Source organism: Pseudomonas sp. 18058, from assembly GCF_902706155.1.
In the GTDB taxonomy this organism is placed as follows: Bacteria; Pseudomonadota; Gammaproteobacteria; order Pseudomonadales; family Pseudomonadaceae; genus Aquipseudomonas; species Aquipseudomonas rustica.
On sequence record NZ_CACSJY010000052.1, the window covers coordinates 1 to 41,274 of the forward strand.

A 41,274-nucleotide genomic window follows, 5' to 3' on the forward strand; every position below is an offset into this window, starting at 1 on the left:
AATTCTTCAACAACTTCAACCACTTGCGCTTCAGATCTCTCGTCAGCGGGAGGCGAATTCTACAGCGTTACACGCTGCTGTCAACACCTCTTTTTCAACTTCCTTTTGGCTTCGATGAACTGAAGCACTTGCTGCCGAAACCTGCATAACTCATTGAATCTCAAGGAGTTTTCCGTTTCGACTGCGCCGGAAGTGGGGCGAATTATAGACGCCTGGGATTTGCAGTCAACCGTTAATTTCGCTTTTCTTGCAAAACTGGCTTTTTGGCCAGCAAACGTGGGATACGCCGCGTCACGGGCGGAATACGCAGTATCAGAAGCACTGCACCTATAAAGGCATAGATCGCCCATTCCTCAAGATCAGCGCGCACGATCCACAGCATATGCAGTAAACCCAAACCCAGAATCACGTACGCCAGGCGATGCAGCTTCTTCCAGCGCGAGCCCAAACGACGCTGACTGTAGCGATTGGACGTCACCGCCAACGCCAACAATCCTAGAAAACCCAACGCCCCTACTATTATGTAAGGCCGCTTGCGCAACTCGACCGCCAGCTGCGACCAATCAAACCCCAGGATAAACGCCATATAACTGCACAGGTGCAACACCACATAGGCGAAACACCAAAGCCCCAACTGCCGGCGAACCGCAATCCACCCCGCCCAACCGGTGAGTTTCTGCATCGGCGTCATGCTCAGGGTGATCAGCAACAACACCAAGGTTCCCAACCCCAACCGATCAACCAACACTTTGCCGGGATCAGGGCCGAGCAAATCCTCAAGCGCTTGATACAACCAGAGCATCGGCCAGATCGCTGCCGCAATGAAAACGCCTATACGCCAGAACGGAAAGCGCATCAGTAGTTCTTCCGCAGATCGAGCCCTGTATATAAAGAAGCGACTTCATCCGAGTAGCCGTTGAACATCTGCGTATCGCGCACGTTCGGTTTGAACAGGCTGTTCGGCAACCGTCGCTCCCGTGCCTGCGTCCAGCGTGGGTGATCAACCGTTGGATTCACGTTCGCGTAGAACCCATACTCATCCGCCGCAATGCTTTGCCAAGTGGTTTTCGGCTGCTCGCTGACCAGACTGATACGCACGATGGATTTGACGCTCTTGAAGCCATACTTCCACGGCACCACCAAACGCAGGGGCGCGCCGTTCTGATTTGGTAACTCGCGGCCATACATGCCCACCGCCAGAATCGCCAACGGATTCATCGCCTCATCCAGACGCAAGCCTTCTACATACGGCCAGTCGATCAAGGCAAAACCGGAGCGCTGCCCCGGCATGGTTTTGGGATCCTGCAGAGTTTCAAAGCGGATGTACTTGGCATTAGCGTTTGGCTCAACTTGCTTGAGCAACGCCGAGATTGGAAAACCGATCCACGGAATCACCATCGACCACGCCTCTACACAGCGTAGGCGATAGATTCGTTCTTCCAGTTGATACGGTTTCATGAAGTCTTCCAGCGCATACCGACCCGGCTTACCCACCTCCCCGTCTATCACCACACTCCACGGTTCGGTTTTCAGCGAGCCGGCATTTGCCGCCGGATCCCCCTTGTCGGTGCCGAACTCGTAGAAGTTGTTGTAGTGAGTGGCGTCTTTAAAAGGCGTGATCGCCTCATCCTTAACGTTGACTGCTCCCCATTTAGTAGAGGACAGTTTCTCGTTAAACCAGGCAGGCGCTTTACCGGGTTCGACATCGGCGTACCGAGCGGCATCCTCGGCATTGGCCCAACGCGGCAGGCTACTGACGGCGATACCGGCAGCAGTGGCACCGAGCAATTGGCGGCGCGAGAGATAAATGGATTCAGGCGTGACATCCGACTCGTTGCAGTCAGACGCTTTGGGGATTTTGATCAGCATGACAACTCCGCAGCTTTGGAGGACAGATGCACCCATAGACTGCGGAGTATGCGTGAAATTACATCACTCGGCTTTTTTGTGCCGACGAAGGTGCAACAAGTATTGCACCGGGCCGGATGCTGCATAGGCGAGGAACACCAACAGCAGAATGCGCGGCGGATCGCTGAACACAACGGCAAACACCAGCACCACGGCAAGGATCGCCACGAATGGCACGCGCCCTTTCAAGTCCAGCTCTTTAAAGCTGTTGTACTTGATGTTGCTGACCATCAGCATGCCGGCCGCCGCAACCATCAGCGCAACGAGGAACGACATCTTCGACCCCTGAATGCCGTAATCGCTGAACGCCCAGACGATACCCGCCACCACACCCGCCGCTGCCGGGCTGGCCAGACCGATGAAATAGCGTTTGTCTGCCGTGCCGACCTGGGTGTTGAAGCGCGCCAGACGCAATGCCGCGCCCGCGACATAGATGAAGGCGACCATCCAGCCGACCTTGCCCATATCACCCAACGCCCAACCGAAGGCCAGCAGCGCCGGTGCGACACCGAACGCGACCATGTCCGACAGCGAGTCGTACTCGGCGCCGAAGGCACTTTGCGTATTGGTCATGCGCGCCACACGACCGTCGAGGCCGTCGAGCACCATGGCGACGAAAATCGCGATTGCGGCAAAGGCGAAATACTTGCTCGCGTTGACGGAATCCCCGGCACTCAATGCCGCCTGTGCGCTCATCGAGTTGATGATGGAGTAAAACCCTGCGAACAGGTTCGCAGTGGTGAATAGATTCGGCAGCAGATAGATACCACGATGCCGGACTTTACGACCTTCTGCGTCGTGCCCTTCTTCGATGTGTTCATCGATGGGCAGCAGGCTTTCGGCGTCAGAAGCCTTGTTCGGCTCTTCGGGACGTTCGCTCATGGACATTACCTTGCAACGGTTTGGAGAAATTTCGACAGGTGCTTGAGGACGACAGTTCGGCCACAAACGCTGCAGCTTTATACCAGAACCACCGGCTCAAACGAAAAAACGCGGCCGAGGCCGCGTTTTCCGTACAAGAAGGACGACTTAGTTTTTGGCTTTGTCGACGATCTTGTTGGCACCGATCCACGGCATCATGGAGCGCAGTTGCTCGCCGATGATTTCGATACCGTGAGCGGCGTTGTTACGACGCTTGGCGGTCATCGAAGGGTAGCCGGTTGCGCCTTCGCTGATGAACATTTTGGCGTATTCGCCGTCCTGAATACGTTTCAGGGCGTTGCGCATGGCCTGACGGGACTCGGCGTTGATCACTTCCGGGCCAGTCACGTACTCGCCGTATTCGGCGTTGTTGGAGATCGAGTAGTTCATGTTGGCGATGCCGCCTTCGTACATGAGGTCAACGATCAGCTTCAGTTCGTGCAGGCATTCGAAGTAGGCCATTTCCGGCGCGTAGCCAGCTTCAACCAGGGTTTCGAAACCGGCTTTAACCAGCTCAACGGTACCGCCGCACAGAACGGCTTGTTCGCCGAACAGGTCGGTTTCAGTCTCGTCCTTGAAGGTGGTTTCGATGATGCCGGTACGACCGCCACCAACGCCAGCAGCGTAGGACAGTGCAACGTTTTTGGCGTTGCCCGAGGCGTCCTGGTAGATCGCGATCAGGTCAGGGATACCGCCGCCTTTCACGAACTCGGAACGTACGGTGTGGCCTGGTGCTTTCGGCGCGATCATGATCACGTCGAGGTCGGCACGCGGAACAACCTGGTTGTAGTGAATCGCGAAGCCGTGGGAGAAGGCCAGGGTGGCGCCTTTCTTGATGTTCGGCTCGATTTCATTCTTGTACAGCGACGACTGGAACTCGTCCGGGGTCAGGATCATGACCAGGTCGGCAGCCGCAACAGCGGAAGCAACGTCGGTCACTTTCAGGCCGTGAGCTTCAGCTTTGGCAACGGTGGCCGAACCTTTACGCAGACCAACAGTAACGTCAACGCCGGAGTCTTTCAGGTTGCACGCTTGGGCGTGGCCCTGGGAACCGTAACCGATGATGGCAACTTTCTTGCCCTGGATGATCGACAGGTCGCAGTCTTTTTCGTAATAAACTTTCATGAAATTCCCCTATATATCCAGGCCGTTCAGGCCATTCGCTAATTTGGTTTAGATGCTGAGTACTTTGTCGCCGCGGGCAATGCCGGTCACGCCGCTACGGACGGTTTCCAGAATCGATGCGGTGCCGATGGACTGAATGAAGCTGTCGAGCTTGTCGCTGGTACCGGTCAGTTGAACGGTATACACGCTGGCGCTGACGTCGACGATCTGTCCACGGTAAATATCGGTGGTGCGTTTGATCTCGGCGCGCTGGGCGCCAGTGGCCTTGACCTTGACCAGCATCAGTTCGCGCTCGATGTGAGCACTTTCCGACAGGTCCACCAGCTTGACCACTTCGATCAGCTTGTTCAGGTTTTTGGTGATCTGCTCGATGACTTCATCGTGGCCAACGGTGGTCAGCGTCAGACGCGACAGGGTCGGGTCTTCGGTCGGGGCCACGGTCAGGCTTTCGATGTTGTAGTTGCGCTGCGAGAACAGGCCGACTACGCGAGACAAAGCGCCGGGTTCGTTTTCCAGAAGCAAGGAAATAATGTGCCGCATGATTAAGTACGCTCCGTCTTGCTCAGCCACATATCGCGCATGGAGCCGTCTTTGATCTGCATCGGATAGACGTGCTCGCTGGTGTCGACCGAAACATCGATGATCACCAGGCGATCCTTCATGGCGAACGCTTCTGCCATCTTCGACTTCAAATCTTTCGATTCGGTGATGCGTACGCCGACGTGGCCGTAGGCTTCAGCCAGCTTGACGAAGTCAGGCAGCGATTCCATGTAGGAGTGCGAGTGACGGCTGCCGTAGCTCATGTCCTGCCACTGACGAACCATCCCCAGAACACCGTTGTTCAGGATGACGATTTTCACTGGCAAGCCGTATTGCAGGCAGGTCGACAGTTCCTGGATGTTCATCTGGATGCTGCCTTCGCCGGTGACGCAGGCAACGTCGTCATCCGGGAAGCTCAACTTGATGCCCATGGCCGCCGGGAAACCGAAGCCCATGGTGCCCAGACCACCGGAGTTGATCCAGCGATTCGGCTTGTTGAACGTGTAGTACTGCGCAGCGAACATCTGGTGCTGGCCCACGTCGGAAGTGATAAAGGCATCGCCCTTGGTCACTTCGCAGAGGGTTTCGATCACGGTTTGTGGCTTGATCAGGCTGCCGTCGCCCTTTTCATAAGGGAACAGGCCGCGATCACCGCGCCATTCATCAACCTGCTTCCACCAACTGGCCACGGACTCCTTGTTCGGGGTCTCGCCGATTTCCTTGAGGATCGCGACCATTTCGGTCAGGACGCTCTCAACCGGACCAACGATAGGCACGTCGGCCTTGATGGTCTTGGAAATCGAAGCCGGGTCGATGTCGATATGGATGATCTTGGCGTTCGGGCAGAACTTCGCCGGGCCGTTGATCACGCGATCGTCGAAACGCGCGCCGACCGCGAGGATCACGTCAGCATGGTGCATCGCCAGGTTGGCGGTGTAGCTGCCGTGCATGCCGAGCATGCCGATGAACTGACGATCAGTCCCCGGGAAACCACCCAGGCCCATCAGTGTGTTGGTCACTGGCAGGTTGAGCATTTTCGCCAGTTCGGTCAGCGGTGCGGAACCGTTGCCGAGGATCACGCCGCCACCGGAATAAAGCACTGGGCGCTTGGCCGCGAGGAGCATTTCGGCTGCCTTGCGGATTTGTCCGGAGTGACCGCGAACGGCCGGGCTGTAGGAACGCAGCTTGGCTTTCTTCGGGAAGATGTATTCGAATTTCTCGGCCGGGTTGGTCATGTCTTTCGGGATATCGACCACGACCGGGCCCGGACGACCGGATTGCGCCAGGTAAAAGGCCTTCTTCATGACTTCCGGGATTTCCGAAGCGTGCTTGATCATGAAGCTGTGCTTCACGATCGGCCGGGAGATACCGATCATGTCGGTTTCCTGGAACGCGTCGGTGCCGACCATGGTGCTTGGCACCTGACCGGAAATGATCACCATTGGAATCGAGTCCATATAGGCCGTGGCGATACCGGTGATGGCGTTTGTGGCGCCTGGACCGGAAGTCACCAATACCACGCCGGCTTTACCGGTGGCACGGGCGTAGCCGTCAGCCATATGGGTTGCCGCTTGTTCGTGACGAACCAGGATGTGATTCACTTCCGGTTCTTTGAACAGGGCATCGTAAACATGCAGGAGAGCACCACCCGGGTACCCGTAGATATATTTGACGCCTTCGTCACGCAAAAAGCGGACGAGCATCTCACCGCCAGATAAAAGCTCCACGTTGTTCACCTCTAAAACGCCAGAATACCGTCCACAAAAAAGGGGCGGGTCTTAATAGGTTTACTTCTCGGCAGAGCATGAGCGACGGTGGTCGCCGACTACGTCAGCACTGACTGAGCAAGTATTGGGATCGTCCCAGTGTTGCGGGCCTTTCCCACCCAGCGCGAGGTAACGCGTTGCGGGTGTAACAGGTCGGCGCGGATGTGCGCCTCATGATCTACCGAGTGGGTCTGCTTCTGGCAGTCCCTCTACAGCGGACTTTGGATTCTTCTGTTTCGCCCTCTCCAAGTCAAGCTGTCTATGTCACTAATTGTGGGTAAGCACATGAGAACGCAAGAAAAAACCTGAAAACCGCTACTCTGTTAGCGTCAATTGCGCAATTTTGCCAAGGAATCAGCATGCGAACGCTCCTCCTCACCCTGCTGATCGGCCTCAGCCCCTGGTGCATGGCCGCTCAGATCTACAAATGGGTCGACGCCCAAGGTGTCACGCATTTCGATGCGCAGCCGCCAGCGGGCCAGCCGTCGACGACGTTACAGACGCCCTCCTCGCCCCCGCCCAAACCGGCGCCAATGCCGGGCAGCGGCGTGCTGGGCAATCAGAAGGCGATTGATGACAAGGTGAAGAAACAGGTCGCGGATCAACAGGCGCAGCTCAAGCAGTTTTGTCAGCAGGCACGGACGAACCTTGCGCAGTTGCAGAACAATCCGCGTTTGAGGGAGGAAGTGGAGGGACAGATGCGACGGCTGGATGATGCGCAGCGTCAGGAGCGGATTGTTGAGGCGCAGAAGCAGATTGCCGAGAACTGCCAGTAACACCACGCCCTCGTAAGAGCTGAGCTTGCTCGCGAAAGCGGTGTATCAGTCGACTTATTCGTTGAATGACAGACCGCATTCGCGAGCAAGCTCGGCTCCCACAAGGATCGGGGTTAACGTGAGGCCGTGATCAGCAGGTCGAACTCTTTGAGCAGCACCTGCAGTTGACGATCCTTGCCACCCAGGTTGCGCTGGGCGAAGACCATCTCGGCCATTTCCTGAATGCCCGAGGCATTCGGCAGTGGCAGATCCTGCTCAAGGATCATTTTCATCCGCGGCAGGAAGATCCATTGCAGCCATTGTTCGAAGTCCAGCGTATCGACCGAAAACGGTTCGACACTGCTCAAGGCTTCTGCCGACGGCTGCACCTCATCCCACCAGCCCTGTGTGCGCAGTTCGCGCTCGATCAGCAGTAACTGATCGGCGATTTTCGGGAACCGTGCATCCATCACAGCGAAACCTTGGCCTTCTGACGGGCCTGAGCGGCGCCGGCGGAATCGCCTTGTTTCTCACGGGACTGCGCGATCAGCTCCCACAGGCTGGCCTGCAGATCCGGACGACCGTTGGCCATGGTCAACGCGCGACGGGCGAACTGCTCGGCTTGCGGTGCATCGCCTTGAGCCATGCGTACCTGCGCGAGGCGATAAAGCACTTGCGGCTCACGCGGCGCGACACGTTGCGCACGCTCGAGGCTGGAGGACGCACCGTTGAGGTCGCCACCGGCCTGTTGCTGTTGCGCAGTGGTCAGCAAGGCGAGCACCGGACCGTCCAGTTGCTCGTCAGCCGACAAACCGCCGCCGCTGCTGGCCGAAGGAATCCCGCTCGGCGTCGACGGCATGTTGTAGGTGCCGGTATTGACCGGCGCCGACTCGACTGGCGCAGGGTTGTAAGGCCCCGCCGTGATACCGCCGGACGCCGGGCCCGGCACGATAGGCGAAGAGCTGATCGGCGTCGACACGGCAGCGCCGCCACCCGGCACCATCACCACCACGCCGGTATCACCCTGCGGAATGGCCTGAGTCTGGCCCTGCGCAGGACGCTTCACCGTGGTTTGACGGAAACCGCCATTGGCCGAAATACGTTCGCTGTTGGACACCGCAGTCCCGGAATCAACCACCGGAATCGAACCACGCTGTACGGTAGAGCAGCCGCTGAGCAAAGCCACGGCGGTCACCGCTGGAATCAACCACTTGTTCACTTGAAACCCTCTTTGCTTAATTCATCCAGCCCTTGACCCAATCCATCACCGACTCGCCGGAAGCAGGCGTTTCGCTTGCGCACGCGGCGCCGGGTGGTGGTTCGCTGCCGCGAATATACGGCATCTGCACCGCGCCCGGGCAGTTGGCATCGGAGCCTTGTCCGGTGCGCGAATCCACCCACGCCTGAACGATGTTGTCCGGTTGCGGCATGTCCAGCGGCAGCGGGTCGGCCTTGCGCATGAAACTGGTCCAGACCTGCAACGCACCGGTGGCACCAGTGAATGGCGTTTTACCGTTATCGTCGCGACCCAACCAGACCACAGCCAGCAGATCCTGACTGAAACCGGCGAACCAGCTGTCCCGCGAATCGTTACTGGTACCGGTCTTGCCGGCCAGCGTCAGGGTTTTCGGCAAGACGTTGTAAACCGAGCTACCGGTACCTTCACGCATCACGCGCTGCATGGCGTTCTGGATCAGGTAAATCGACGCCGGATCGAAACGCTGCTCGATCTGGAACGGATAACGCTTGAGCGGTTCGCCCTCGGCGGTCAATACGCTACGAATCCCGCGCATCGGCGTGTTGAAACCGCCGTTGGCGAGGGTCTGGTACATGGTTGCCACTTCGATCGGGGTCATGCCGCCGGCACCCAGCAACATCGACGGGAACGCCGGGAACTCACGGGTTACGCCAAGGCGCCCGAGGGTTTTCAGCACGTTCGGCACACCGACTTCCAGACCCAGACGCGAGGTCGACAGGTTGTAGGAATGCGCCAGACCTTGATAGAGGAACACCGTGCCGTGGGAGCGACGATCGTAGTTCTGCGGTTTCCACACCTGACCGTCCGCGCCTTTGACCGACAACGGGTCATCCGACAGCCAACTGGTCAGCGTGTACTTGCTCGGTTTTTCCAGCGCGGTCAGGTACACCGCCGGTTTGATCAACGAACCCACCGGCCGCACAGCATCGAGCGCGCGGTTGAAGCCTGCGTAACTGGCCTGACGGCTGCCGATCATCGCCTGCACTTCGCCGGTTTCCGGGTTGGTCACGACCATTGCCGCTTCAACATCGTCGGAGCCTTTGCGCCCGGACAGACGTTTGAAAGTGTCGTTGACCGAGGCTTCCGCCTTCATCTGCAGAATCGGGTCGAAACTGGTGAAAATGCGCAGGCCTTCTTCGGTCAAGTCTTCGTCGCGATAGTCTTCACGCAACTGACGTTTGACCAGATCGATAAAGCCCGGGAAGGAACTGTCGGCCAGTTTGCCGCGGGTGGTCACACCCAGTGGCATTTTCTTCGCCGCTGCGACTTGCTCGGCGGTCGCCACACCTTGTTGCTCAAGCACGTCGAGCACCAGGTTACGACGCTCAAGTGCGCGTTCCGGGTTGCGACGCGGGTTGTAGTAGGACGGGCCTTTGACCATGCCGACCAGCAGCGCAACCTGATGCAGCTTCAGCTCGGACAATGGCTGGCCGAAGAAGAACTGGCTGGCCAGACCGAAACCGTGCACCGCACGCTGACCGTCCTGACCGACGAAGACTTCGTTGAGGTAGGCCTCAAGAATTTCTTTCTTGTCGTAATGCAGCTCCAGCAGCATCGCCATCATCGCTTCGGTGAGCTTGCGGGTCAGGCTGCGTTCGCTGGTCAGGTAGAAGTTTTTCACCAACTGCTGGGTCAGCGTACTGCCGCCCTGAGTCATTTTGCCGCCCGAGGTGTTGACCCAGACAGCGCGGGCAATCGACTTCGGCGACACGCCCCAGTGGCTGTAGAAATCGCGGTCTTCGACAGCCACCAGGGTTTCGAGCAGGTACGGCGGCACTTGATCAAGTTTGATCAGAATGCGGTCTTCGAGATTTTTCGGATAAATGCCGCCGATCATCAGCGGTTCAAGACGCACCACGGACAACTTGGAACCGTTGGTCGCCGACAACTCGGCGACGTAATCGCCGGAGAAGCGCACCCGCACCGGTTGCGGTTTTTCCAGGCCTTCATAGAACTGGAAGCCACGGGTGTTCAGATCAACCGTGTTGCCGTTGACCGCAGCAGCACCGGGGCCGTTGCTCACGGCTTCGCGGCGATAGCCGAGGGCATCGAGTTCGGTGAGGAAATCGTCCTTGCTGAGCTTCTGTCCGACGAACAGCTCAAGCGGGCGCGCGTAAACCTTGGCCGGGATGGTCCAGCGCTTGCCGGAGAACTTCTCCTGCACCACGGCATCGAGGTAAACGGCGAAGCCGGCCAGCACGACAAGGCCGACCAGACTGAGTTTAATGGCCCAGCTCAACCACGGGCCAAGGCCCTTGGAAGGTGGTTTTTTCTTGGTACGGGGAGATCGAGTTCGAGTCATGGCGGCGGATTATACGCACTTTATTCATCCTCAACAGGAGCGCTCCGAGGTTTGCGTCAGGCTGGCGAGCGGCCATAATAGCCGCCTCGAATTTCCCCCCTCTCTGAAGGATCGCCCGTGAGCCAGTCACTGATCGCTGCCCTGCAAAACCCGGCCCTCTACCCGCACCCTGTCGAAGGGTTTCAGGTCATCGAAACGCACATCTCGTGGGTAATCCTCACCGGCCCGTATGCTTATAAAGTGAAGAAGCCCGTGAATTTCGGCTTCCTCGACTTCACCGGCCTCGAATCGCGCGCGCACTTTTGCGCCGAAGAACTGCGCCTGAACCAGCGCCTGACCGATGATTTGTATCTGGAAGTGTTGCCAGTCACCGGCAGCGTCGAAGCACCGCAACTGGGCGGTGACGGCCCGGCCATCGAATACCTGCTGAAAATGCGCCAGTTCCCGCAGACCGGTATGCTCAGCACCCTGCAAGCGAATGGCGAGCTGACCACCCAGCACATTGATGAGATGGCGCAGCAGATCGCGCACTTCCACCTCACCGCGCCAAAAGTCCCGGCCGAACACGATGCTGGCACCCCGGAAAGCGTGATGGCGCCGGTGTCGCAAAACTTCGAACAAATCCTGCCGTTCCTCAGCGACAAAAATGACCTGCTGCAACTCGACGCACTGAAAGCCTGGGCCGAAAGCAGCTTCGAGCGTCTCAAACCGCTGTTCACCCAGCGCAAGGCCGACGGTTTCACCCGTGAATGTCACGGTGACATCCACCTCGGCAACGCTACCGTCATCGACGGCAAAGTGGTGATCTTCGACTGCATCGAATTCAACGAGCCTTTCCGTTTCACTGACGTCTGGGCCGACACCGGTTTCCTCGCGATGGACCTGGAAGACCGTGGCCTGAAATCGCTGGCGCGTCGCTTCATCAGCCAGTACCTGGAGCTGACCGGCGATTACCAGGGTCTGGAAGTGCTGAACTTCTATAAAGCCTACCGTGCAATGGTTCGCGCAAAAGTGGCGCTGTTCAGCATGCCGGCCGACGCGACTCCGGTGCAGCGCGCGACCACCCTGCGTCAGTACCGCAACTACGCCAACCTGGCGGAAAGTTACAGCACCATTCCTTCGCGTTTCATGGCCATCACCCACGGCGTTTCCGCTGTCGGCAAGAGTCACGTGGCCATGCGTCTGGTTGAAGCACTGGGCGCCATTCGCCTGCGCTCCGACGTTGAGCGCAAGCGTCTGTTCGGCGAGCAAACCGTTGCCAATGATGTACAGGCCGGCATTTATAGCGCCGACGCCAGCACCGCGACTTACGCGCGTCTGCATGAAATCGCTGAAGTGATCCTGCACGCCGGTTTCCCGGTGGTCATCGACGCGACTTACCTCAAGCGCGAACAACGCGACAACGCGGCGAAAATTGCTGAAGCCACTGGCACGCCGTTCCTGATCCTCGACTGCAACGCGCCGCAAGCGGTGATCGAGAGCTGGCTGGCGATTCGTCAGGCCGACAAACAGGATCCGTCCGACGCCACGCTGGCCGTGATTGAAGCGCAACAAGCCAATCGTGAAGCGCTGACGCCGGAAGAAATTCTGCGCAGCAAACGCGTGCAAACCAACGAATCCGGCACCCTCGACACCGTGGTCGCACAGATCCGTCAACGCCTGCCAGGTCTGTAAGAAACTATTTCGGCCGTGAAGCCCTCGCTTGCTTCACGGCCGTCTAATAGTGGCACTATACTGGCGCCATAAAACCAACAGGTGATGTGACATGAGCCAGCCGAAACTTCTCGACACCCCGCTGTATGCCTTGCTGCATAAAGACGACATCACTGGTTTCAACAAGGAACGCCCGCAGGACGGCCCGATCGACATGGTCGGCGGCGATTTTCGTGGTCTCGATCTGCGCGAGCTGAATGCCGATGGCGTGGACTTCCGTGACGCGTATTTCCGTTCTGCTGATTTGCGCGGGATTGATTTCCGTAATGCATCGCTTGAAGGGGCGAGCCTCGCTCACGCGCAAATCTCCGGGGCGTATTTCCCGGCAGAGTTGAGTGCGGACGAGATTTTGATGTCGATGAATTTTGGTACGCGCCTGCGTTATCGCACTCGCTGATATTCTTGATCGGCCCTTGTGGGAGCGGGCTTGCTCGCGAAGGCGTAGTGTCAGTCGATACATCCGGTGACTGATACGACGCCTTCGCGAGCAAGCCCGCTCCCACATTTGTTTCCGCGTTTCTTCCCGCCTTTCTGCGTTTGCAGGCCCTTTCTTAGAAGCTTTTGCGTCGAATCCGACCAAACAACCACGCTTTTCCTACTGATGGCTACACTCCTGAGAAGCTCGCCCACGCACCGTTCGGCCGTCGCAAGGAGGCTTGATGAATGATGAACTGCAACACCTGAAGAATCTTGGCAAGACGTCGGCGCAATGGCTGCATGCTGTGGGCATCCACAGCGCCTCGGACTTGCGTCGCCTGGGCGCGGTGGACGCCTACCGGGCCGTGCGTACCCGCGGGTTTCGCGCATCGAAGGTGTTGTTGTATGCGATCGAAGGCGCGCTGATGGACGTGCACTGGAACGACATTCCCGCCGAGCGCAAAGACGCGTTGAACAAACAGCTCGACGCCATCTCCGCGCGTCACAAGAACTGACCGTTATGTATTTGCTGGGGGAACAATCGGCGCCAGTGGATGCGCTGATCAATCGGCTGCAGAGTCTGCCCGCGCAATGGCTGCAAGGCCTTGAGCCGTGCAGTTTGGAGATTGAAGTCGAGGCCACTGAGGATTTGCTGGAGCGACTGCCGAATGATCAGCTGTTTCTGCTCAACGATGGCGTGATCAGCGGAAGCATCGCTGGTCGAGCCCTGTTCTATTGGCAGGAGGGCGACTTGGTCGGTCTGCAACGTGGCGAAGCCTGGATGGATTGCCGCTTGAGCAGTGACGGCGCCCTGCGTCTTCTGCCTTATCGGCGCCGTGATCTGTTTCAGCATTTGTATGCAGAGCCCGCTCGGGCTGAGCAATTTCTCGAATACCTGCTGGGGCACACCGCGATACTGGCCCACGCCGTAGCAGAACTGAAGCCGCGCGAGTTTCGTAGCACCAATGGTTTCAAACGGGTCGAGGCCGGCGAAATCCTGATTCAACAAGGTGACGCCGCTGATCATGTCTTCGTGATCATCGACGGGCACGCCGAAGCGTTTGTTGATGGGCAGAAAGTCGGCGAAGTGCCCAAGGATGAAATTTTCGGCGCGATGGCGGTGTTCACCCGCGAGCCGCGCAACGCCACGGTGATCGCCCGCGAACCGAGTACCATCATGCTGATCCCCGGTGATCAATTTTTGAGCATGACCCGCAGCAATCCAAAGATCGCCCACAGCCTGATTGAGAGCATGGCGCGGCGCATCGGTCAGCTCAACCGGCAGATCACCCAGTTGACGTCGACTAACGGTTAACGCTCAAGTCCCTTGTTTACGGGGCGTTCTGGCCATTTCTCAGACTAAATCAAATAAATCCAGAATCAGGTGTTGACTCGGTAATGAGAATCGCTATGATTATCACAACTGGTCGCGAGATCAGTCGATATTCTGAAAAGCCCTTGGTTCGGACTCTCAGATTATCTCCTCATCAGGCTAATCACGGTTATTTGACCCGGTTTTTACCGGGTCTTTTTTTGCCTGTGGAAAAGTCATTTACCGAACTGTTTGCGCATTTGCTCGCAGTAATCCTGCTTCGGCGTGACAGGAGTGAACCAGACGTAATCGGCCATTGCCGTAGTCATCTCACTGCCCTGCTCTGCCAACATCAAAACCGTCGGTGCTTCAGTGGCACCCAAATCCTCGACATGCACCGGCACACCGACATCCTTGCGCGCATGCCAGGCACCGGCCAGCAACAACGAAGGCGTCGGTGCCGCGAACAAACGCTCAGCCATACGCCGATCACGCTGTTGCTGCACCGCCAGCATCGCCGGCATTTGAGATTCCGGAAGCAGGCCACAGTGCGAATCACTGATCTGCTCAAGCAATGTGCTTTTTACCGAGGCGGCATTACTACGCTCACCCTTCAAAACCGGCGGGTCGCGGTAGAAGGTGCGGATTTCGGTGGTATCCAGATTCGCCGCCAGCAGCGGATACGGTTGCGTGAGCGCGAAACGAACGATCGGCCCGTAGAGATTCCAGTCCCAGCCATCCTGCCAAGCCAATGCGGCAGGCAGATCTGCGGGCGGCGCTGCGGCACGGCGCACTTGATCAACTTTCGATTGCTGCTCCGGCGTGAGCATTTCCAGCAGCAGACTGCCTTGCGGCCGCTGCTCGCCGAGTGCCTGCAATAACCACAACTGCACCGAGTGATGATCGGCATTGTCATGTTGCTCGCCGACGATCACACGCTCAGGCTCGGCCAGTCGCATCAGCAATTGCTGCGCCGTCAGCACCTGACCGTTGCGCAGATCAAGAATTTCGCCAGCGGGCGGCGGCGCCACAGCCACATGCTGACACCCCGCCAACCACAACACCGCCAACAACCAGATTGCGCGCATGCACTCACCTCGATGAAAAACTCAGCGGGCGATGATCAGCGGATGCCCACGCTCCGGGTGCGGTTGCACCAATACTTCGAGACCGAACACCGCTTTGAGTGCGTCCGGGCGCAGCACTTGCTCCGGCGTATCCAGCGCGACCGGGCGCCCACCTTCAAGCAGTAACACCCGATCACAATAGCGCGCCGCCAGATTCAGATCATGCAGGATGACCAACACCGCAGCGCCGCGATCAGCGAACTCGCGCACAGCCTGCAACGTGGTGTGTTGATGCAGCGGATCGAGCATCGACGTCGGCTCATCCAGTAACAACGTTTGCCCGGCTTGCCCCGGCCACAGTTGCGCCAACACCCGCGCCAGATGCACGCGCTGACGTTCGCCGCCGGACAACGCCAGATAACTGCGACCGCTCAAATGCCCGGCATCGGCGGCTGCCAGTGCGGCAGCAATAATCTCGTCATCGCGCACTCGACCGCTTTGATAAGGCAAGCGTCCCATGCCGACCACTTCTTCAACGCGAAACGCAAAATCCAGCGTCGACACTTGCGGCAGTACCGCCAGACGTTGCGCCCGTTGCGTGCCCGTCCAGTGCGTCAGCGCCTGGCCGTCGAGCGACACTTCGCCCTCGCTCGGTTTCAATTCACCGCACAAGGCGCCGAGCAACGTACTTTTGCCGGCACCATTGGGCCCGAGCACGCCAAGCACTTCACCCGGTTCGAGTTGCAGCGAAACTTCGCTGAGCACCGTTTTGCGGCCGCGATGGATGTGCAGATTGTGCGCTCGCAGCATCAGGCACGTCCTCGCAGCAGCAGGTAAAGAAAGAACGGCGCACCGATAAACGCGGTGACGATACCGATCGGCAATTCCGCCGGCGCCAGCGCCAACCGTGCCACCAGATCGGCGAGCAACAACAGGCTCGCCCCCGCCAGCACCGACGCCGGCAACAACACCCGATGATCCGGCCCCGCCAGCAAGCGCACCAGATGCGGCACTACCAGGCCAACAAAACCGATCATCCCGGCCGCCGCCACCGCCGCGCCGACACCTAGCGCCGTGCAGAACACCAACTCACGCTTGAGCTTCTCGACATCGATACCCAAATGCCCGGCTTCCGACTCGCCGAGCAATAACGCGTTCAACGCCCTCGCCCGACGCGGCAGCCACACGGCGACACCGGCACTGATGATCAGCAACGGCCACAACCGCGCGTAACTCGCACCATTGAGGCTGCCCAGATTCCAGAACGTCAGCGTGCGCAGAGTCGCGTCGTCCGCCAGATAAGTGAACAGTCCCACCGCCGAACTGGCCAATGCGGTCAGGGCAATACCCGCCAGCAGCATGGTGGCGACATTGGTCTGGCCATTACGGCGACCGAGTCGGTACACCAGCGCCGTCACACCGAGGCCGCCGAGAAACGCGCACACCGACAAAAGGTAAGGCCCGAACCACTCCGGCATGCCGCCAAAAAACGAACCACCGACAATCGCGATCGCCGCGCCCAACGCCGCGCCACTGGAAACACCGACCAGGCCCGGATCCGCCAGCGGATTGCGAAACAGCCCCTGCATCGCCACGCCGGACAACGCCAAAACGCCACCGACTGCCAGGCCGAGCAAGGTTCGCGGCAGACGAATCTGCCCGAGAATCAGCTCAGCCTGTTCCAGCCCGTCCGGCGCCAGCGGCACACCGATCAGGCGCAACGCCGCCCGCAGCGTGTCGAACAGCGGCAGGCTGACCGGCCCCAATGCCAACGATAGCCAGATCGCCAGCAAACACAGGAGGGTCAGGCCGATGAACAAGCCGCGGGGTTTGACCAGTGTGGTCATTGGCCGCTCTTGGCCGGGTAGAAACCGTCAGACAGGGTTTTCAACGCCGCCGGCAAGCGCGGGCCGAGGCCGCCGACCAACAGCGTCGGATCCAGCTCCAGCACCCGCCCGGTTTTCGCCGCGCGGCTTGAATTGAGAATCGGGTTTTCCTTGAACAACGCCGCTTTCGCCGCGTCACCGGTCAAGGCACGGTCGGCGAATACCAGGACTTCCGGATCAAGACTGGCAAGGGATTCCACCGAGAACGGTTTGTAACCGGTGTGCGTCGCGAGGTTATGCCCGCCCGCCTGTTGCAGCAGCCAGTCGGCGGCGGTGTCCTTGCCGGCGATCAACGGTTTGCCACCGGCATGGCCGAGCAACAGCAGCACACCCGGGGCTTTCTGTTTCGACTGTGCGTCGGCAACCCGCACTTTTTGTGCGTCGAGTTGCTGTTGATAACTTGCCAGCAGTTGTTTGGCCTGAGCTTCAGCGCCGAGTAATTGACCGAGACGGGTCACGTTTTTCTCAACCGTCGGCAGATCCGGCTGCGCCGAGAACAATTCCACCTGCACCTTGGCCGCTTTGACTTGCGACAGTACCGGCGGCGGGCCCATTTCTTCGGTGCCGATCAGAATGTCCGGGCGCAAACTGAGAATGCCTTCAGCGGAAAGGCTGCGCTGATAGCCGATGCTCGGCAGCGCTTTCAAAGATTCCGGATGCTGACTGGTGGTGTCGACGCCGACCAGTTTCGACTCGCCGCCCAAGGCCGAAACCCACTCCGACAGCGCGCCGCCAGCACTCACCCAACGTTGCGGCAACTCAGCCGCTGCAGCCTGGTGGCTGACGAAAAGTCCGACACACAGCACAGCAACGCGGGTACTCAGGCGCATACACAGCTTCCTTGAACGTGGTTTTCCCGGGCATCGGGACGACAGGCCAAGTATCCTCGGCATCTGCCAGCCGCCCTGCGGACGAAGGCCGTCATTTGATAATTGTTTGCATTTAAACGTCAAGCTCGGACATATCCGGACACGAGCGGACACTAGAGGATAGTCATGAAGTTTCTCTGCGCAGGCGCCGAGCTGGCCGAAGCGAAAAGCCGTGGTTTCGAGATCGACGGCAACAAGCTGTTCGCCGTGCGCCGCAGCGGCCAGGCCTACGTCTACCTTAATCGCTGCCCGCACCGGGGCGTGGGGCTGGAATGGCAACCCGACCAGTTTCTCGACCCGAGCAACAGCCTGATTCAGTGCGCCACCCACGGTGCACTGTTTCTGATCGAGGACGGTGAATGCGTGGCCGGGCCTTGCGCCGGGCAATCACTCACCGTCATCCCTTGCCGCGAAGACGCACAAGGCCTGTGGATCGATGTTTAACCGTTGAGCAACACGTCGAGGCGCCGGTCGATAACCATCTCTTCATGGCTCAAGCGCACGCCGTACGCCAGCACCTCGACGCCACACGCGACTGCTTCATGCAGCGCTTCGGCATACGCTGAATCAATTTCCCTGGCCGGGCGCACCGCCTCGATCCCGCTGAGATTGACGCAATACAACTGCACCGCGCGAATTCCGTCCCGCGCCAGATGCGCCAACTCACGCAGATGCTTGGCGCCGCGCTGGGTCACCGCATCCGGAAACGCTGCCACCGGCGTACCGTCGAAACCCAGCGTGACACTTTTCACTTCCACGTAAGCCGGGCCGCTCGGGTATTCGAGGCGAAAATCGATGCGACTTTTTTCCTGACCATAAGCGACTTCACGCTTCAACGCGGTAAAGCCGTTTAGCTCGGTGATGACGCCAGCTTGCAAGGCTTCCTCGACCAGGCCGTTGGCCCGCGCAGTATTCACGCAAAACAGGCGGCCTTGCGGGGTTTCGCCGATTTCCCAAGTACCGGGCAACTTGCGTTTGGGGTCATTGGAGCGGCTGAACCAGACCTGCCCGCCCTCGACCTGACAATTGAGCATCGAACCGGTGTTCGGGCAGTGAATAGTCAGCAACTCGCCGTTAACCGTTTCGATATCGGCGAGGAAACGTTTGTAACGACGGATCAGTCGCGCTTCTTCAAGCTCTGGATAAAAGCGCATCAGCCTTGCCAACTCTTCAAGCCACGCGCGATGCGTTCCACCGCTTCTTGTAGGCGAGGGAGGTTTTGCGTGTAGGCAAAACGCACATGATGACTGGCCTGATAGCGACCGAAATCCAGCCCTGGCGTAAAAGCGACGTGCTCGGTTTCGAGGAAATGTCGACAGAACGCGAAGGCATCACCGCCGAACTGGCTGATATCGGCATACAAGTAGAACGCGCCTTCAGGCTCCACGGCGATGTTGAAACCCAACTCGCGCAAGGCCGGCAACAGGAAGTCGCGACGACGGCCAAACTCGGCGCGACGTTCTTCGAGAATGGCGATGGTGTCCGGTTCGAAACAGGCCAGCGCGGCGTACTGGGCCATGCTCGGGGCGCTGATGTAGAGGTTCTGCGCGAGTTTTTCCAACTCGCTGACCGCTGCGTCCGGTGCCACCAGCCAGCCGAGTCGCCAGCCGGTCATGCCGAAATATTTCGAGAAACTGTTCAGCACGAAAGCGCTGTCATCGACCTCAAGAACGCTGGCCGCATCGGTGCCGTAGGTCAGGCCGTGGTAGATCTCGTCCACCACCAGATGCCCGTGTCTGGCCTTGATGGCTGTGGATAACCCAGCCAGCTCATCGCGGGTCAGGATGGTGCCAGTGGGGTTGGCCGGTGAGGCGACCAGTGCGCCAACGCTGTCGTGATCCCAATGACGCTCGACCAGATCCGGGGTCAGTTGATAACGCACGTCAGGCCCGACCGGCACCAACTGCGCCGCGCCCTCGACCAGACGCAGAAAGTGGCGGTTGCACGGGTAACCCGGATCCGCCAACAGCCAGTGTTTCCCGGGATCGACCAGCAACGCACTGGCGAGCAGTAACGCCCCGGAACCGCCCGGCGTGATCAGAATCCGCCGTGGATCGATGTTCAAGCCATAGCGCGATTGATAGAACCCGGCGATCGCCTCGCGCAGCTCAGGAATGCCGCGCGCGGCGGTGTAACGGGTTTTCCCGGCGGTTAGCGCCGCCTGCCCTGCGCGAATGATCGGCTCGGCCGTGGTGAAGTCCGGTTCGCCGATCTCCAGATGGATCACGTCGTGGCCTTCCGCCTGCAACTCATTGGCCCGCGCCAGCAACGCCATGACATGGAACGGTTCGATCGCACGACTGCGCGCACTGTAGGGCTGAGCCATTGGGCCTTTCCTTCAACGGAAAAAAAGAGACGATTCTACCCATCTGCCGGAACGAGCGAGAACCCGCAGCGGTCACAGCCTCAAGAACGCTGGACTGTAACGATACGAGCGTACGCTCCAGGATTGACTAAAATCAGTGATTGAACAGGTCTCCACCACCGCCAGACACAGCTTGCCTGACTTTTACAAGCGCCACCCGCCGGGGCCTCGACATCCGGGAGTAGCGCGGGCCGAATTGATCTGGTAAGTTCGCCCGCTTGCAGCCGCAGGGCCGGCAGGTGTCGGTGATGGAGCAATCCTGCGCAATGGATTACAAGAGTAGAGGCGGTCCATTTCATGCCCACCCAAGCAAAGCAACAGCAGCAAACCACGATCAGCGGTTTCGAACCTTACGTTCCGGCGAAAGGTGAAGAGTACATGGGCGCCCCGATGCGCGCGCACTTCACCAAGGTTCTGAACAAGTGGAAACAGGAGTTGATGCAGGAAGTCGACCGCACTGTTGACCACATGAAAGACGAAGCTGCGAATTTCCCGGATCCGGCCGACCGTGCCAGCCAGGAAGAAGAGTTCGCTCTTGAGCTGCGCGCCCGCGACCGCGAGCGCAAGTTGATCAAGAAGATCGACAAGACGCTGCAACTGATCGAAGACGAAGAGTACGGCTGGTGTGATTCGTGCGGCGTCGAGATTGGTGTGAAGCGCCTCGAAGCACGCCCGACAGCCGACATGTGTGTCGACTGCAAGACCCTGGCGGAAATCAAGGAAAAGCAGGTCGGCAAGTAATCTCGACCTGAACGAAGAACGGAGCGTGCGAACGCTCCGTTTTTGTTTCTGCCTTTTGTCTTTTGCCTTTTTGCTTTTTTGCCTTTGTGGGAGCGAACTTGCTCGCGAAGGCGCCGGATCAGACACCTTAATGCTGAATGACACACCGCTTTCGCGAGCAAGCTCGCTCCCACAGTTGTTGTGCGCACGCTCTGAAAAAGTACTATCGCCCCCATGACTGCCAAAAAATCCCCCGCCTACATCGGCCGCTTCGCCCCGACCCCCAGTGGCCATCTGCACTTCGGCTCGCTGGTCGCCGCCCTCGCCTCTTACCTCGACGCCCGTTCAGTCGGTGGTCGCTGGCTGGTGCGCATGGAAGATCTCGATCCGCCGCGTGAAGAACCCGGTGCGCAGACCGCGATTCTCAAGGCGCTGGAAAGCTACGGGTTCGAGTGGGACGGCGACATGGTGCGCCAGAGTGATCGACATGACGCCTACGCCGACGTGCTCAACAGCCTGTTCAATCACGGTCTGGCCTACGCCTGCACCTGCTCGCGCAAACAGCTCGAAGCGTACAACGGCATTTATCCGGGCCTGTGCCGTAACGCTGGACATGATCAACAAGACGCAGCGATCCGCCTGCGCGTGCCGGAGCTGGAATACCATTTCATCGACCGCGTGCAGGGCGAGTACCGCCAGCACTTGGGTCGCGACGTCGGCGATTTCGTCATTCGCCGCCGTGACGGGCTCTACGCCTATCAACTGGCCGTGGTGCTCGATGATGCGTGGCAAGGCATCACCGACATCGTCCGTGGTGCCGATCTGCTCGACTCGACGCCACGTCAGTTGTACCTGCAAGAACTGCTCGGCCTGCGCCAACCGCGTTACCTGCACTTGCCGTTGATTACCCAACCGGACGGCAACAAGCTCGGCAAGTCCTATCGCTCACCACCGCTGGAAGCTGATCAAGCCACGCCATTGCTGCTGCGGGCCCTGCGTGCTTTGGGGCAAAATCCCGGCGCCGAACTGGCCCACGCCTCGCCGCAAGAATTGCTCAGTTGGGGCAGCAAGCATTGGGATGCGACGAAGATCCCGCGCACACTGACCCTGCCCGAAGCGCAACTGCTATGACGACACTTGCAGTCGCGCGCCCATCCGTTACCATCGCCGCACGTTTTCGGGCACGCGCATAAAAAAGAGAGGCCGGGATGTACATCTATCGCTTGGTCCTGCTTTTAGTCGTGGGGATCTACCTGTTTTCCCCCGCCATCATGGATTGGTGGATCGACGCTACGGGCGCCTGGTATCGCCCCTATCTGCTTTGGCTGATCCTGATTGTTGTGACCTTCATCCTGCAGAGCCAAAAAGATGCCGATGAGCTTTAGCCTGACCCAGATGATCCTGATCAGCGCCGCGTACCTGGCGGTGCTGTTCGGCGTTGCCTGGGTCAGCGAACGGGGCATGATCCCGCGCGCGATCATTCGCCACCCGCTGACGTACACCTTGTCGCTGGGGGTTTACGCCAGTGCGTGGGCGTTCTACGGCACGGTCGGCCTCGCGTATCAGTACGGCTACGGCTTTCTGTCCAGTTACCTCGGCGTGTCCGGCGCGTTTCTGCTGGCGCCGGTGTTGCTTTATCCGATCCTGAAAATCACCCGCACCTATCAACTGTCGTCGCTGGCGGATCTGTTTGCCTTTCGCTTTCGCAGCACCTGGGCCGGTGCACTGACCACGATCTTCATGCTGATCGGCGTGTTGCCGTTGCTGGCGTTGCAGATTCAAGCGGTCGCCGATTCCATTGGCATCCTCACTGGCGAGCCGGTGCAGAGCCGCGTAGCGCTGGCGTTTTGTGCGCTGATCATCCTGTTCACGATTTTCTTCGGCTCCCGCCACATCGCTACCCGCGAGAAACACGAAGGACTGGTGTTCGCGATTGCCTTTGAATCGGTGATCAAACTGGTTGCCCTCGGCGGCGTCGGTTTGTATGCGCTGTACGGCGTGTTCGACGGCCCGCAACAACTTGAGGTGTGGCTGCTGCAAAACCAGACCGCCCTCGCCGCGCTGCACACGCCATTGCAGGAAGGCCCGTGGCGCACGCTGTTGCTGGTGTTCTTCGCTTCGGCGATCGTGATGCCGCACATGTATCACATGACGTTTACCGAAAACCTCAATCCACGCTCGTTGGTCAGTGCGAGCTGGGGTTTGCCGCTGTTCCTGCTGTTGATGAGCCTGGCGGTACCGCTGATTTTGTGGGCCGGTCTGAAACTGGGCGCCACGACCAATCCGGAATATTTCACCCTCGGCATCGGCATCGCCGCCAACAGCAAACCGCTGGCGTTGCTCGCCTACGTCGGTGGTTTATCAGCGGCCAGCGGCCTGATCATCGTCACCACGCTCGCGCTGTCGGGCATGGCGCTGAACCACCTGGTGCTGCCGCTTTATCAGCCGCCGGCTGAAGGCAATATCTACCGTTGGCTGAAGTGGACGCGCCGCGCGCTGATCGTCGCGATCATCATGGCTGGTTTCGGTTTCTACCTGATGCTCGGCGCCGAGCAGGATCTGGCCAACCTTGGCATTGTTGCCTTCGTCGCGACCCTGCAATTCCTCCCGGGCGTGCTGTCTGTGCTGTATTGGCCGACCGCCAATCGCCGTGGCTTTATTGCCGGCCTGTTGGCGGGGATTCTGGTCTGGGTCGTGACCATGCTGTTGCCGCTGGTCGGCAATCTGCAAGGTTTCTACATCCCGCTGCTGAACATGATTTACGTGCTCGACGACACCAGTTGGCACATGGCCGCGATTGCCTCGCTGGCGGCCAACGTGTTGATGTTTACGCTGATCTCGCTGTTCACCAACGCCAGCCCCGAAGAAGCCAGCGCCGCCGAAGCCTGCGCTGTGGATAACGTGCGTCGCCCGCAACGCCGCGAACTGCACGCTGCTTCGCCGCAGGAATTCGCCACGCAACTGGCGAAACCGCTGGGCGCCAAGGCTGCGCAGAAAGAAGTCGAACAAGCGTTGCGTGACCTTTATCTGCCGTTCGATGAACGTCGTCCGTACGCGTTGCGCCGTTTGCGCGACCGCATCGAGGCCAACCTTTCCGGCCTGATGGGCCCGAGCGTGGCGCAGGACATGGTCGAAACCTTCCTGCCTTATAAGGCGGGCGGCGAAAACTATGTCACCGAAGACATCCACTTTATTGAAAGCCGTCTCGAGGATTACCACTCGCGCCTCACAGGTTTAGCCGCCGAACTCGATGCCTTGCGCCGTTACCACCGCCAGACCCTGCAGGAGTTGCCGATGGGCGTCTGTTCGCTGGCCAAGGATCAAGAGATCCTGATGTGGAACAAGGCCATGGAAGAACTCACCGGGATTGCCGCGCAACGCGTGGTCGGTTCGCGCCTGAGCACCATCGGCGAGCCGTGGAAAGAATTGTTGCAGGGCTTCATCAATCTGCCCGACGAGCATTTGCACAAACAGCATCTGGCCCTCGACGGCCAGACCCGCTGGCTGAACCTGCACAAAGCGGCCATCGATGAGCCGCTTGCTCCGGGTAACAGCGGTCTGGTGTTACTGGTCGAAGACTTGACCGAAACACAGATGCTCGAAGACAAACTGGTGCACTCCGAACGACTGGCGAGCATCGGTCGCCTCGCAGCGGGTGTGGCCCACGAAATCGGCAACCCGGTCACCGGCATCGCCTGTCTGGCGCAAAACCTGCGCGAAGAGCGCGAAGAGGACGATGAGCTGACGGAAATCAGCGGGCAGATTCTCGAACAGACCAAACGCATATCGCGCATCGTCCAATCGTTGATGAGTTTCGCCCACGCCGGCAGCCATCAGCACAGTGACGAGCCGGTGTGCCTGGCGGAAGTAGCGCAGGACGCGATTGGCCTGCTGGCGCTGAACCGACGCAATTTCGAAGTGCAGTTCTACAACCTGTGCGATCCCGATCACTGGGTCGAAGGCGATCCGCAGCGGCTCGCGCAGGTGTTGATCAATCTGCTTTCAAACGCCCGCGACGCCTCGCCGCCGCACAGTGCGGTACGGGTGAAAAGCGAAGCCGGCGAACACACGGTCGATCTGATCGTCGAAGACGAAGGCAGCGGTATTCCGAAGAACATCATGGACAGATTGTTCGAACCCTTCTTCACCACCAAGGATCCTGGCGAAGGCACCGGTCTGGGCCTTGCACTGGTCTATTCCATCGTTGAAGAGCATTATGGACAAATCACCATCGACAGCCCGGCTGATGTACAAAGCCAACGCGGCACCCGTATTCGGGTGACATTGCCGCGTCATGTCGAAGCGACGTCCGCTGTGAACTGAGACCGTCGAGAGTATCGAATCAATGCCGCACATTTTGATCGTCGAAGACGAAACAATTATCCGCTCCGCCTTGCGCCGCCTGCTGGAACGTAACCAGTACCAGGTCAGCGAAGCCGGTTCAGTGCAGGAAGCACAAGAACGCTTCACCATTCCTACGTTCGACCTGATCGTCAGCGATCTGCGTTTGCCGGGCGCGCCGGGCACCGAGCTGATCAAGCTCGGCCAGGGCACGCCGGTGCTGATCATGACCAGTTACGCCAGCCTGCGCTCGGCGGTCGACTCGATGAAGATGGGCGCGGTGGATTACATCGCCAAGCCTTTCGACCACGATGAAATGCTCCAGGCCGTCGCGCGGATTCTGCGTGATCGCCAATCGGCTCCGGCTGCCGGCGATGCGGTTGCCAGCAAACCGGCCAATGGCAGCGGCAAACCCGCCACTGACAACAGCAACGGCGAAATCGGCATCATTGGTTCGTGCCCGCCGATGCAGGATCTGTACAGCAAGATCCGCAAAGTCGCGCCGACCGATTCCAATGTGTTGATTCAGGGCGAGTCCGGCACCGGTAAAGAACTGGTGGCCCGCGCTCTGCACAACCTGTCGAAACGCGCCAAGGCACCGATGATCTCGGTTAACTGCGCCGCCATTCCGGAAAGCCTGATCGAGTCCGAACTGTTCGGCCACGAAAAAGGCGCGTTTACCGGCGCCAGCGCCGGGCGTGCCGGTCTGGTCGAAGCAGCGGACGGCGGCACGTTGTTCCTCGACGAAATCGGCGAACTGCCACTGGAAGCTCAGGCCCGCCTGTTGCGCGTGTTGCAGGAAGGCGAAATTCGCCGTGTTGGTTCGGTGCAGTCGCAGAAGGTCGATGTACGCCTGATCGCCGCAACGCACCGGGATCTGAAGAGCCTGGCGAAAATCGGCCAGTTCCGTGAAGACCTTTATTACCGTCTGCACGTGATTGCCCTGAAATTGCCAGCGCTGCGCGAACGCGGTGCCGACGTCAACGAAATCGCCACAGCCTTCCTCGCTCGCCAGAGCGCGCGCATCAACCGTACCGACCTGAAATTTGCTGCCGATGCCGAACAGGCCATTCGTCACTATTCCTGGCCGGGTAACGTGCGCGAGCTGGAAAACGCAGTCGAGCGCGCGGTGATTCTCAGCGAAAGCCCGGAAATCTCTGCGGAACTGCTGGGCATCGACATTGAACTGAGCGATCTGGACGATGACGAGTTCATCGGCCTGCCACCGCAAACCGGTGGTAACGCCAGCAACAGCAGCCATGAGCCGACCGAAGACTTGTCGCTGGAGGACTACTTCCAGCACTTCGTCCTTGAGCATCAGGATCACATGACCGAGACCGAACTGGCGCGCAAACTGGGCGTCAGCCGTAAATGTCTGTGGGAACGCCGTCAGCGTCTGGGCATTCCACGGCGCAAGACCGGGGTCGCCAGCGAGAGCTGAACGTTACCTGTCGAGTGTGCGGGTAACGCTTGAAGAGGTGAAAAAACTGTTACCTCAGTCTTTTCACGTAACAGAAGCCGGGGTTATCGGTAACGAAACCCCGGCTTTTTTTCGCCCCGAGAAAACGGTTATATCGACCTAACCCTTTGTTTTACGGGGTTTCGCAAAAGTTGGCACGACCCCTGCTATATGTTTGGTACAAGAACAATAACAAGCAATGCACAAGACAATAAAAATAAGACGAATCGACTCACGCACAATAAAAACAAGACGGCGAGAGGCGCAGCTAACTGATTCTTTTGGAGAGGCGTTGTATTTGGGGCTTGCCCCACGACCAGGCCGAGAACAACAAAAACTGTCCTAAGACAGAGCCTGTACTGGTTGGATCGTAAGATCACTGCAATTCAGCGACCAAAGCAATCCGTTTGCTCTTGGCTCCCGATTGGGAGGGTCACGAAGGAAAAGCTTCGTGGCGAGGGCACTCAACAAAAACAAGAAGCCCGAATCAATAATAAAAAGAGCACGCAACTACTTCTTGGGGAGCTTCGGCTCCCCTTGTAGTTTCTCCCTTCTGTAAAAAACTCCCTGTTTTACCCCCGTTTCACCCTTGTAGCTTGCGGCTTTCAGCTCGAAGCTGCTGTCTCCTACACCATCCCCCGACTAAATGCTAGAATCTGCGCCCATCATGCGGTCATTCTTTGGTATGGCCGAACATTCCTTCAAACAGTGCATCCCATGCTGAAGAAGTTGTTCCAGTCATTCCGAACTCCCGTGCGTCGTACGCAACACATCCGTAGCACCCCTGAAGTGCTCAACAGCGGTCAACACTCGCTGCAGAAAACGCAGTTCAGCCGCTATGCGGTGAATATTGTCGAACGCCTGCAAGGTGCCGGTTACCAGGCTTATCTGGTCGGTGGTTGCGTGCGAGACATGCTGCTGGGCATCACGCCCAAGGATTTCGACGTCGCCACCAGCGCCACCCCCGAGCAAGTCCGCGCCGAATTCCGCAACGCGCGGATCATTGGCCGTCGCTTCAAACTGGTGCATATCCATTTCGGTCGCGAAATCATCGAAGTCGCGACCTTCCGTGCCAATCACCCGGTCAATGAAGACGACGAAGACAGCAATCAGTCTTCGCGTAACGAAAGCGGGCGGATTCTGCGCGACAACGTTTACGGCACGCTGGAAGAAGACGCGCAACGCCGCGACTTCACCATCAACGCCCTGTATTACGATCCGGTCAGCGAGCGCATCCTCGATTACGCCAACGGCGTGCACGACATCCGCAATCACCTGATCCGTTTGATCGGCGATCCGAAGCAGCGTTATCAGGAAGACCCGGTGCGCATGCTGCGGGCCGTGCGTTTCGCCGCCAAGCTCAACTTCGGCATCGAGAAGCACACCGTGCAGCCGATCCGCGAGCTGGCGCCGATGCTGCGCGAGATCCCGTCGGCGCGTCTGTTCGAAGAAGTGCTCAAGCTGTTCCTCTCGGGACACGGCGCGATCACCTTCGAAATGCTGGTCGATCTGCAACTGTTCGCCCCGCTGTTCCCGGCCAGTGCCGATGCGCTGGAACACAACCCGGAATACACCCACACGCTGATCAGCGAAGCGCTGACCAACACTGACCTGCGCATCAAGCAGAACAAACCGGTGACCCCGGCGTTCCTGTTTGCCGCGCTGTTGTGGCCCGCCTTGCCGGCCCGCGTGTTGCGCTTGCAAGAACGTGGCATGCCGCCGATCCCTGCAATGCAGGAAGGCGCCCACGAGCTGATCGCCGAACAGTGCCAGCGCATCGCGATTCCAAAGCGTTTCACCATGCCGATCCGCGAGATCTGGGACATGCAGGAACGCTTGCCACGCCGCAGCGGCAAACGCGCCGACCTGTTGCTGGACAATCCGCGTTTCCGCGCCGGTTACGACTTCCTGCTGTTGCGTGAAAGCGCCGGCGAAGAGACTGACGGCCTCGGCGAATGGTGGACGGATTATCAGGACGCCAACGAAAGCGAGCGTCGCGACATGATCCGCGACCTCAGCGGCAAAGGTGATGACGCCAGCGGGGCGCCACGCAAACGTCGCCGCAGCGGCGGTTCCAAGCGCAAACGCGCCGGCGCCCCGAGCGCTTCGACCGGCGAGTAAAAGCATGGAACGCATCTACATCGGCATGGGCAGCAACCTCGCTGACCCCGCCGAACAATTGCGCAGCGCCGTCGAGGCGCTGGGGCAATTGCCGCAAACCCTGGTCGCTGGCGTTTCTGCCTTTTATCAAAGCGATTCATTGCTGCCGGGCCAACCGCGATATACCAACGCGGTTGCAGCGCTCGACAGCTCGCTCTCCCCGATTCAGTTGCTCGACGCCTTGCAAGCAATCGAGAATGACCAAGGCCGCGAACGCCTTGAGCGTTGGGGGCCTCGTACGCTGGATCTGGATATTCTGCTGTTCGGTGATCGCTTGATCGACGAACCACGGCTGAAAGTCCCGCATTACCAGATTCAGGAACGCGCGTTCGTGCTGTATCCGCTCGCCGAACTGGCGCCGGCGGATCTCCATCTGCCCGATGGCCGCACCTTGGCCGACCTGCTCGCCGCCTGCCCTTTCATCGGCCTCGAACGCCTGCCCCACCCCTGACACAACTCTCCCTGTAGGAGCTGTCGAGTGAAACGAGGCTGCGATCTTTTGATCTTCAAAAGCAAGATCAAAAGATCGCAGCGTTCCGCAGCTCCTACAGGGAATAGCCTTCTATATTCAGATTTATTGTCGGACAAAAATTCCTCGAATCAGGCCCGCCGCGCCGCTGAATCGCATCAGTAACGTCGGTAACACTCGCCTCGTAACAATGCGGTAACACACGCAATTGACTTCCTCGGTTCTCCTCACGACTATAGGCGTCCCGCTGCCGCCAACCCGGCACATACGGGCGCAATCCAGGCCTTATAAGCACGACAAAAGAGCGTGCGCCTGAGTAAATGAAGAATCACGCGCGTTACTCGCAGTAGTTTCCAGAGCGCCTGAACGAGGATTTTTTACATGCCAGCCATCACCCTGACCACGCTCCAGAGCCTCAAGCAGAAAGGTGAAAAGATCACCATGCTGACCTGCTATGACGCGACCTTCGCCCACGCCTGCAACGAGGCCGGTGTCGAAGTGCTGCTGGTGGGCGACTCCCTCGGCATGGTGCTGCAAGGTCACGACAGCACCTTGCCGGTGACCACTGCAGAAATGGCCTACCACACCGCGTGCGTCAAACGCGGTAACACCGACGCCCTGATCCTGGCTGATTTGCCGTTCATGGCCAACGCCACCCTCGAACAAACCATGATGAACAGCGCCATGCTGATGCAGGCCGGTGCGCACATGGTCAAGGTCGAAGGTCAGCTGTGGCTGGCGGAGTCGATCCGTCTGCTCGCCGAACGCGGTGTGCCGGTGTGCGCGCACATGGGCCTGACCCCGCAAGCGGTGAACATCCTTGGTGGCTATAAAGTGCAGGGCCGCAACGAAAACCAAGCGCGGCAGATGCGTGCCGATGCGATCTCGCTGGAGCAGGCCGGTGCGTCCATGCTGTTGCTCGAATGCGTGCCAAGCGAACTGGCTGCGGAAATCACCCAGGCGGTGAAAATTCCGGTTATCGGCATTGGCGCCGGCGCGGATACCGACGGTCAGGTGCTGGTGCTGCACGACATGCTCGGTCTGTCGATCACCGGTCGCGTACCGAAATTCGTCAAAAACTTCATGCACGACCAGGACAACATCCAGTCCGCATTGAAGGCTTACGTTAGCGAAGTCAAAGCTGCCACGTTCCCTGGCATCGAACACGGATTCTCTGCATGAACACCGTAAAAACCGTACGCGAACTGCGCGCCGCCGTCGCCCGCGCGCGCAGTGAAGGCAAGCGCATCGGCTTCGTGCCGACCATGGGCAACCTGCACAGCGGCCACGTCGCCCTGGTGACCAAAGCCACGCAACGCGTGGACTTCGTGGTCGCGAGCATTTTCGTCAACCCGCTGCAATTCGGCGCCGGCGAAGACCTCGACAAGTACCCGCGCACCCTCGCGGCGGATCAGGAAAAACTGCTTGAAGCCGGTTGCTCCCTGCTGTTCGCGCCGACCGTTGAGGAAATGTACCCCGACGGCATGGCCGGGCAGACCCGGGTCAGCGTGCCGCAACTGTCCGAAGGCCTGTGCGGCGCCAGCCGTCCGGGACACTTTGAAGGTGTGGCGACCGTGGTCAGCAAGCTGTTCAACATGGTGCAGCCGGATCTGGCGATTTTCGGTCAGAAGGACTTCCAGCAACTGGCGGTGATCCGCGCGCTGGTGCATGACCTGAACATGCCGATCCAGATCATCGGCGAACCGACCGTACGCGCTGCGGATGGTCTGGCGCTGTCATCGCGCAACGGCTTCCTTAATGAGGAACAACGCGCGGTAGCTCCGGTGGTTTATCGCACGCTGAGCACTATTGCCGAGTCGATCAAGCAAGGCGAGCGTGATTTCCCGGCGCTGATCAGTGCCCAGCTGCAACAGCTGGAAGCGGCGGGCCTGCGCCCGGATTACCTGGAAATCCGCCAAGCGCTGACCTTGCGTCCGGCGACGGCTGAAGACCGTGATCTGGTGATTCTGCTGGCCGCGTTCCTCGGTACTACGCGATTGATCGACAACCTGCACCTGAATCTCGACACCCCCTCTTAAAACACCGCAGTCCCCCCTGTGGGAGCGGGCTTGCTCGCGAATGCAATCTATCAGTTGACCAACATGTCGACTGATACGACGCCTTCGCGAGCAAGCCCGCTCCCACAGTGGTTTTCGGCGCATGAACGATTGCATATCAGCTGTATTGCCGCCCCCAGAGCCTTCGGGCACACTGCCCGCCGTTCGATTCCAACCCGGGAGGTTCAGCTTGCCCGACCTCGCCCTCCCCCTCCGTTTGTCGGCCACTCTCTGTATTAAATGTTAAAAAAGTACAGGGATCAGGTCAGAAGAAGTCAAGACAGATCGCAGCGCGAGGTTTACTGTATTCGCCCTGCGTCGATAAATCGTGTAGACGCAGTTGACCGCGCACCCAAACATGGCGCGCCGGTCTGATCCGTGTTCAGAAGCCGTTCAAGTAAAAAGGAAAACCGCAGCGATGGCGTATTACCTCACTCCTCAAGACGTTACCGCTCTGCCCGCCTGGCAAGCGTTGAAAGATCACCGTCAAGCCATGCAGGATTTCAGCATGCGCGAGGCCTTCAACGCCGATCCGCAGCGCTTCAACCAGTTCACCCTCAGCAGCTGCGGCCTGTTTCTCGATTATTCGAAGAATTTGATCAACGCCGAGACCCGCAATCTGCTCGTGGGTCTGGCCAATGAAGTCGATCTGAAGGGCGCGATCAAAGCGCTGTTCGAAGGCGAAATCGTCAACACCTCCGAAGGCCGCCCGGCGCTGCACACCGCCCTGCGCCGCCCGGTGGGCGACAAGCTGTCGGTCAACGGCGTCAACGTGATGCCGGAAGTCCACAAAGTACTGAACCAGATCACCGACCTCGTGGGCCGCATCCACGACGGTCTGTGGCGCGGTTACACCGAGAAGCCGATCACTGACGTGGTCAACATCGGCATCGGTGGCTCGTTCCTCGGCCCTGAGCTGGTTTCCGAAGCACTGCTGTCGTACGCGCAGAAAGGCGTGCGTTGCCATTATCTGGCGAACATCGACGGCAGCGAATTCCACGAGCTGACGCAGAAACTGCGCGCCGAGACCACGCTGTTCATCGTTTCGTCGAAATCCTTCAACACCCTCGAAACCCTGAAGAACGCTCAGGCCGCACGTGCCTGGTATCTGGCGCAGGGCGGTTCGGAAGCCGAGCTGTATCGCCACTTCATCGCCGTCTCGAGCAACAACGCCGCAGCTGTGGCGTTCGGTATTCGTGAAGAAAACATCTTCCCGATGTGGGACTGGGTTGGCGGTCGTTACTCGCTGTGGTCGGCGATCGGTTTGCCGATTGCGCTGGCCATCGGCATGTCCAACTTCAAGGAATTGCTGTCCGGTGCCTACACCATGGACCAGCATTTCCAGACTGCGCCATTCGAGCAGAACATGCCGGTGCTGTTGGGCTTGCTGGGTGTGTGGTACGGCAACTTCTGGGGCGCGCAAAGCCACGCGATCCTGCCGTACGACCACTACCTGCGCAACATCACCAAGCACTTGCAACAACTGGACATGGAATCCAATGGCAAGAGCGTGCGTCAGGACGGCACCCCGGTGTCGACCGATACTGGCCCGGTGATCTGGGGCGGCGTCGGCTGCAACGGTCAGCACGCTTACCACCAGTTGCTGCACCAAGGTTCGCAACTGATCCCGGCCGACTTCATCGTGCCGATCGTCAGCTTCAACCCGGTTGCTGACCACCATCAGTGGCTGTACGCGAACTGCCTGTCGCAGAGCCAGGCGCTGATGCTCGGCAAGACTTTGCCGGAAGCAGAAGCCGAGTTGCGCGAAAAAGGCATGAGCGAAGAGCAAGTGCACAAACTTGCACCGCACAAGGTGATCCCGGGCAACCGTCCGAGCAACACCCTCGTGGTTGAACGCATCAGCCCGCGTCGTCTCGGCGCACTGGTGGCGATGTATGAACACAAAGTGTTCGTGCAGAGCGTGGTCTGGGGCATCAATGCCTTCGATCAGTGGGGCGTGGAGTTGGGCAAGGAACTGGGCAAAGGCGTTTACAACCGTCTGGTGGGCAGCGATGAAACCACCGCTGACGACCCGTCCACCCAGGGCCTGATCAACTACTTCCGCGGTCGTCACCGCGGGTGATTTGATGGCTCAGCCCACAGGCAAATCCTGTGGGCACAGAAACCTTTGTAGGAGCAGAGCTTGCTCGCGAAGACGGTATGTCATTCAACATCTGTGTTGGCTGAACCACCGCTTTCGCGAGCAAGCTCTGCTCCTACAGTGGTTTTGGGGTGTATTCAAAATGGAGGACAGCCATCAGATTCCTGATCCGGCTTGAACCCTTCGCCCTCTCGGCGCATCTTTATTCTTCGCACAACAAGAATAAGGAACCGTCATGTTCGATATCAGCACGTTCCCCAAAGCCGATGCCGTCCGCCGGGCTGCGCAATTGAGTCAGGATGATTATCGGCGCCTGTACCGCGAATCCATTGAACACCCCGACACCTTCTGGGCCGAGCAAGCCACGCGCTTCCTCGACTGGAGCACGCCGTGGCAAACCGTTCAGCGCTGTGACCTGAAAACCGGTGAAGCCGCCTGGTTTGCCGGGGGCAAACTGAACGTCAGCTACAACTGCATCGACCGCCATCTCGAACAACGCGGCGATCAAACCGCCCTGCTCTGGGAAGGCGACGACCCCGCCGAATCGGCACAAATCACTTACAAAAAACTTCACCACCATGTCTGCCGCCTGGCCAACGTGCTGAAAAGCCGTGGCGTGAAAAAAGGCGACCGGGTGTGCATCTACATGCCGATGATCCCCGAAGCCGCTTACGCGATGCTCGCCTGCACGAGGATTGGCGCGGTGCATTCGGTGGTGTTTGGCGGCTTTTCTCCCGATTCCCTGCGTGACCGCATTCTCGATGCCGACTGCCGCACCGTGATCACCGCCGACGAAGGTGTGCGCGGTGGCAAGTTTGTGCCGCTGAAGCAGAACGTCGATAAAGCCCTGCAAAGTTGCCCGGACGTCAGCACCGTCGTGGTGGTTGAACGCTCTCAAGGCAAGGTCGACTGGGTCGAAGGTCGCGATCTCTGGTATCACCAGGCCGTGCGCGACGTCAGCGACGATTGTCCGCCGGAACCGATGGACGCCGAAGATCCGCTGTTCATCCTCTACACCTCCGGCAGCACCGGCAAACCCAAAGGCGTGCTGCACACCACCGGTGGCTACTTGCTGCAAGCGGCGATGACCTTCAAATACGTGCTCGATTACCGTGACGGCGAAGTGTTCTGGTGCACCGCCGACGTCGGCTGGGTCACCGGCCACAGCTACATCGTCTACGGCCCGTTGGCTAACGGTGCGACCACATTGATGTTCGAAGGCGTGCCGAGCTATCCGAGCAGTTCACGTTTCTGGCAGGTCATCGATAAACACAAGGTCAACATTTTCTACACCGCGCCCACCGCCCTGCGCGCATTGATGCGCGAAGGTGCCGAACCGTTGCAGGAAACGTCGCGCGCCAGCCTCAGATTACTCGGCAGCGTCGGTGAGCCGATTAACCCGGAAGCGTGGGAATGGTATTTCAACGTGGTCGGCGAACAGCGCTGCCCGATTGTCGATACCTGGTGGCAGACCGAAACTGGCGGCATCATGCTCAGCCCGCTGGTCAGTGCGCAGCGGATCAAACCGGGCTGCGCCACACAGCCGATGTTCGGCGTGCAACCGGTGTTGCTCGACGAGCAAGGCAAGGAAATCCAAGGCGCCGGCAGCGGCGTGCTGGCGATCAAATCGAGTTGGCCGGCGCAGATTCGCAGCGTCTATGGCGACCCACAACGGATGGTCGACACCTATTTCAAACCTTACCCCGGCTATTACTTCACCGGCGACGGCGCGCGGCGCGATGAGGACGGCGATTATTGGATCACCGGGCGCATCGATGACGTGATCAATGTGTCCGGCCACCGCATTGGCACCGCTGAAGTGAAAAGCGCTTTGGTGCTGCACGACAGCATCGCCGAGGCCGCCGTGGTCGGTTATCCGCACGACGTCAAAGGTCAGGGCATCTATGCCTTCGTCACGCCCATGAACGGCACCGAGCCCAACGACGAACTGAAGAAAGAATTGCTCGCCCACGTCAGCAAGGAAATCGGCAGCTTCGCCAAACCGGATCTGATCCAGTGGGCGCCGGCCTTGCCGAAAACCCGCTCAGGCAAGATCATGCGCCGCATCCTGCGCAAGATTGCCTGCAACGAACTCGACAGCCTCGGCGACACTTCGACCCTGGCCGACCCGAGCGTGGTGCAAGGCCTGATCGACAAGCGCCTCAATCAGTAACACGTCGGGCGCGGTCAACCGGCCGCGCCCGCCCTTCTTCACTGAGTGGTCATGGAATTCATCCGCAGTCGCATCGAAAACCAACTCATGAGCCTGACCGGGTTGTCCCTCGGCCAGCTCGATCTGGAAAACCCCAAGGGCGATCCCGGCCTGTTCGGCCCCGACTCGGTCAGTTGGCAGGTGCACGGCGATTTCAGCAGCATGTTGATCGGCGGCATCAGCGCGTTGTTGCTGCAAGCCCTGCATCCACTGGCGCTGGCCGGGGTTTGGGATCATTCGAATTTTCGTCAGGACATGCTTGGGCGCTTGCGGCGTACCAGCCAGTTTGTCTCCGGCACCACGTTTGGCTCCCGGCGGGATGCCGACTGGTTGATCGAGAAAGTCCGCACCATTCACCTGCAAGTGGTGGGCACCGCACCGGACGGCCGACCATATGCGGCCAGTGATCCGGACTTGCTGACGTGGGTGCATGTGGCCGAGGTCAGCAACTTTCTGGCGGCGCATTTGCGCTATCGCAATCCGCAGTTGTCGCTGGCTGATCAGGATCGTTATTACGCCGAGATCGCCGTGGTCGCCGAACGCCTAGGCGCGAGGGATGTGCCCAAGTCGCGGCAGGCCGTGGCCGATTATCTGCAACGCCTGCGTCCGCAATTGCTGTGCGATGAACGCAGCCGTGAGGTTTTGCGTTTGTTGCTGGCCGCACCGGCGCCGAGTGTTCTGGCGCGACCGTTTGGCGATTTGATGATGAAGGCTGGCATTGATCTACTGCCGGACTGGGCCAGCGACATGCTCGAGGTGCGGCAGAGTTCGCTGCAACGCCAGTTGATTCGCGCCAGCGTCAAACGCAGCGCACCGATGCTGCGCTGGGCGATGCGCAATGGTTCGGTGCAGAGAGCCAAACGTCGTATGGGCCTGCCGACCTGAAAAGCTTCGCGAGCAAGCCCGCTCCCACATTTGGAATGCGTTCCCATGTGGGAGCGGGCTTGCTCGCGAAGGGCTTAACTCGGTTCCCCGCCAAGCTGTTAAACTCCCGCGCCCCAATTCTCTCCAGCAAGGCGCATGCATGTCTTCCTTGAATCAGGCGCTGCGCGCCGCCCTCGATCAACGCCAGGACTTGCTCGCTGTGCTGCACAGCCAGGGCACCGATTGCTATCGGCTGTTCCACGGCAGCCAGGAAGGCGCCGGCGGTCTGACCATCGACCGCTACGGCCCGCAACTGCTGGTGCAGAGTTTTCACCAGACGCTTGAGCGTGACGACCTGCTGCAACTGCACGCGATGGTCAATCAAACCCTGGGCCTGGAAACCTTGCTGGTCTACAACGACCGCTCCCGTGGCAACTCGCGCATCGACCGTGAAGACAGCGTCTACAAAGCCGAAGACGCCGCACTGGTTGATCTGGTCGGTCACGAATGGGGCCTCAATTACCGCGTGCGCGGGCGGCACGCCGGGCAGGATCCGCTGTTGTTCCTCGACCTGCGCAACACGCGCGGCTGGGTCAAGGAGCACGCCAAAGGCAAATCCGTGCTCAACCTGTTCGCCTACACCTGCGGCGTCGGCCTCAGTGCCGCAGCCGGTGGCGCCCGTGAAGTGTGCAATCTGGATTTCGCCGAAGGTAACTTGGCGGTCGGTCGCGAAAACGGTTTGCTCAATCCACAGTTGCCGGAGATGGAATTCATTCAGTCGGATTATTTTCCGGCCATCCGCCAACTCGCCGGCCTGCCGATCAGCCAGCGTCGCGGGCAGAAATTGCCAAGCTACCAGCGCCTCGAACAGCGTCAGTACGATCTGGTGCTGCTCGATCCGCCGGCCTGGGCCAAGAGCGCATTCGGCACCGTTGACCTGCTGCGCGATTATCAAAGCCTGCTGAAACCCGCGCTGCTGACCACCGCCGACAACGGCGTACTCATTTGCTGCAACAATCTGGCGAAAGTCAGCATGGACGACTGGCGCGAACAAGTCCTGCGCTGCGCCGAAAAGGCCGGCCGCCCGGTGCGTGAGTGGAGCGTGATGACCCCGGGTGCAGACTTCCCGTCCATGGATCAGCAACCGCCACTGAAAACCCTGATCCTGCAGCTATAAGAAGATCCCTGTAGGAGCTGCCGAAGGCTGCGATCTTTTGATTTTGTCTTTTTTTAAAACAAGATCAAAAGATCGCAGCCTTCAGCAGCTTCTACACAGTCGTGCATATTTCCAGACAAATCTGAACAATCCTGACCCATGCGATGTACTTCGGAACCAGATTCGCGTGCCATACTCCAAGGCACTTCGATTCAGACAGATGAAGCCGCACATGACCAAAGGATTGATTCGCGCGATTGGCGCCTTGTTGACTGCGCTGGCCCTCTACAGCCTGCTGGGGTTTCTGATTTTGCCGGGCATTGCCCTGCGAGTGGCCAACCAGCAACTGGCCAATTACGCCACGGTGCCGGCGCATATCCAGCGCATCGAACTCAACCCGTTCAGCCTTGAGGTCACCTTGTGGGGCCTGGTTATTGGTGAACCGGGCAAAGAGCAGGTGGGCTTCGAACGCCTGTACGCCGACCTGCAAATCGACAGTCTGTGGACCAAAGCCCTGCATCTGGCGAACATCGAACTGGACAAGCCGAAGACCGAAATCCTCTTCGCCAAAGACGGCAAGCTCAATCTGCTTGGCCTGTTCAACGTGCCGGCCAGCGAACCGGTTCCGGCCGATCCCGACGCCAAACCGTTCCCGCTGCGCATCGACAACATCAAACTGGCCAGCGGCGTCGTGCACTTTCAGGACGTGCGTCCGAGCGAGCCGATCGAATTCCTTTACGACGACCTCAGCTTCGAACTGAAAAACCTCAGCACCCTGCCCGAAGACAGCGCCGACATGACCCTCGTCGCGATCGGCCCGGCCGGCGGACGAATTGACTGGAGCGGCAATTTCAGCCTGATCCCGTTCACTTCCGAAGGCACCCTGAAAGTCACCGACGGCAAGATGAAAGCCTTCTGGCCTTACGTGCGTGACTCGGTGCCTTTGGTACTCAACGACGGCGTGGTCAGCCTCAGCACCGAATACAAACTCAATCTGTCGAAAGAAACCGAACTGCTGCTGAACAACGTCAACGTCAGCATCGCGCCGTTCGCTATCAGCGCTCCGGATGGCCGCCCGCTGGCCAAGCTTGAGCGCCTCGACGTCAGCGACACCAGCATCGATCTGGCCAAGCAACACGTGGTGGTCGGCAAGATCCGCAGCCAGAAACTGGAAACCTGGGCCGCCCTCGAAGCCGACGGCCAGCTCGACTGGCAAAAACTGTTCGCCAGCCAACCGTCAAAACCCGCCGCCAAAGCCGCCGCCGAACCGGCCAGCACACCGGCCGCTGCCGATTCGCCGAAAGCCGAACCGACAGCGCCAAGCAAACCATGGCAAGTACTACTCAAAGACGTGCAACTGCGTGATTACACCGTTCACCTCGCCGACCGTTCCGCCACGCCTGCGGTGGCGCTGGATATCACGCCGCTGAACATTGATCTGCAGGATTTCGACAGCCTCAACGGCTCGCCCTTCAAGGTCAAACTCGACAGCGGCGTGGGCAAATCAGGCAAGCTCAGCGCCGACGGCACGGTCAATCTGGCGCCGGTCAACGCCCAGCTCAATGTGAAAACCCAGGACATCGACCTGCGTGTCGCACAGTCCTACATCAACCCGTTTATTCGTCTGGAACTGCGCAGCGGCATGCTCGGCAGTGACCTTAAGGTCAACCTCAAGAGCACCGAGCCGCTGGCCCTCAGCGTGACCGGCCGCGCGCAGATCGATCAACTGCACACCCTCGACACCCTGAAAACACGCGACTTCCTCAAGTGGCAGCAAGTGGTGATCGAAGGCCTGAATTATCAGCACGGTGACAGCCTGTCGATCGACAAGGTCAACCTGTTCCAGCCGTACGCGCGCTTCATGATCAACGATGATCGCACCACCAACATCGACGATCTGCTGATCCCGCAACCGGCCGACAGTGGCGCGAAATCCACTGCGGCGAAACCGGCCAGCAAGGACAAACCGCTGGGCATTCATATCGGCGGCATTGCGATCAATGACGGCTCGGCCAACTTCGCCGACTTCAGCCTGACGCCAAACTTCGCCACTGCGATCCAACAACTGAACGGTCAGATCGGCACCATCGACAGCCGTCAGGCGAAACCGGCCAGCGTCGACATCAAGGGCAAGGTCGACCGCTATGCACCGGTAACCATCAAGGGCGCGGTCAATCCCTTCGACCCGATGGCCAGCCTCGACATCGCCACCAGTTTCAAACGCGTCGAGCTGACCACGCTTACGCCGTATTCCGGCAAGTTCGCCGGTTACCGGATCCGCAAGGGACGACTCAATCTCGACCTGCATTACTTGATCACCAAAGGCCAACTGAAAGCCGAGAACAAAGTGGTGGTCGAACAGTTGCAGCTCGGTGAGAAAGTCGACAGCCCGGACGCCGTGAGCCTGCCGCTGAAACTGGCGATTGCGCTGCTCAAGGACGTCGACGGCAAAATCTCCATCGAATTGCCGGTGACCGGCGACCTCAACAATCCGCAGTTCAGCGTGATGCCGATTGTCTGGCAGACCCTGCGCAACCTGATCGTCAAAGCCGCAGCGGCGCCGTTCAAGCTGATTGGCGGTTTGGTCAGCGGTGGCGGTTCCGAAGACCTCGGCACCGTGTCGTTCGCGCCGGGCTCCAGCGAATTGAGCAAAGATGCCGAAGGCGCGCTGGTGAAACTATCGCAAGCGCTGAAAGAACGCCCTGCCCTGCGTCTGGAAATCGAAGGCACCGCCGCGCAAAGCAGCGATGGTCCGTTGATCGCCGAGCAGCGTCTGGAACGTGAATATCAGTACAACTACTACAAGATGCTCCAGCGCCGTGGCGATAAAGTCCCGGCTCAGGCGTCGTTGATTGAAGTACCCGAAGGCGAAAAAGGCCCGCTGCTCGAAGGCATTTATCGCACCCGTCTGAAAACCCAGCCGCCGGCTGAGTGGAAGGATCTGGGCAAGGAAGAACGCACGGCGAAAATGCGTGAAGGCGTGATCAAGTTCTGGAGTGGCAGCGATGTGCTGCTGCGTCAGTTGGGTCAGGATCGCGCCAGCAGCATCAAGGATTATCTGGTCGACAAAGGCCAACTGGCCGATGACCGCGTGTACTTCATCGACGCCAATCTCGGTCAGGCTGAAAGTGATGGTCGGGTGATCACGCCGCTGCATCTGGACGCCGAGTAATGACGGGCAAGTGGCTGGCGGCGATCGCCTTGACGCTGGCTGCCAGCCACGTCTGGGCGTCGGATACGTTGCGCTGCGGCAGCCAACTGGTCAGCCTCGGCGACCGCGCCAGCGAAGTGCTGCAGAAGTGCGGCGAACCGGTTGGTCGCGATCCGCTGGGTTACAAGCGCAGCGCCAATCGGCGTGAAGAGTTTCAGGTCGAGGAATGGACGTACGGGCCGAACAACGGCATGTACCAATACCTGCGCTTTGAAGGCAATCGCCTGCGGCAGATCACCAGCAAACGCGGTAACTAACTGCTAACACAGATCCGATGTGGGAGCGGGCTTGCTCGCGAAAGCGGTGTATCAGTCAATACA

At 59.3% G+C, this 41,274-nt stretch carries 36 protein-coding genes; 21 read left to right on the top strand and 15 right to left on the bottom strand.

Annotated features, from left to right (window positions below; translation table 11 throughout):
• Window positions 1-232: 232 nt before the first annotated feature.
• The 6 genes from msrQ to GVL50_RS22685 all read right to left on the bottom strand — a co-directional run bounded on the left by msrQ (window position 233) and on the right by GVL50_RS22685 (window position 6,221).
• Window positions 233-856: a protein-methionine-sulfoxide reductase heme-binding subunit MsrQ gene (msrQ, locus tag GVL50_RS22660; protein ID WP_159815126.1), complete on the bottom strand. Its 624-nt coding sequence runs from the start codon at window positions 854-856 to the stop codon at window positions 233-235.
• The gene (gene msrP, locus GVL50_RS22665) at window positions 856-1,869 is read right to left on the bottom strand and encodes a protein-methionine-sulfoxide reductase catalytic subunit MsrP (RefSeq protein WP_053123853.1); all 1,014 of its coding nucleotides are present in this window, start codon (window positions 1,867-1,869) and stop codon (window positions 856-858) included. The genes msrQ and msrP overlap by 1 nt, the downstream gene beginning before the upstream one ends.
• A gap of 63 nt (window positions 1,870-1,932) precedes the next feature.
• Window positions 1,933-2,790: a CDP-diacylglycerol--serine O-phosphatidyltransferase gene (gene pssA / locus GVL50_RS22670; protein ID WP_053123855.1), complete on the bottom strand. Its 858-nt coding sequence runs from the start codon at window positions 2,788-2,790 to the stop codon at window positions 1,933-1,935.
• 147 nt (window positions 2,791-2,937) lie between these two features.
• Window positions 2,938-3,954, bottom strand: a complete 1,017-nt coding sequence (gene ilvC, locus GVL50_RS22675; protein WP_053123857.1) for a ketol-acid reductoisomerase — start codon at window positions 3,952-3,954, stop codon at window positions 2,938-2,940.
• 48 nt (window positions 3,955-4,002) lie between these two features.
• Window positions 4,003-4,494 (bottom strand): acetolactate synthase small subunit, encoded by a 492-nt coding sequence (gene ilvN / locus GVL50_RS22680; RefSeq protein WP_003176102.1) that lies wholly within the window; start codon window positions 4,492-4,494, stop codon window positions 4,003-4,005.
• A 2-nt stretch (window positions 4,495-4,496) separates the two neighbouring features.
• Complete coding sequence (locus GVL50_RS22685; protein ID WP_053124217.1) at window positions 4,497-6,221, bottom strand: acetolactate synthase 3 large subunit; 1,725 nt, start codon at window positions 6,219-6,221, stop codon at window positions 4,497-4,499.
• A gap of 398 nt (window positions 6,222-6,619) precedes the next feature.
• On the opposite strand from GVL50_RS22685, the gene GVL50_RS22690 reads away from it, so the two are divergent.
• Window positions 6,620-7,036: a DUF4124 domain-containing protein gene (locus GVL50_RS22690; RefSeq protein WP_159815127.1), complete on the top strand. Its 417-nt coding sequence runs from the start codon at window positions 6,620-6,622 to the stop codon at window positions 7,034-7,036.
• A 113-nt stretch (window positions 7,037-7,149) separates the two neighbouring features.
• Here GVL50_RS22690 and GVL50_RS22695 read toward each other — a convergent pair whose 3' ends face one another.
• The 3 genes from GVL50_RS22695 to mrcB are packed head-to-tail and all read right to left on the bottom strand — an operon-like array spanning window position 7,150 to window position 10,575.
• Complete coding sequence (locus GVL50_RS22695; protein ID WP_053123861.1) at window positions 7,150-7,485, bottom strand: YqcC family protein; 336 nt, start codon at window positions 7,483-7,485, stop codon at window positions 7,150-7,152.
• On the bottom strand, window positions 7,485-8,234 hold the full coding sequence (locus tag GVL50_RS22700) for a hypothetical protein (RefSeq protein WP_053123863.1): 750 nt from the start codon (window positions 8,232-8,234) through the stop codon (window positions 7,485-7,487). Before GVL50_RS22700 ends, GVL50_RS22695 begins: the two co-directional genes overlap by 1 nt.
• A 16-nt stretch (window positions 8,235-8,250) precedes the next feature.
• Window positions 8,251-10,575 carry a penicillin-binding protein 1B gene (mrcB, locus tag GVL50_RS22705; RefSeq protein ID WP_053123865.1) on the bottom strand — a complete coding sequence of 775 codons (2,325 nt, stop codon included), beginning with the start codon at window positions 10,573-10,575 and terminating at the stop codon, window positions 8,251-8,253.
• Window positions 10,576-10,692: 117 nt separating this feature from the next.
• Here mrcB and GVL50_RS22710 point away from each other — a divergent pair, with 117 nt between their 5' ends.
• From GVL50_RS22710 to GVL50_RS22725, 4 genes are all read left to right on the top strand, one after another.
• Complete coding sequence (locus tag GVL50_RS22710) at window positions 10,693-12,249, top strand: bifunctional aminoglycoside phosphotransferase/ATP-binding protein (protein ID WP_159815128.1); 1,557 nt, start codon at window positions 10,693-10,695, stop codon at window positions 12,247-12,249.
• Between the two features lie 91 nt (window positions 12,250-12,340).
• On the top strand, window positions 12,341-12,685 hold the full coding sequence (locus GVL50_RS22715; protein ID WP_053123868.1) for a pentapeptide repeat-containing protein: 345 nt from the start codon (window positions 12,341-12,343) through the stop codon (window positions 12,683-12,685).
• Window positions 12,686-12,947: 262 nt separating this feature from the next.
• Window positions 12,948-13,220: a TfoX/Sxy family protein gene (locus GVL50_RS22720; protein ID WP_053123870.1), complete on the top strand. Its 273-nt coding sequence runs from the start codon at window positions 12,948-12,950 to the stop codon at window positions 13,218-13,220.
• A 5-nt stretch (window positions 13,221-13,225) separates the two neighbouring features.
• Window positions 13,226-14,020, top strand: a complete 795-nt coding sequence (locus tag GVL50_RS22725; protein ID WP_159815129.1) for a Crp/Fnr family transcriptional regulator — start codon at window positions 13,226-13,228, stop codon at window positions 14,018-14,020.
• A 233-nt stretch (window positions 14,021-14,253) separates the two neighbouring features.
• Here GVL50_RS22725 and GVL50_RS22730 read toward each other — a convergent pair whose 3' ends face one another.
• From GVL50_RS22730 to GVL50_RS22745, 4 genes are read right to left on the bottom strand one after another with little or no spacing between them, the layout of a single operon-like run.
• Window positions 14,254-15,105, bottom strand: coding sequence for a ChaN family lipoprotein (locus tag GVL50_RS22730; RefSeq protein WP_159815130.1), 852 nt, complete (start codon window positions 15,103-15,105; stop codon window positions 14,254-14,256).
• A 21-nt stretch (window positions 15,106-15,126) separates the two neighbouring features.
• Window positions 15,127-15,894: a heme ABC transporter ATP-binding protein gene (locus GVL50_RS22735; protein WP_159815131.1), complete on the bottom strand. Its 768-nt coding sequence runs from the start codon at window positions 15,892-15,894 to the stop codon at window positions 15,127-15,129.
• Complete coding sequence (locus tag GVL50_RS22740) at window positions 15,894-16,877, bottom strand: iron ABC transporter permease (protein ID WP_178124212.1); 984 nt, start codon at window positions 16,875-16,877, stop codon at window positions 15,894-15,896. The genes GVL50_RS22735 and GVL50_RS22740 overlap by 1 nt, the downstream gene beginning before the upstream one ends.
• Window positions 16,878-16,927: 50 nt before the next feature.
• Entirely contained in the window at window positions 16,928-17,800 is an 873-nt protein-coding gene (locus tag GVL50_RS22745) for a hemin ABC transporter substrate-binding protein (protein WP_159815133.1), read from the bottom strand.
• 165 nt (window positions 17,801-17,965) lie between these two features.
• On the opposite strand from GVL50_RS22745, the gene GVL50_RS22750 reads away from it, so the two are divergent.
• Entirely contained in the window at window positions 17,966-18,283 is a 318-nt protein-coding gene (locus tag GVL50_RS22750; protein ID WP_159815134.1) for a Rieske (2Fe-2S) protein, read from the top strand.
• On the opposite strand, the gene sfsA is transcribed toward GVL50_RS22750, so the two are convergent.
• Window positions 18,280-18,993 carry a DNA/RNA nuclease SfsA gene (sfsA, locus tag GVL50_RS22755; protein WP_159815135.1) on the bottom strand — a complete coding sequence of 238 codons (714 nt, stop codon included), beginning with the start codon at window positions 18,991-18,993 and terminating at the stop codon, window positions 18,280-18,282. The two genes, GVL50_RS22750 and sfsA, sit on opposite strands and share 4 nt — an antisense overlap.
• Window positions 18,993-20,165: a pyridoxal phosphate-dependent aminotransferase gene (locus tag GVL50_RS22760; protein ID WP_053123886.1), complete on the bottom strand. Its 1,173-nt coding sequence runs from the start codon at window positions 20,163-20,165 to the stop codon at window positions 18,993-18,995. The genes sfsA and GVL50_RS22760 overlap by 1 nt, the downstream gene beginning before the upstream one ends.
• A gap of 336 nt (window positions 20,166-20,501) precedes the next feature.
• On the opposite strand from GVL50_RS22760, the gene dksA reads away from it, so the two are divergent.
• From dksA to GVL50_RS22835, 15 genes are all read left to right on the top strand, one after another.
• A complete protein-coding gene (gene dksA, locus GVL50_RS22765) occupies window positions 20,502-20,945 on the top strand; it encodes an RNA polymerase-binding protein DksA (protein WP_053123888.1) in 444 nt (147 codons plus the stop codon).
• A gap of 213 nt (window positions 20,946-21,158) precedes the next feature.
• Window positions 21,159-22,055: a tRNA glutamyl-Q(34) synthetase GluQRS gene (gluQRS, locus tag GVL50_RS22770; protein WP_053123890.1), complete on the top strand. Its 897-nt coding sequence runs from the start codon at window positions 21,159-21,161 to the stop codon at window positions 22,053-22,055.
• Between the two features lie 77 nt (window positions 22,056-22,132).
• A complete protein-coding gene (locus GVL50_RS22775; RefSeq protein WP_003176118.1) occupies window positions 22,133-22,309 on the top strand; it encodes a hypothetical protein in 177 nt (58 codons plus the stop codon).
• Window positions 22,293-25,247 carry a sensor histidine kinase gene (locus GVL50_RS22780; RefSeq protein ID WP_178116858.1) on the top strand — a complete coding sequence of 985 codons (2,955 nt, stop codon included), beginning with the start codon at window positions 22,293-22,295 and terminating at the stop codon, window positions 25,245-25,247. The genes GVL50_RS22775 and GVL50_RS22780 overlap by 17 nt, the downstream gene beginning before the upstream one ends.
• A 22-nt stretch (window positions 25,248-25,269) precedes the next feature.
• Window positions 25,270-26,706, top strand: a complete 1,437-nt coding sequence (locus GVL50_RS22785; RefSeq protein WP_159815136.1) for a sigma-54 dependent transcriptional regulator — start codon at window positions 25,270-25,272, stop codon at window positions 26,704-26,706.
• A 735-nt stretch (window positions 26,707-27,441) separates the two neighbouring features.
• Entirely contained in the window at window positions 27,442-28,845 is a 1,404-nt protein-coding gene (locus GVL50_RS22790; protein WP_053123896.1) for a polynucleotide adenylyltransferase PcnB, read from the top strand.
• A gap of 4 nt (window positions 28,846-28,849) precedes the next feature.
• A complete protein-coding gene (gene folK / locus GVL50_RS22795) occupies window positions 28,850-29,335 on the top strand; it encodes a 2-amino-4-hydroxy-6-hydroxymethyldihydropteridine diphosphokinase (RefSeq protein ID WP_053123898.1) in 486 nt (161 codons plus the stop codon).
• A 399-nt stretch (window positions 29,336-29,734) separates the two neighbouring features.
• Window positions 29,735-30,535 carry a 3-methyl-2-oxobutanoate hydroxymethyltransferase gene (gene panB, locus GVL50_RS22800; RefSeq protein WP_159815137.1) on the top strand — a complete coding sequence of 267 codons (801 nt, stop codon included), beginning with the start codon at window positions 29,735-29,737 and terminating at the stop codon, window positions 30,533-30,535.
• Window positions 30,532-31,392 carry a pantoate--beta-alanine ligase gene (gene panC / locus GVL50_RS22805; protein ID WP_159815138.1) on the top strand — a complete coding sequence of 287 codons (861 nt, stop codon included), beginning with the start codon at window positions 30,532-30,534 and terminating at the stop codon, window positions 31,390-31,392. The genes panB and panC overlap by 4 nt, the downstream gene beginning before the upstream one ends.
• Before the next feature lie 436 nt (window positions 31,393-31,828).
• On the top strand, window positions 31,829-33,493 hold the full coding sequence (pgi, locus tag GVL50_RS22810) for a glucose-6-phosphate isomerase (protein WP_053123903.1): 1,665 nt from the start codon (window positions 31,829-31,831) through the stop codon (window positions 33,491-33,493).
• Window positions 33,494-33,746: 253 nt separating this feature from the next.
• Window positions 33,747-35,684 (top strand): acetate--CoA ligase, encoded by a 1,938-nt coding sequence (acs, locus tag GVL50_RS22815; protein ID WP_159815139.1) that lies wholly within the window; start codon window positions 33,747-33,749, stop codon window positions 35,682-35,684.
• 51 nt (window positions 35,685-35,735) lie between these two features.
• A complete protein-coding gene (locus GVL50_RS22820) occupies window positions 35,736-36,608 on the top strand; it encodes an oxygenase MpaB family protein (protein ID WP_159815140.1) in 873 nt (290 codons plus the stop codon).
• Between the two features lie 139 nt (window positions 36,609-36,747).
• Window positions 36,748-37,764: a class I SAM-dependent rRNA methyltransferase gene (locus GVL50_RS22825; RefSeq protein ID WP_053123910.1), complete on the top strand. Its 1,017-nt coding sequence runs from the start codon at window positions 36,748-36,750 to the stop codon at window positions 37,762-37,764.
• A gap of 199 nt (window positions 37,765-37,963) precedes the next feature.
• Window positions 37,964-40,915: a DUF748 domain-containing protein gene (locus GVL50_RS22830; protein WP_159815141.1), complete on the top strand. Its 2,952-nt coding sequence runs from the start codon at window positions 37,964-37,966 to the stop codon at window positions 40,913-40,915.
• A complete protein-coding gene (locus GVL50_RS22835) occupies window positions 40,915-41,211 on the top strand; it encodes a DUF2845 domain-containing protein (protein ID WP_159815142.1) in 297 nt (98 codons plus the stop codon). Before GVL50_RS22830 ends, GVL50_RS22835 begins: the two co-directional genes overlap by 1 nt.
• The last annotated feature ends 63 nt before the right edge of the window (window positions 41,212-41,274 follow it).

Excerpts from the sequence above, each read along its gene's own strand:
- GVL50_RS22735 (WP_159815131.1), bottom strand. The coding sequence starts at position 15,894 with ATGCTGCGAGCGCACAATCTGCACATCCATCGCGGCCGCAAAACGGTG.
- dksA (WP_053123888.1), top strand. The coding sequence starts at position 20,502 with ATGCCCACCCAAGCAAAGCAACAGCAGCAAACCACGATCAGCGGTTTC.
- pssA (WP_053123855.1), bottom strand. The coding sequence starts at position 2,790 with ATGAGCGAACGTCCCGAAGAGCCGAACAAGGCTTCTGACGCCGAAAGC.
- GVL50_RS22715 (WP_053123868.1), top strand. The coding sequence starts at position 12,341 with ATGAGCCAGCCGAAACTTCTCGACACCCCGCTGTATGCCTTGCTGCAT.
- GVL50_RS22745 (WP_159815133.1), bottom strand. The coding sequence starts at position 17,800 with ATGCGCCTGAGTACCCGCGTTGCTGTGCTGTGTGTCGGACTTTTCGTC.
- gluQRS (WP_053123890.1), top strand. The coding sequence starts at position 21,159 with ATGACTGCCAAAAAATCCCCCGCCTACATCGGCCGCTTCGCCCCGACC.
- GVL50_RS22830 (WP_159815141.1), top strand. The coding sequence starts at position 37,964 with ATGAAGCCGCACATGACCAAAGGATTGATTCGCGCGATTGGCGCCTTG.
- mrcB (WP_053123865.1), bottom strand. The coding sequence starts at position 10,575 with ATGACTCGAACTCGATCTCCCCGTACCAAGAAAAAACCACCTTCCAAG.
- GVL50_RS22775 (WP_003176118.1), top strand. The coding sequence starts at position 22,133 with ATGTACATCTATCGCTTGGTCCTGCTTTTAGTCGTGGGGATCTACCTG.
- panC (WP_159815138.1), top strand. The coding sequence starts at position 30,532 with ATGAACACCGTAAAAACCGTACGCGAACTGCGCGCCGCCGTCGCCCGC.
- acs (WP_159815139.1), top strand. The coding sequence starts at position 33,747 with ATGTTCGATATCAGCACGTTCCCCAAAGCCGATGCCGTCCGCCGGGCT.
- panB (WP_159815137.1), top strand. The coding sequence starts at position 29,735 with ATGCCAGCCATCACCCTGACCACGCTCCAGAGCCTCAAGCAGAAAGGT.
- GVL50_RS22695 (WP_053123861.1), bottom strand. The coding sequence starts at position 7,485 with ATGGATGCACGGTTCCCGAAAATCGCCGATCAGTTACTGCTGATCGAG.
- GVL50_RS22820 (WP_159815140.1), top strand. The coding sequence starts at position 35,736 with ATGGAATTCATCCGCAGTCGCATCGAAAACCAACTCATGAGCCTGACC.
- GVL50_RS22690 (WP_159815127.1), top strand. The coding sequence starts at position 6,620 with ATGCGAACGCTCCTCCTCACCCTGCTGATCGGCCTCAGCCCCTGGTGC.
- pgi (WP_053123903.1), top strand. The coding sequence starts at position 31,829 with ATGGCGTATTACCTCACTCCTCAAGACGTTACCGCTCTGCCCGCCTGG.
- GVL50_RS22780 (WP_178116858.1), top strand. The coding sequence starts at position 22,293 with ATGCCGATGAGCTTTAGCCTGACCCAGATGATCCTGATCAGCGCCGCG.
- GVL50_RS22825 (WP_053123910.1), top strand. The coding sequence starts at position 36,748 with ATGTCTTCCTTGAATCAGGCGCTGCGCGCCGCCCTCGATCAACGCCAG.
- ilvN (WP_003176102.1), bottom strand. The coding sequence starts at position 4,494 with ATGCGGCACATTATTTCCTTGCTTCTGGAAAACGAACCCGGCGCTTTG.
- GVL50_RS22835 (WP_159815142.1), top strand. The coding sequence starts at position 40,915 with ATGACGGGCAAGTGGCTGGCGGCGATCGCCTTGACGCTGGCTGCCAGC.
- sfsA (WP_159815135.1), bottom strand. The coding sequence starts at position 18,993 with ATGCGCTTTTATCCAGAGCTTGAAGAAGCGCGACTGATCCGTCGTTAC.
- GVL50_RS22725 (WP_159815129.1), top strand. The coding sequence starts at position 13,226 with ATGTATTTGCTGGGGGAACAATCGGCGCCAGTGGATGCGCTGATCAAT.
- GVL50_RS22750 (WP_159815134.1), top strand. The coding sequence starts at position 17,966 with ATGAAGTTTCTCTGCGCAGGCGCCGAGCTGGCCGAAGCGAAAAGCCGT.
- GVL50_RS22785 (WP_159815136.1), top strand. The coding sequence starts at position 25,270 with ATGCCGCACATTTTGATCGTCGAAGACGAAACAATTATCCGCTCCGCC.
- GVL50_RS22720 (WP_053123870.1), top strand. The coding sequence starts at position 12,948 with ATGAATGATGAACTGCAACACCTGAAGAATCTTGGCAAGACGTCGGCG.
- GVL50_RS22730 (WP_159815130.1), bottom strand. The coding sequence starts at position 15,105 with ATGCGCGCAATCTGGTTGTTGGCGGTGTTGTGGTTGGCGGGGTGTCAG.
- msrQ (WP_159815126.1), bottom strand. The coding sequence starts at position 856 with ATGCGCTTTCCGTTCTGGCGTATAGGCGTTTTCATTGCGGCAGCGATC.
- GVL50_RS22760 (WP_053123886.1), bottom strand. The coding sequence starts at position 20,165 with ATGGCTCAGCCCTACAGTGCGCGCAGTCGTGCGATCGAACCGTTCCAT.
- msrP (WP_053123853.1), bottom strand. The coding sequence starts at position 1,869 with ATGCTGATCAAAATCCCCAAAGCGTCTGACTGCAACGAGTCGGATGTC.
- folK (WP_053123898.1), top strand. The coding sequence starts at position 28,850 with ATGGAACGCATCTACATCGGCATGGGCAGCAACCTCGCTGACCCCGCC.
- GVL50_RS22790 (WP_053123896.1), top strand. The coding sequence starts at position 27,442 with ATGCTGAAGAAGTTGTTCCAGTCATTCCGAACTCCCGTGCGTCGTACG.
- ilvC (WP_053123857.1), bottom strand. The coding sequence starts at position 3,954 with ATGAAAGTTTATTACGAAAAAGACTGCGACCTGTCGATCATCCAGGGC.